Source organism: Paenibacillus sp. RC67 (assembly GCF_030020805.1).
GTDB lineage: Bacteria > Bacillota > Bacilli > Paenibacillales > NBRC-103111 > Paenibacillus_S.
Genome location: NZ_CP125098.1, coordinates 315,343 through 373,013, shown reverse-complemented (window position 1 = coordinate 373,013; position 57,671 = coordinate 315,343). Strand labels below are relative to the sequence as shown.

Below are 57,671 nucleotides of genomic sequence, written 5' to 3'. Positions count from 1 at the left end.
CATAAATCTGAGGATCACCTCTCTATTTGGAATTTCCATTTAGTGTTCCAGGTGCTTTTAACGGCGTCACTTCAATTTAATGATTGCCAGCTGGGCTCCGCCACCCGAAGTTAATGTCGCCGCGCCCAATAAACCATATAGCTGAAGCTTGATGGTATCCCCTGCGGTTAACGAGACGACCACGCTAGAATTATACTGGGACTGAGATGTGACTGGATTGAGTTCACTTGCCTTCACGGATGTGCCGTTCACTGTGATTCTTGAGCTGGCTAACAGTGCAGCTGTCAGATTAATATTGTAATTGATATAGTACAAGCCTGTCTCTGTCACAGTGAATACCGTGTTCGACCCATTCACGGTAATCCCTTCTACATTCTGGTTGTTAGGCAACGGAATGTCCGTCCCGCCCAATATAACAGCAATAACCGAGCCTGAAGTATTGGCAGCAAATCCGAATGAGGCAATCCCTCCAGCTGTTCCCGTTGCACCAGTGGCTCCCGTTGGACCTGTAATACCCTGGATGCCTTGGACGCCCTGAGGGCCCTGAGCTCCGGTCGGGCCTGTTGCTCCGGTTACTCCTGCTCCTGTCGCTCCCGTTGGTCCTGTAATACCCTGGATGCCTTGGATACCCTGAGGGCCCTGAGCTCCGGTCGGGCCTGTTGGTCCCGTTACCCCGGTTGCTCCTACAGCTCCTGTTGCTCCCACCGCTCCGGTTACACCTTGAATGCCTTGTGCTCCTGTCGCTCCGGCCGGTCCTACTGCACCCGTTGCCCCAGTTGCCCCCGTTACACCTTGAATGCCCTGTTCTCCGGTAGGGCCTGCCGGTCCTACAGCGCCATCCGTTCCCGCTGGTCCTGTAGCGCCCGTAGCTCCGGTCGCTCCAGTGGCTCCTGTCATACCAACGGTACCATCAGCTCCTGCCGGACCCACAGGACCTGCACCTCCAGAAGAGCCTCTATCTCCTTTTTCTCCTTTCTCGCCGGCATCGCCTTTATCTCCTTTGTCCCCTTTGTCACCCTTATCGCCTTTTTCTCCTTTCTCGCCCTGTTGAACCTCTGTTTGCTGTTGAACAGCTTCTACCTCTACAAAATAAGCCGTATTGCCGCTATGTACAACCGTAACGGCTTGTCCAGCCTTCAAGGAGGATACAGGTCCTTTATCGTTGTATATGACGCTATCAGGATGCATCGTAAAGAGGACTTTTTTTCCCGACTTATCCGTTATCGTTAACGTACTTCCGGCCATTTCTACAAACTGCCCTTTCGTTACCCTTTCAGGAAGCTGATTAGCAATAGCTTCAGCGTTGCTCAAAATCGTTGCCAGCTGTGCTCTCGTTACAAGCTCTTTGGGTTTAAACGTTTGATCCGGAAACCCGCTGATCACCTTTAGCTGCAGGGCAGCGTTGACGAATCCTACCGACCAATCCGATAAAGATCCAGCATCGGCAAAAGGTACCGAAGCTTTGGACATAGCCGCCGCATCCGTCTGCTTGCCCATAGCACGAATGACGAGCCGGGTTATCCATTCGCGACTGGCCGCCTGCGTTCCCCAACTAGCTCCTGATGCGCCCGCATCTTCACCTGCTACAAGCAGCCCTTTATCTATGGCAAGCCATGCCCAATTGTTGGCCCATTGCTCTACCGCGAAAGGAGGGCTGCCTGCTTTATCCGGTGCCTCTTCATAGCCCAAAAAACGAAGCGCCATGACGATCGCCTCCTGATGACTGACGGGACTATCCGGATTGAACCTGCCCGTTTGATCCCCTACAATAAGCCCAAGAGCTTTGACTTTGGCAATCGATTTATAGGCCCATGAGGATGTGTCTACATCAGGAAAAGCGGCAGCGTGAGCTACCCCCGGCTTAGACAAATCCAATAACGGCAAAGTATTCGCAAACTGACTAACTACCAAAAACGCCATAGATGATTTCAATATAAGTGCGTGTTTCTTTTCTTTCACAACGAGCCCTCCTTAATTTATGATAAAACCGTTTCAAAATATCGCTTGTTAGCAAGCACCCGACTATCGTTAGGAATGAATTTCATAGCTATTTCATTATGCTGATTGGCCAATTCCTTCTTACCTAGCCGGTCATAGCAGACACACAACTGCAAATGCGGCAGCCACGTCCAGCAATCATGATCGATAATAGCGTTAGTCATGTCCGGCTTCGGAGTATCCACAGCAAGCTTGTACCAAAAAACAGCTTCTTCGTACCGTTCCTCTGACAAGCAATAAAATCCAAGCCTACAGCAGTTCTCTGCCTTCGGCAGACCGTATACAAACGATTGAAGCGCTTGTGACTTGGCCTCCTGTATATTCCCGAGGTTGTGGAAGCTATCCGCCATCCGGCCACAGGCCCTAATCTTGTCCTCTACCCACCCGTCGGTATGTTTAAGAAACTGTTCATACTGTTCAATGGCCCGCTCCCACTGCTCATGATCCGCCAGTTCGTTGGCAAAATAATATAAATCACGGGCATTGAACGCTTCTCCTGCGGCAAGCCTTGTTTCATAAATGTTCAAATTTCGTGAAGAGTTCTTATGCAGCCTGTCATGGGTAATGCTAATATCGGATGCAACAATATTGCCGTACACATTCAAGTACTCATGAACGGGACCGATCCATTGGAATCTTTTTTCCCGTTTGACCAGCCGGTTTCTGCGTGAGCTTACGGTCACTTGGCCGTATTCGTTAAACGCAATATTGTAGTTCATCGAAACTGCATCTGTATCCCATTGAACCGCGGATAGCAGCCTTTGCAGCTTCTCCGCATCGTGCGGTTGTACTACATCGTCCGCGTCGAGCCATAAGATATAATCCTGAGTAGCTTGACTGAACGCATAGTTCCTTGCTCTCGCAAAATCATGGACCCAGGTAAAATCAAACAAACGATCTGTATAGCGTCCGGCAATTTCTTTGGTCCTGTCTTCCGAACCCGTATCCACTATGATGATCTCGTCGACCAGCCCTTTGACGCTTGATAAGCAGCGGTCCAGCGTTTGTTCCTCATTTTTGACGATCATGCACAAGCTCACCGTAACCGGATAGGTCCACTTCATTAGGGCCTCAGTCACATCAAGTCCCCATTTTTCCTGTGCTATTGCTTGGTTTCTTGTCAACTGCGATGAATACCAATTCGGTTCCTCTGGAAATAAAGATGGGGGCGATGTGTACCGAACGAAGCAATCTTGCGCGATATACAGACTGTAACCAGCTTGAAGCGCCCGATAGCAGAGATCATCGTCCTCATACGTTTCCAGACCGAATCGCTCGTCAAAGCCACCCAACCGCTCCAAGACCTCTTTGCGCATTAGAAGAAGATGGCTGAGCAGACGAGTCACTTTTTGAGAACAGCCCGATTGGGTCAATATCATTGCCCTAGCGGTCCTGTCCAACTGCATCATGGTTTCACACGGGATAGGGAGCCTTTGCATTCCACTGACATCATTACTCATTGGACCTACCATAGCCGCGTCAGGATGGTTATCCAGACAATCTGACAAATGAAATAGCCATTGCTCAGAGACCCCAATATGGTCTCTTATGAAAACCAGCCGTTCCCCTGCTGCAATCGCTGCGCCCTGATTATAACTAGCTGCAACACCAAGCCTGGTATGGTTTGTCAGAACGTGATGTACTTTGGTTCTTTCCAAAACTCGTGTTACAATATCTCCCCCTCCGTCATTAATAGCAATGATCTCATACGCCCCGCCAGTGTACTGTTCGATTCTTGCAATACATGCCTCTGCCAGCTCCGCATGTTGAACCAACAAAACAATGCTATATTTCATACCATCCCCTCCCTTTTCGACAACAAGATTATACAAATAGGTCCATTATCTATAAGATTATCATACTTTTCTCGCTATTTACTTACAAATTACTCACATAAAATGTTAAATTCAACACATTTTTGTGCAGCTGATTTATTCGAACTACTAATATAAATCAAAAGAAATTTGTTTTGTAGTGAGCGTTGTCATCACTTTTGTCATGTGACAAATTTTTTTATATTTGAAGTCAGTTGTGCTTTCCTGATCATGGATATATAATGAAAATGATTTTAGATCGACATTCATGAATGTCTAAAATAGGAGGATCGCTTTTGACACCTCGAACTGTTGAACAAAACGATGCGATCCGGAAGCAGCGGATTGCTCAAATCCGAAACACCGCCGTGGAAGTTTATCTTGAGAAAGGCATGCAGATGGAGATGGGCGATATCGCCCGAAAGGCCGGATTAGGCCGGGGGACGGTGTACCACTACTATAATAATAAGCTCCATCTGGTTGAGGATTTGCTGCTTGAGGCATTTGAAGAAGCCGCTCTCGTTACTGCTAAGACGATGCAATCATCGGAGCCCCCGTTAGTGCGGCTAGAGCAATACGCAGCTCTACAATTAGAAAGCTGGCTGAGGCAGCCCTTTGGTTATATTTTGTTTAAAAACTGGTTTCATTCCGAACCCATTGTTGTTTATTATAACGATAGGCTGCTAGCTGATTTTCACGCTCGTCTGTATAAGCCTGTTCTGGAGGCAGTGGAGGAAGGGATCCGTTTGGGACAAATCGCAGCCATGCAGCCCAGCACAACGGTTTCTGTATTTTTCGCTGCATTAATCGGTGCAACGGGCACTTATATTGGCAATAAAGACAGCTCCAGCTCTACAAACCGTGATGAATGGATACGCGATGTCACCACCGTGTTATTCAAAGGACTGCAGGCTTAAAAGCCTTACCCCAAAGGAGAAAAAACATGATAACGATAAAAACAGAACAAGAAATCCGCATGATGCATGAAGCAGGCAAACAAGTTGCTGCGCTGCACAAGGAGATCGCCAAGATCATCCGTCCAGGAATGACCACACTGCAAATCGATGCTTTCGCAGAGCGTTTCATGGCTCAAATCGGAGCAACACCGGAGCAGAAAGGATTCAATGGCTATCGCTACGCCACCTGTGCCTCGATCAACGACGAGATTTGTCACGGATTTCCGAATGAGCGTCCGCTGCAGGACGGCGATATTGTCACCATTGACTTTGTGATTAATTTGAACGGTAGTCTGGCCGATTCAGCCTGGACCTATGCGGTAGGCACCATCTCGGAAGAGGCCCGTCGATTAATGGAGATTACTCAACAATCGATGTATAAAGGCATTGAGCAGGCACTGGTCGGAAACCGTCTCGGCGATATCGGTCATGCGATCCAATCGTTCGTAGAGCCGACGGGCTTCTCAGTGGTTAGAGACTTTTGCGGACATGGCGTCGGACCCACCTTGCATGAGGACCCGCAGGTTCCCCACTTTGGGAAACCAGGAACAGGTCTTCGCTTAAAGGAAGGCATGATCATTACCATCGAGCCGATGATCAACACCGGAGGCTGGCATGCCATGATGGATGCTAACGACTGGACAGCGAGAACGGTGGACGGCAGCTTATCGGCACAATATGAGCATACAGTTGCAATTACTGCCAATGGGCCGCTTATTTTAACAGCGCAGGATTAACGATTGGTCCACCTTCCCATTCTCTATATGAAAAAGGCAGCCCTGAGGCTAAATAACCTCCTGGAGCTGCCTTGTTTTTTAGTGAATATCCTTTTTCTTAAAGCGTCCGCCCTTCACATCATGAATGTTGCCGATAGCGAGAAATGCATTCGGGTCGTGCTCATCCACAATAGATTTAAGCTTCGCTTCCTCCAGACGGGTGATGACGCTGAAGATGACCTTTTTGTCGTCCCCGCTAAATGCGCCCTCTCCCTTCAAATACGTTACGCCGCGGCCAAGCCGGAAGGTGATAGCTTGTCCGATTTTTTCCGATTCGTCACTGATGATCCATACCGATTTGGATTGATCCAAGCCTTCGATCGTGATATCGAGCATTTTATAAGCAACGAAGTAAGCAATAAGAGAATACATCGCGTGATCCCAGCCGAAGACGAAGCCGGCGCTGCTAAGAATAAACAGGTTGAAGAACATAACGATTTCGCCTACAGAGAATGGCGTTTTTTTACTGAACAGAATAGCTACGATCTCGGTACCGTCAAGCGATCCGCCCGAACGAATAACCAAGCCCACGCCAATACCAAGAATAACGCCTCCGAACACGGCCGCCAGCAGCGGGTCCATAGTGAACGGTTTAATCGAATGCAGGAGCGAGCTGCCAATTGACATAACAAGGACAGAAAATAACGTCGATATAGCAAAGGTTTTCCCAATCTGCTTGTAGCCGATCATGAGAAAAGGCAAATTGAGCAGAACCAGAAAGATTCCTAACGGAATATGAAGCAGGTGCGATAAAATAATCGAAATACCTACAATACCGCCGTCAATAATATTGTTAGGAACGAGAAAAATTTCGAGTCCCATAGAGAATAACGCTGATCCAAAGATCATTAACAAGATTCTACGAAAGAATTTAGTCCGTGTTACTTTTTGATGCTGAGCAGCGATTTGTTCTTGTGATAACGGAATATTAGTCATTGAAATCCCCTCTTCTTACACTTATTCATTCCTACTTGGTTATCAGGTTTGAATAAGTAACTACCACGTAATCCGAGGTGTATTTCAGTGGCGCGAGTACAACCCTTTTTAACAGCTTAGGTATTTTGGAATGTAAAAATATAAAAAAGGTGACAATCAAAAGCGGGTAGCATGGATCGGGACTTGGCTCTTTTTCATACCAGGGTACAGGGGGAAGGAGTACCGGAACGGTAATCTTGGAAGATTCGGGCGCGACCCGCATAAAAGCCGGCGTTTCGTTAAACTGGCTTAATACATTTTCTTCAAATGTAAGGTTTTGTGAGATGGGAGGGGTTAATGGGAACACAACTAAGCATACGACAAACCAAACCAGGATGATCCATTGACGATTTCTTTGAGAATTGAACATGCTGCCCCTCCATTTCGTATTTTTTTATCCTATAGGAGTAGTTAGAATTGTATCCAAAAAATATTACTATCTTAATAATATACCTATTGACCACTTGTTGTAAAAAAAAATGTTGCCAATAACGAAATTGGACAAAGCTAAGCGCTCGGCTAGCGCAGCAGCTCCTTCCATTTTTGCGTTACGGCAACCCTATAGGTTCCATCCTTGTCTACATTTAGATTTCCAGATTTATTCCAATTCTACGATGAAGCGCCTCGCGTAAATAATGATCCGCAATACCGATGTCAAATAGGGCCAATCCCATCGGATTGAAGTAGATCGGCTCTAGCAATACCCCTGGTTTCGGGGCCTCATCGATATACCTGTCAGCCGCAACAGTGCAGGTCGCCAATACATTAGAATTATGGTAGACCGTTCGCCAATCCTCCGCAAAGGTTGTGATCTCTCGAAGTCTTGCGGGTACCGTGCCGGGTTCAATTCCATTAATGTCATACAAGGTAACATGCTTCAGCTTGTCACCAAGCAGCTGCTCGCACATCTCCAGATGCAATCTTCCGATCGGCCCCCAACCGATAATGCCTACACGCAGCTCATCCAACCTCCGTGATGCTAAATAAGCACGAAGCATGACACCACTAACGGCAGCCGTTCTAATAGCATTCAGCATCCCGCTGTAAAAGAAAGCAAGCGGCTCCCCGGTGGAGACATCGTTCAACAAGATCGTATTATGCGCACGCGGCAGCCCACGACTCCGGTTGCCGGGAAAGCTCGCAATCCACTTGATGCCTGCAATGTTGAAGTCCCCTCCTACGTAAGCCGGCATTGCTATAATCCTATTGGCAGGCTCATCAGGAAACCGTAAATACGGCTTCAACGGATGCGCACTTTGACCGCTCTCTTTCACTTTGATGACTTCTTCAATTACTCCGATCAATTCGTTCCAGTCCATCCCCGTCTCGCGAATATGACCGTCATGCAAATAAATCATGCTATGCCCTCCTAGAACGAGCTCGGATCGAAGCCTAGCTCTTGTCTTACCCATTCATCATTATAAATGGTGTTCAGATACCGTTCGCCCCGATCCGGCAATATCGCAGCACATACCGCATCTTCGGGAATGCTGCCGCTTAATCGACGGATAGCCGCTATGACCCCGCCGGAGGATGCCCCAGCCAGAATGGCTTCCTGACGGACCAAGTCGCGGCAGCCCTGGACACATTCCCTGTCGGACACATACATGACAAGGTCAGCAACATCAGAACGATGCAAAGCGGGCGTAATACCGGATCCAAGACCGGGGAATTTTCGGGGACCCTTCACTCCTCCGAAAATGATACTTCCCTCTGCGTCTACCGCAATGATTCGCGTTGACCATTGTCGGCTGCGGATGTATTCCATACAGCCCCGAATCGTTCCACACGAGCTGACACCGCAAAATAAATAATCGATGGGTCCGAGCTGCTCGCCGATTTCTGTCATCGTCGTTTCGGCATGAGCGCGGTAATTATCCGGGTTCCCATACTGATTCGTCCAATAGCTGTTCGGTATTTGCCGCAGCAGCTCCCCCACTCTTCTCAGCCGTGCAGGCAAAAATTCGCCAGTCTCCCGGTCCGGCTCTGTCACCAAATCGATTTCACCGTGAAAAGCACGAATGATTTGCTTATGCTGCTCTGTCGTTCGGGGGTCCACAACACAAATAAAGCGCAGCCCCAAATAGCAGCACAATTGCGCAAGGCTTATCGCCAGATTGCCCGAGCTGGATTCGATTACAACGCTATCTGTTGTAATCTCACCGCGTCGTAAAGCCTCGCGCAGCATGAAGAGCGCCGGCCTATCCTTGGCGCTGCCTGCAGGGTTCATCCACTCCATCTTTCCGAACACTTGGAAGTGAATACCTGCCCCGATCCTTGCCCATTCACCAAAGTTCCGGATAAATCGATGATCCGCAAAATCGTCGCCTACGCAAGAGCCTACGGCAAGCGGTATTGCTTGAAGTGCTCCAAAGCCAAAAGAGCCCCTCAGCAGCGTCGGTAGTATTCGATGACCCTTTGAAATAACCCTATATAGCGAACAAAGGGAGCCACACCGCTGTTAACGGTTGACTCCCCTGCCGTTTCCTTTTAAGGACGACCTATTGTTTTGGTTGATGCGTTCCATACATAATGAAGCTTTTGGCCACTGCTGCTCAGCATGAAATGCAGCTTGCTGCCCTCCCAATAGTAGGTATGCGTTCCCTCAATTGCCGTATCAACTATCCGCTCTTCAAGCGGTATACTCGCCTTTTTCACCATATCTAACAATAAGACATGGGACCCAGCACTCGACTCATCGTCCGACAGAAGATCCAGCGCTGCGTAACGTCCATCAGGCGAAACGATAAGGCTCTCCACAGCTACATTGCTCCAACCTGCTATCGCTTGGATATCAGCAATCTCCTCGAACGACTTGCTACCCAGATCGTATTTAATGACCTTCACCGAGGATCGTTGATGCTGAGATGGATCTTGCAGGGCTTGAAGCGTAAAAACAACCTGCTTTTGCTTCGTCAAGTACGCCAATGAAGCAATGCGGAATTTCCCGGCAGGCCGGAGCTTTTCCGGAATCGATGCATTGGAGAATAACGTCTCCTGCTTCGTGTTCGTCCCCTCTATGGCAATGGTGCCATCCCTCTGCTCACCAACAAGGGTATCTATTCCTCCAGGCATATTATCCATATGGTCAATAAGATATCCTTTATTGGAGGGGATCAGATAATATCGGGTATAACCGACAGAGTAGTCCGGATTTGCTGTGTAAGCTCTATTTTGCTCCACATCAACGTATGGCTTATTATCCTCCGTCCCGCTCCCGATAATTGAGAAGCTAACTTGTTGCGGATTGGATGTTGTCACCCATTTCTGATTTCCTGCCAAAAGGCTGCGGAGAAAAAGATCATCACGGAGAATAGCCGCCTGGTTAAAGGCTCTCACGACCTCCTCGGTCTGCAGGGATTTGCTGGAGAGATCAATGCGCATCACGCTCATTCCTTGTCCCTCATTGTTCCTGTCCTTCAGCACATACAAGCTATCCGACTTCGTACTCCAGACCGGATTATAGTAGCTAAACAGACCGGAATGAACGAGCATCTGTGGGACATCCACAGGTTCCAGGTTGTTCAACCACTCCTGCTCGGACACCAACTTACTGGGAGTATTATAGGTAATCGACCGCTTCGTTTGTCCATTCAAATCAGCGATCCACACTTGGTCTACACGCTCTTGAACAGAAGCTCCCGGCTTCAGCTCCCGGTTGTTTTCTTCCGTTTTCACATAGGCGATATATTCGCCTCCAGGTGATACAGACGGGAACCGTCCGTTATCTATGACGGTTTCTTCTCCGCCTTTTAACTCTTTGCGAACGATTTGCGGCTCATCCCCTACCCTTTTCTCAAAGACTATGGCATTTTCTTTATTGGCATAGGAGGGGGCGGACCCCTCTCCCAGTTTTTTGCTTTGCAGATTGGTAAGATTCAGCTCATAGATCCCGGATTCTTTGAACGTAAATCCATGATCCCCAGCGGGTTCCGTTACCCTTTTCACATACAGGATGGTATGGTCGTCCTTCCACGACGGTTGCTCATAATAGGTATCATTCTGACTGCGAAGCACCTCACGGTACTGCTTGGAGGACAGATCATAGACGGCTAAAGAACCGTCTGCCGCAATGATCAGCTGTTTGCCGTTTGAGTTGATTTTGGCACTGCTTACTTCACGTTTAAGCAGTTGATGAAACCCTTGGCTGTCATAGGCGAACAACCCTTTTCCTGCAATGGGGATATAAATCGTATCTTTATATTCTGAAAAGTCCAGCGGACTGCCCGAGCCGATATCGACGAACGATATTTGATTTTGCACCTGAAGCGATTGGGCAGATACACTATGGATACCAGTGGGACCTTGAAGTGTAAAAACGCCCACACCGATAAGCAAAGCCGCTGCCGCAGCAAAGATACCCCATTTACGCAGGGCAAACCGTTTTCGGGGCTTCACTAATTCTTGCTTGAGTCGCTGCTTCAGCTCCTCATTTACCGGTATACGGTCCTTCAGAGTGCGCAACGATTGTTCTATCCGGCTATCATCCATTTCGTTTCACACCTTCCAGACAGTTTTTGACAAGGACACTCATCTTCTTCAACAACCGGAAAGCACGCATCTTAATAACCTCTTCGGATTTGCTAAAGACCTCCCCGATCTCGCGATGCCTGAGCCCTGCAAAATATTTGAGCTTAACCAGCTCCCGTTCATCCTCCGGTAAAAAAGCCAGCACCTTTTGCAAACACGCCAGCTCTTCTTCCTGCTCGACCTCACCCTCCAATGATTCCGGTGAAGCAATCCATTCCATGGCCTCTCCCGCCAGAGCATCCTTCTTTCTTCGATAAAAGTCGATGATTGTATTGCGTGCAATCGTGAAGAGCCATGCTTTGGCATTCGACGGTTCTTGTAATGATTCATATTTTTCAAAGGCTTTGCGAAAAATTTCGCTGACCAGATCATCGGTGTCCCACTTGTTGCCTACTTTACTGTAAACATAACGATATAGATCATTAAAAAATCCATCATAGACGAGGGCAAAGGACCGTTTCAATCATGGCTCCTCCTTTCACACCAATAACAACGCAGACGAAGGAAAAAGGTAACCGCTCACCAGTAAATCTTTTTAATTTTATCAGCAAATAAGCCGTGGATATAAAGAAGGAGCCACTTAGGTGACTCCTCCATAATCCATTCAAGATTCAGCTTGCGTTCCCTATGGAAATCCACATGCTCCCCATCCACGTTTCTATTAAATACCAGTCGTTCCACTGTGCGTGTACATTTATGTTCTGTGCAGTTAGCCGCCCTGCCGAGTTCGTATCTGAGGGACTTCTATAGAAAGGAGTGTCCTCGGAAAGCATGGCTTGTTTGTCTACAAGCTTTACAGGGAAGGCCTCCTGTCCGAGATAGACCCATTTATCTCCAATCCAGGTGCTCACTTTGCCCCAGCTGCCTTTTGCAGCGGAAAGCTGCACGATTTGCGGAGAAAGGGCTACTTGGGTACGGATCATTTTTCCATTCGAGAAATCGAACAATTGGCTGTTCGCCCCCAAGTACACTTGAGACTGCCCTTCTACTTCCGGTTCGTCAGCTAGGGAAGACAATACCTGATTGATACCTGCGGTAATACCGTTAGTTAATCGATTCATATAATCCGCATCAGATAATTTCTGATCTTCTTCTGGGTTCGTCATAAAGCCCATCTCTATTAGAACGGAAGGAACGGTCGACCAATTGAAGCCGGTCAAATCCGAACGCGGAACAACGCCTCTGGATACGGCTCCTGTTGCAGCTATCGCTTCGTTCAGGATTACGCCTGCCGCATCCTTGCTTTGGGCAACCCATGCTTGATTTCCCTTGCTCGATGCCGGGTACAGCACGGAGATGCCTTGAGCTTTCGGAGAGTTATCTCCATCCGCATGGATTCGTACTGCCAAATCCGCTTGGACGTCGTTGCACTTCTGTGCCCGCTCTATGTTGGAAATGTCCACCTCATGGGTTTCCCGGGTCATAACTACCTCATAGCCTAGCTTCTCGAGCTTGTCCTTCAACTGCAGGGAAGCCTCCAAAGTCAGGACATATTCCGGTTTCTTTGTCTTGACTCCCCTAGTTCCCGAAGTCACCTTTGCCTTCATTTCATTCGAATCCGGAGAAGCTGGCTCCAGAGCATTGTTGCCATACAGCTGATGGCCCGGATCCAAGCAAACGACTTGTTCGTTAGGCGTCTTGGCGCTGACTGGCTTTGCCCCCCAACCAACCACTGATCAAAAGCACAGTCGCTAGAACAATAAAGCTCATTTTACTGCGAAAAATAGCTGTCATGCCTTCCCTCCTCTTTAGATCTTTCTATCTTTCAATATACCCTCGCATATTTCGTATAAATAGCTACTTCTGCTGCTGAATCCAACCGTCACCTAACCACGTCCGAATTAATATCCAGCCGTTCCAGCGCTCCAAAGCCTGCACTTCCTGTGGATTCAAATCGCCAAGCCGTACAGGATTCTCCTCAATCGGATATTTATAAATGGACGTTGAACTACTTAAGCTTATACGCTCCTCCATTTTTTTGCTATATCCTTTTAAGAACGGGGTATGATTCAGCCGTATCCACTTCGGACCAAGCCAAGTAGGGACACGATACCAATCCCCAAGATGAGCATCGGATTTCACGTTCCCCTTGCCCAGCTCTCCCCCAACCGGAAACGACTCATTGGGCCGATTATAGAGCTGTACCGGCTCCAGCAGCTGAATGTTTTCCTCGACCATCTCCATTGGATAGCGCTCCTGCCACAGCTTATACCCTTCCGAAGCCAAGTATAACCCGATATTCTGATTCTCGCTCCATATGTCGGTGAAGGTCCAGAGCGGCAGCTCGGTTTCTTCTTGGTACGGTCCTAATTCCGCTGTAAACCCAGGTCGTCCGAATTGCGCGATAAACCAATCGGTGAAGCCACCGCCCGAAGGATCTTTGACCGGTTTAACTTGACTGTATCCTGTCATTGCGCTGATGCTGTCTGCCATCTTCTTGTCCCTAGCCATATGTTCGGGTGCCGTGTTGAAATACCAATATAACACTTCGCCGGAGGTGTGGTAGGAAAAGGCGATTTCCGGGTCGATCTGATATGTAAAATGGATCATGCTAGTTGCTTCTGCGGTTTCCGCAGGCTCGGAGCCTTTATAATTCTTGAACATCGGATACTTGGGAGAATTGACAATGCCTGTCCACATGGCAGGATACTGCCGATTAATATCGATCCCGCTCGCATTCGCCTTCCAGCGTTTAAAATTATCACTCCCGCCGTTCATGCTGAGCATATAATCACGATAATATTCCGGAAAAGCATCCAGCCCTTTCTGCTGAAGGGTCACGCCGTCCGGATTCACCATTGGAACAAACCAGATCGAGCAGTGATCCAGCAAATCGCGAACAACATATTTATCGTATTTCATATTATTTTCGTAGGCATAAGCATAGCGGTCAATCATATAGAGAATGAGATTGGTCCCCATCCATTCCCTGGCATGCTGAGACCCGTCAATGAGGACGGAGGCTTCCCCTTTACCCAGTTTGACGGCTTTAATGTCCCTCCCAAAGTCAGTCGTCCCGATCGATTTCACTTCGATTAATCCAGGATAAACAGCAGCCAGCTTATTCATCTCCTCCGACATCAATTCATACGAATACTCCTGATACGGGTAGACAATTTCCTTGTTTACCGGTGTGGAATCGGAAGCAGCTCCTGAAACTGCATGTGTACTACCAAAAATAAGGCTGATCCCTAGTACAGCTGCTGCTATGCTATGCTGCCTACTCTTCTTTCTCTCTATCATCAAGCTTCTCTCTCCTATAATCGTCGATGTATGATCTGTATTCCGTGGGAGGAATTCCCTATTATGCAAATCCATTTTAATAGATACATAGGGAAATTACTATAATTTGGTCGATATTTGTCGGATGATATAGCAGAACAGAAGCTGATGGAAAGGTATACTGGTCATTCCACATGAAATTCTTAGATTACAAAAAAACATCGACCGATTGGGCGATGTTTTTTTGTTTTATACTGCTACCTCCCTGTGTGTTGATGTCAGTCGGACTCCAACACCTCTTTGTGATATGCTGTACCCGTGGATAAAAAATAAAAACCAAAGGGGTACTGATATGTCGACAGCAAAGGGGACCAAAGAAAATCCATGGAAGTTAAAGACACCTCCTCAAACCTCCGAATATGAAATGTATAAGGATGAAAAAAATGGCCAAGCCATTATCGTGTGCATAGTAGGTAAAACCGTCTTGCATTACGACTATCGCTGCATAGACGACCTATACGCTATGCTAAAGAAGCATGGAGACTGGATTGAACTAGGAAGCGCTGATGAACAGAAACCAGCAAAAGAAGGTACGGTTGAAGCTTGGGGGCGTTCTCCTGAAAACCCGCTAGGCGGTTGGTACGGTTTAAAAAAAGGGTTTCGTGGCAGATTCGGCATGTACGTCCCTCCTTTGATGGAGGCATTAGGGCTTGCGGAAGTCGAACATAATCCAAGGAACAATCGTATGAGGGCTCTGTAAGGAAGATATCTCGTTTACTGTATAACGCAAAAAGGCTGTCCTACTCATCTGGAATAGGGAACAGCCTTTTCGGTATATTTCCATTAATCGTCCATACATTAATCTGGTTAGTCATTTATTGACTGAATCCAAGCCGAATCCCCTTCCCCTTTTAAATGTCCAACCCATGACTAGCCTGCATGATATCCTCTATCAGCACCTGAGGATGCTCCAACCCGATATACAGCCTAACTATGGAGCCTTGTATGGATTCGTAGCCGGGAACCGACCGGCCCACAGTAACCAGACTCTCATACCCTCCCCAGCTCACACCGATCCGGAAATAGCCGAGCCTGCCGGCCCACGCCTTCATTTCCTCAGGCGGCAGGTCGGTCTCGAAGGAGAACAGACTGCTGGAGCCGTGCATCTGCTGCTTCGCCAGCTCGTGCTGTGGGTGCGAAGCAAGTCCTGGATGGTTAACCTTCCTTACAAAAGGTAGCTGCTCCAAATGTCGCGCTACCGTGAGTCCGTTCTGCTCCAGCTTCTCCATCCGCAAGGGCAGCGTCCGCAAGCCTCGCATGGTCAGGGACGCCGAGTGCGGCGTCATCACGCCGCCAAGCAGCAAGTACTCGCTGCGATTGATTCGACTGATCGTTTCTTCACTCCCGATCAGTACACCTCCGATAATATCGCTGTGGCCTCCGATATATTTGCTGATGGAATGCAGTACAAGGTCGATGCCGAACTCGAACGGATTTTGATAGCAGGGCGTAGCCCATGTATTATCAATAATCGTCACCGCTCCAATGCTACGTGCCAGCTCCGCGCAAGCGCGCAGATCCTGAAGCCGGAACGTTTGCGTTGTCGGGCTTTCCAGATACATCACCCGTGTATTGGACCGCACCGCCGCTTGAAAGGCATCCATAGACGTTCCATCGACAAAGGTCGTCTCCACCCCGTATTGCGTCAGGAACACGCTCAGCAGCTCCCGTGTCGGGCCATAGGCTTGATTTACACATATGACGTGATCCCCCGACCGAACATGCGCCATGATCGCCGTCGAAATAGCGGCCATTCCCGATGCGAAGCACCTCGCCTTCTCTCCTCCTTGAAGAGCAGCTAAGCGTACTTCCAACTGCTGTACGGTCGGATTATGTCCGCGCGAATATACTGGGATATCGCCATTCCCCGTCATGGCCCGATCGAATTCTTCATAGGTAGAGAAGGTGAATAAGCTGTTCTGGTAAATGGGCATCACGACAGCACCTTGATGCTCATCGTCATGTGGATCATGAGCCACTCGCGTGCTCGGATCGACAGCACGTCGAGGAACGTTATCCTCGTCTTCCATCCTTATTTGGTTAGAGTCCACGGGAATTCCCCTTCCAATGGTTTTGTCACTGCACTACCCTTTCACCGCTCCCTGCGTCAAGCCTTCCACGATGAACCGCTGGCAAATTGCGAACAGGATGACTGTCGGAATGACGGACAGCACGGTTGCGGCAGACATAGAGCCCCAATCGATGTCGAACTTGGTGATGAACGAATTCATGGCGACAGGCAGCGTCTTCGAGCTCTCCTTATCGATGAACATAATGGCCATGAACAGCTCGTTCCAGTTCTGCACGAAGGCAAAAATAAACGTAGCCGATATGCCCGGCATCATAATCGGAACGATAACCCGGAACAAAGCGCTCATTCTTGAGCAGCCGTCCACCATAGCCGCTTCCTCCAGACTTGCCGGAATGCGCTGAAAAAATCCTCTCAGCATAATCGTACAGAAGGGAACCAAGCCGACCGTGTACATGAGAATCAGAGCCCCCTGCTTATTCAGAAGCCCCATCCTGGACATCATCCAATACAAGGTACTGAAGCCAATGAACAATGGCACCATTTGCGTAATGAAAAAAGCAAGCATCAGCTGACGGCTACCGCTGAACGTAAACCGCGCCAGAACATAGCCGCTCAAAATGGTCACAACCAGCACGATGGCTGCTGAAATGAGCGAAACCACAAGGCTGTTGCCGATGTAAATATGGAATTTCGATATTTTAAAAATTTGCACATAATTTTCTAATGAAAAGTGCTTCGGCCAATATTGGAGAGGCAGTGTGAAAATTTCGTTTCGAGGCTTCAAGGACGTAATGACCATCCAATATAACGGAAACACCATGAACAGCAAATACACGGCAAGAACAACGGTTTTGCCTACTTTTCCGGGTAAAGTCATTCGTCTGTTCATTAGAAATCACCTGCTTTTTCCGCTTTCGTTGCAAACAGATAAAAGGTCGTAAACAGCAGCAGAACGGCGATACAGATGATACCGATGGCGCTCGCCTGCCCGTAGTCACCGGCGAAAATAATTTTATCCAGCATGTAAGTCGTCAATATATGGGTGGACCCAGCTGGTCCGCCGTTGGTCATCCCATAGATCAGATCGGGGAAATTGAAAATCCAAATGACTCGCAGCGCCGTTGTGGAAATAATCGTAGGCATGATGTACGGAATGGTGACCTGAAACAGCTGATTGAAGCTGCTCGCCCCATCCATCTCCGCTGCTTCGTACAGCTCAGAGGGAACCGATTGCAAGGCGGCCAGCAGCATTATGGCGAAGAACGCTACTCCGTACCAAATGTTCGCAACGATAACGGAGAACATAGCCCAATTCGGATCCGATAGAAAGCCGATGCGTTCCGTAATGAGACCAAGCTTCAGCAGAAGGTCGTTAATGACGCCGATCTGACCGTTAAACAGCCAACGCCATATGATGCCGATGAGAAATCCGGACAATGCCCAGGAATAAAAGACAAAGCCTTGATAGATACCGCGCCCCGGGAAGCTTCTGCGCATCAACAGCGCCATCATGAACCCGATCAGAAACTGCAGGACGAGCGAGATGACCACCCACATGACCGTATTAACGACTATCGTCTTGAACTGGGCGGCTCCCAGCACGGTTTGGAAATTTTTGAACCCTACATAATGGACATCAGTTAAGTTAAAGAGCGAGTAATTTTGGAAGGCTACATTGATGCCTCTAAGAATAGGAAAGTAGGTAAATCCGAAGACGAGGAGCAATGTGGGAAGCAAGCATAGGAAAATAAAGGTCTGCGTACGATTGAGCCGAAACGGCCTTCCCCCCTCCCGTAACGGCTGTGCAACACGTGGTTTCATCTGAGGTCCCTCCCATAATAGAGGTGACGGGCAGCACGAGGTCTACCCGTCGTTCAATTGGACTGGCTTATTTCCCCTGCTTTTTCTCATTCACCCAGTAGGCATCCCACTTTTTCAAAGCGTCGTCGATCGACATTTTTCCGAGAAGGATCGCCTGAGCGTCCTGCTGGACGACATTTCGCCATTCACCGAAGCCTTTATAATCCGTTTCGGGCTTATACGGTATGTAATGGGCCGTATCGTTCGCCATGTCGATATAAGGCTTATAAGCACCTTCCTTGAAATATTTATCAACGGACGCGCTGTTATGAATCGGAATGACACCCGCTACTTTGGTGAACACGGCATTTTGCTCCGGACTGGAGATGAATTCAATCAGCTTCCACGCTTCCTTCGGATGTTTGGAATAGGACGTCACTCCCCAGCCTGCAGCTCCTACCTTATAGTGCGAAGCCCCAGTAGGACCTGTCGGCATCGGTGCGGTAGCCCAGGTGCCCTCCTTCAGCTTTTGCTTCACGGGATCAATAGTGTCAGGGTCCTGAATGAGCATTGCGGTAGCTCCGGATACGAACCCTTGGACCTGCTCCGCAAATGCCCAGTTCACGGAATCCTTCGGTGAACCGTCCTTGTACAAGCTCACGTACAGCTGCATCCCCTGCTTCGCTTCCGGGGTACTGAAGATGGTTGCGCCGCTTTTTAGGAACATCGTATCATCCGTATTCACATTTTTCCCGTTGTAATCGCGGAGAAGATCGACGATATAGCCGTCCGCACCGGAACCTCCACGGAACGAATAGCCGAAGCGATTGTTCGCTGGATCCGTCAGCGTTTTGGCAGCTTTACTCAAGTCCTCCCACGTTTTTGGTGGGGTCAGACCTTTTTGATCGAACCAGTCTTTTCGGTAAAACAGCATTTTCTGATAAAGTCCATAAGGGATGTAATAGGGCTTTTGGTCGATATAGTTGGCCATAGCAATTGAGTTGGCATTGAGGTCTTTGTAGTTGCTCCAAGAGGATGTATAAGGGGTTAAATCGGCAATCCATTTGTTAGTGACGAACTGCTTCACGGTTACGTCACGTACTTCCAGTACGTCGAGATCTTCCTTGGCCGCGAGCATAGTGGATATTTTATTATCTGCGCTTTCCAGTGGAGGAGAGATGAGTTCTACCTTGATGTTGGGGTTTGCGGATTCGAAGCTGGCGATCATTTTCTTAATGACATCCGTTCGGGCAGGACTGGTTAAGCTTTCAATCATTTTCAATGTGACGGTTCCGGAGCTAGCGCCCCCATCCGTCGATCCCTTCGTATCGCTGCTAGAGCAACCGCTTAATGTGCCCGCCGCCAAAACCGGAATCAGTGAAACGGCCACCCATCGTTTTGTCCCCTTCACACTACCAACCTCCACTATGGTTTATTTTCTATACAAGACTTGAGTCTGATATAGTCCCCCGCTGCCAATACGTGTATTACGGAAGCTCTTGCCCATGTGATTTACTACCTGTATACCTGTATGATAGCAGTGCTTATAGATTGCTATCCTTCGTATGCAAGGACGTCTAGTAGGTTATGAGAAAACCTCTATCGATGTATTTTCATAGAAGTGTGACCGCGTTCAATGGTTGGTTTTATCGCCAATAGGAATGTTCTTCATTACGATAACGCTTCAGTGAACTCAGACTGTCCTATGTGGTAAAAAGGTTCTTGTCCAGCGACACCTATATACCTGTATGACAGGTTAAGGCGGGCTAATTATCCAAATCATAATATGGGGATTGGACGAAGTCAATAGGGATTTGTTATGTTTCTTAACTCGGTTTTATGCATTGTAAGCGTTTTATCGAATTTTGTAGAATGTTGATGTAATTTAAATTAACATGTATTATACATTGCGAATTGCTTGCTCCATGCTGTTCATCAGTTTATTGAGTTCTTCACAAGCTTTTGTCGGATTCCGCTCCACAATCGCGTCGAATAAAGTCTGATGAAAGGGAAAACTATCATTAAATATTTCTTGTCGCCCGAGAGGGGCATTCCAGAATACCGCGAACAACTCCCAGACGGATTCAACCAAGCTTTGCAAAATCGGATTGCCTGCAGCCTTATAAATCGCCTGATGAAACTTCATATCCGCTACCGAGCTGCCGGGCCCTTCCGTTACTTCAATTTCGTGGAGATAATACCGCATTTCCTCCATTTGCTCTGGCGTTGAGCGCTCTGCCGCTAGTTGTACTGCAAGCACCTCCAGTGCCCTTCGCACTTCCATTAGCTGCAGCAGAGCCGACTTTTCATCTTCGATTTTGATTTTGGCAGACATCTGGTAGTGCCCTGCTTCCTTCACATAGATTCCCTTGCCGTTTACGACTTCGACCACATCGGTCGCTTCGAGATAACGGAGCGCTTCCCGCAGCGAGGAACGGCCGACTCCCAGGAGCTTCATAATGGCATCGGCAGAAGGAAGCTTGTCGCCCTGCTTCAGATCCCGTTCTCGGATGAATGCCTTCAACTCATCGGCAACCATTTCATGCATCCTGAGTTTATTAATTTTTTTCATGCGTCAGCTCTTCCCTTCCTTCTCCCTTGGACAGCAGGTTTTTAGTTCATTATAGCAATAATAATTGGGAAAAGAACCCTACTTATTTTGCGCCTAACGCAAATTAGTCGCACCTTTTCAAAAGGTCGATAATACGATGAACTATGCAACCATGACATTAGCCCAGAAAGGTGTGTCCGAAATGACAGGAAACGTCAAAAACTTTTTTGCAGGCGGTAATACAGCCCACGGCTTCACGAGTCTTTTTGACTCTTCATTGCAAGGATTGGATCGTATTTATATTTTGAAAGGCGGGCCCGGGACTGGAAAGTCCAGCTTGATTCGCTACATCGGCGATCACTTGGCTAACAATGGGCACGACATTCTTTTCATACATTGCGCCTCGGACAGCGATTCATTGGACGGACTGATCGTTCCAGCTCTTAAGATCGGCATTGTCGACGGAACGGCTCCTCACGTCATTGAACCTAAACTGCCCGGTGCAGTAGAGCAGTACGTTAATCTTGGCGAGGCTTGGAATGCAGCCGAACTGAATGAGCAGCGCGATTCTATAGGGGCTTTGAACTATCAAATTAAGCAAGCCTATGAACGTGCTTACGCTGGCTTCGCTGAAGCGCTCCGTATTCATGACGAGTGGGAGGCTGTATATTTTGAGACGATGGATTTCGCTGCGGCCGATGAGCTGACCGATGAATATAAAGATATTTTGTTCGGTGACCTCAAGCTGGAGAAGCTAAGTCGGGTGGACCATCGGTTTCTCGGCGCGGCTACGCCTGCTGGAGCCGTCGATTTTGTCCCCAATCTGACGGAAGGCTTACCACGGCGCTTCTTCCTCAAAGGCCGTCCCGGCTCCGGCAAATCGACTATGCTGAAAAAGCTTGCAGCTACAGCTATCGAGCGCGGCTTCGACATCGAAATTTATCACTGCGGCTTCGATCCGAACAGTCTCGACATGATCATCGTTCGGGAGCTCGGTTTCGCTATATTCGACAGCACGGCTCCGCATGAATATTTTCCGGAACGGGCCGGGGACGATATCGTCGATATGTACCTTCGCTGCATCAAGCCGGGAACAGATGAAGCCAACGCAGAGGTGCTAAGCGGTATCAAAGAGCGGTATACTTCTCAAATGAAGCAGTCCACGCAGCATTTGGCTGAGGCGAAGTCCTTTCATGATCAACTGGAGCAGATTTATGTTCAGGCTATGGATTTCCGGGTCGTGGACCGCATTCGCGAGCGTATTTTGCAGGAGATTTCCGAGTTCACGGTTTTGAGTGATTGATTGCCATACTTGAGAAATCCAATACACTGAAAAATGGATAAGGTGGGAGGTGGGGTATCCCCTGGAGGAGCGAAGCGGGCCTGAAGGGGTTATCCCACCGGGATACCTAGTCCATTTTTCCCCATTTGTTTTTATCTTCTTGACAACCCCCGGAAGCTGCCCACCAGACATACGTGCTGGGAAAACCGCCGTTATCCAAAGGTTTTTTTACTCTCACTAAAAAAAAAGAACCTGACGCTTCATGCGGTCAGGCTCCCTGCTATAGGAACAAGAGTTATTTTTTTCGGCTGGCATTCAATTCGTATTTGTTTCGGTGAAATTCTTTGACCATATCCTTTAGAAAAATGGATTCTTGCTCGCTCAAGCCATGCTGGTTATTTTTATTAACCAAATTCCCGATATGGCGTTTCAAAATTTCACTCCGACGTCCTAACAGCTCCTCATGATTCAACTTCAGTCAGCTCCCTGGTTTTGTGGTTTCTCTAGTTTGTTTGTTTATATTAAGTATATCAAACCGGATTTTTCATGAAAAACCGGATACAAGCACCCTACACCCGATATTTCCCCTTATTTCTTGATCATATGGGGACAAAACCATCAAGACGAAAACTTCCTGCCCTATTCTCGTCGTTATTAACTCCTTCACCGCATTAACGCGTTTTTCCACTCGACAGCCTTCCCCTCTTTATTCTAAATACAGCTTTTTCCGTGGCTTCCCAAATTGTATAATGAGAAAAGAACGCCCCTAAGGACGTCCTTCTCTACAATGAATACGGCTTGTCTACCAGCCTAAATTTAAAGTTTTCCCTGTTTCAGCTAATGTCTTGATATTGCTCAAGATCATCCACCAGCTATTCGACGTATTTGAAATCGACGGATGATTGTCGCTCCATTGATCGTTGACTAAGGTCAGCTTCGTGCATTCCCCGACCGTTTCCAGCGTCATCGTAATCCTCGACTCCAACTCTGCATGATTCGGATAGTAAGATGGACCTGGGTGTTCGAGGCAGCTCAACAAACGGTTCGGTTCATAGGCCAATATGGTGCCGTAAACATGAACGGTCTCATCCCCATCATTACCAGGACCTACATATTGGAACGGTTCCCCCACTTGAAAAGTCGATTGCAGCTCACTGCCAAAAAAAATCTTTCGTGTTCCTTCTGGTGTCACAAGAATCTCCCAGACTTGTTCAGTTGCAGCTCCAATATAAAATTCGTATTTCAGTTCCATTATCCCACTCCTTTATTCCAAGTAATGTGCTTTAATGTAACTATAGCTTGTCCCGTCAACCAAGTATTGTAAAAACGCGACAGCAGGACCCTTCATTCTTATGACCTAATATGAGCAGGAGGAAGCATTCATGACTCAGCACATTCCCAAGCCCAGTATGGGTATTCTGAATTTAGATCAAGCCAAGTATCATCTCAACCGATACACACCTTCTGAAGATATCGGCTTCTTCGTCAAGCATTTTTGGATCGTCAGCTGGGATTTAACAGGGCAAGAGCCTTATTTGCAGAGTGTGGTTCCGAACCCTTGCGTCAATCTCATCTTCGAGCCCGGCAAATCAGCCGTCTATGGAGCTGCCAAACAAACTTACTCTATTCTCCTTCAAGATAAAGGATGTGTGGTAGGAGCCAAATTCAAGCCCGGTGGCTTTTATCCGTTTATTCAACAATCGGTTTCCGAGCTTCTCCAGCGTCCTATGGAAATTTATGACCTATTGGGTATTGAAGCTAGGACTGCAGAAGAGTTGATCTTATCCCAGACCGAAGAAACAAAAATGGTTGAGTTTGTCGAAAGCCTCATTCGGCCGAAGCTGCCCGAACGGGATGAGAATATCATTCTGATTAATCAAATCATCGATCGGATTGCGGGGGAGCGCGAGTTCACCAAGGTGGATCAAGTCACGGAATGCTTCTCCATAAACATAAGGAAGCTGCAGCGATTGTTCGAGCAATACGTTGGTCTTAGCCCCAAAACCGTTATCAAGCTGTATCGGCTCCAAAACGCAGCGGAGGCTATGGATAGAGGCCATCAACTGGATCTGCTGGAGCTTTCTCTGAAGCTCGGCTATTACGACCAGTCCCATTTCATCAAAGACTTCAAAGCTACTGTTGGCAAAACACCCGAAGCCTACACAAAACAAGCTTAATATTCTTAATTTCCTATCGGCTTAAATAGGTATATAATTAAAGTATGCCAAATAAAGGAGATGACTTATTGTATGGGTGAGCAAACACGTATCGGTAAAACGGACTTATATGTAAACCGTATTGGGCTTGGAGCCAACGCTGTTGGCGGGCATAATCTGTTTCCTCATTTGAATGACGACACCGGCAAAGAAGTCGTTCGAACCGCATTAGCGCATGGCATTAACTTCATAGATACCGCATTTATTTACGGCCCGGAACGATCGGAGCAGCTGATCGGGGAAGTATTGAAAGAAACCGGTAAGCGTCAGGACACCGTCATTGCAACCAAAGCCGCACATAAGTTTGTCGACGGCAAGGTCGAGATTGATAATTCTCCGGCATTCCTAATAGAATCGGTACATAGCAGCTTGAAGCGTCTGCAGACCGATTATATCGACTTGTTTTATATTCATTTTCCTGATAAAACGACACCAAAGGATGAAGCTGTTGGCGCATTACAGCAGCTCAAAGCCGAAGGCAAAATCCGCGCTATCGGCGTTTCTAACTTTTCTATTGAGCAGCTTACTGAAGCTAACGCCAAAGGACAAGTCGATGTGCTCCAGTCCGAATACAATCTGTTCCGACGGGGAGTAGAGGAAGCTATCCTGCCCTACACCGTAGAGCGTCATATTTCGTTCGTTCCTTATTTCCCACTGGCATCCGGTTTGTTGGGCGGTAGATATACTAAGGATTCAACATTTGAGGATGGCCGCTCCAGAAACCCATTGTTCCAGGGTGAGGCCTATATTCGCAATCTGGACAAGGTGGAGCAGCTTCGCGAAATCGCCAACGGTAAGCAGGCTGAAGTCGCCCATGTCGTTCTCGCTTGGTACTTGACCCGCCCATCTATCGATGTGCTTATTCCCGGAGCCAAACGTCCGGAGCAAGTCATCAACAATTTAAAAGCGTTAGATGTGCAGCTAACCCAAGAAGAAATCGAGAAGATCGATCATATTTTCAGAGATTAGATTTACATATTAACTCATTCGAGGATAGAAAAAGCACCGACCTTGAGGTCCGTGCTTTTTTTCAACTTTATGGTTACTTCAGGCTATGGTTCAAAAACGCCCTTGTTCGGTCGAACTGCGGAATCGTGAAGATCTGCTGAGGCGAACCCGACTCGATGATTTCTCCCTGATCGATGAACATCACGCGGTTAGCCACTTCTTTGGCAAACCCCATTTCGTGAGTTACAACGATCATGGTCATGTGTTCTTCGGCCAGCTTCTTCATTACCTGCAGCACCTCACCCGTCAGCTCAGGGTCCAAAGCAGAAGTAGGCTCGTCGAACAACAGAATGTCCGGGTTCATCATTAAAGCCCGGGCAATTGCAACGCGCTGCTTTTGCCCGCCGGAAAGCTTGGAAGGGTATTGTGCCTCCCGTCCGGATAGACCGACCTTAGCCAGCAGCTCCGAGCTGCGTCTTCCGATGTCTGCAGCCGATTCGCCTTTAACAACTTTCGGAGCAAGCTCCAAATTCTGCTTAACGGTGAGATGCGGAAATAGATTGAAATGCTGAAATACCATACCCATCTTGGCCGTTATCCGCTTAATGTCCTGAGGCTTGGAGTACACCCCGTTCTCTACAAGCATCTCCCCGTTTATCGTGATGGTGCCGCCATTGATTTGCTCGAGATGGACAAGACTTCGGAGCATAGTACTTTTACCCGATCCGGAAGGGCCGATGACTGCCACGACATCGTTCTTATTGACCTCAAACGACATTTGCTTCAGCACGTCCAGTGTGCCGTAGGATTTTGTAAGATTGGTTACTTCTATGATAGCCACATCAGCCAGTCCTTTTATTCAAATTTAAATCTTCTTTCCAGCCATTTGAACAATGCGGTTAACAACAACGTCATGATCAAATAGATGATACCCGCTACGAAGAAAGGTACAATCGTGAAGTCACGATTCACCACCGTCTGGGCATAGTGCAGCAGGTCCGGAACCGCTACGGCATACAGGAGCGCAGTATCCTTGATGAGCGTAATCGATTCATTAGACACCGAAGGCAGGACGACCCGAAACATTTGAGGCAGGATGATTCGCGTCAAAGTCTGCCACTTGCTGAACCCCAGCACCTGGGAAGCCTCATATTGCCCCTTATCGATAGCCAGCAGACCGCCGCGGAAAATCTCCGCGAAATAAGCCGCATAATTCAAAATAAACCCGACGCAAGCCGCGGTAAAACGATCGAGCACCAAATATTCACCGATTCCCGGCAGCATCGGCAACCCGAAGCAAATGACCAAAAGCTGCAGCAGCAGCGGCGTGCCACGCATGATATAGATATAAGCGTGGGCGAACCCGGATAACGTCTTGCTGCTGCTTTTGACTGCCAGCGTGAGCAAGAAACCAAACGGAATTGATATAACGATGGCAATCAGAAATAGAAGGACCGTCATTTGGGCGCCTTCCAGCATAGGCTTAACCATCGAAATCCATTTATCTAAAGACATAGAAAACTCCCCCAAAAAGCAAAACGGGATTTCCACAAGAAGAAACCCGTCCGCTTATCTTCATCCGTTCAATTACTTCAATACTTTATCTTCACCAAACCATTTTTGCGAGATCTTCGCCGCAGTGCCGTCTTGATTCATATCATCCAGCGCCTTTTGCAGCTTCTGAAGCAGTGCCTCGTTGCCTTTTTTCACGCCAATTCCGTATTCTTCAGGCGCCAGCGATTCATTCATCAGCTTGAAGGTGCCTTTTTCCTTGGACATGTAGTAATTAATGACAACTTCATCGATAACGACTGCATCGACACGGCCGATCTTCAGATCATTAAGCGCCAGAACGTTGTCTGAGTATTCCGTTGCATTTTTAACCTTGGATTTGATCGGGCTTTCATTCAAAGCATCTGATGCAGAGGAAAGGGATTGAAGTCCTACGACTTTGCCAGTCAGATCATCCAGCTTAGAGAGATTCGATTTGGCCAAAGTCACAACCACTTGTGCGTTTTTCAGATACGGCTTAGTGAACAACACTTTGGATTTACGCTCATCGGTAATGGTGTAACCGTTCCAAATCAGATCGATCCGGCCGCTGCTCAGCTCCGATTCTTTGGTTTTCCAATCAATAGGCTGAAATACAGCTGTGGAACCCATCTTCTCCACTGCCGCTTTCGCATAGTCAATATCAAAACCGACGATTTCATTCTTCTCATCCCTAAAACCTAACGGAGCGAATTTATCGTCAATACCAATTACTATTTTTTTGCTGTCCCCAGAAGCGGAAGAAGAATCTTTCGCGCCGGAGCATCCGGTAAAGATAGATACTGCTGCGGTGATGACTAATGCCATAGCTGCTAAACGTTTCATACAAATGTGAACCACCTTTTACTATTTTTGCTTTATTACGTTACCACTTTATCAAGATCTAAATGATATCACATTTCCGCAAATAGTGTCGATACTTGTCGAGGTAGTTAGATTATTCCATTGGGGTGAATGGGAACTCTTCGTGAACTTTATAGAGGTACTTTCCTATTAAATAGAAAAAGGAGTACCGATTGGGTACTCCTGCGTTGTTGAGAAACCTATTATTACAGAAAATATGGCGATAGGTGGGGTGTCCCCTCTAGGAGCGGCAGCGGCTGGAGGGGGATATCCCACCGAAATGCCACATATGCATATGCATCTGGATCTCCACCAGTTTCTCAACTAATCTGAAGGAGCCCCTCGGTACTCCTCAGTCTACCCGGCCTTCTAACACCCTTTTCAACGTTTCCATATCTCGCCAAACCATACCCTGATCTTCCGCAAACTTCTCATCCGACATTCCCGGCAGTTGAAATGCCGTAAACAGCACCTCGCTGCCAGAGCCATTTGCAACAACACGCATCGACACCAAAATTTCGTCACCTGACAATGTGCCTACGTAATGGTCCAGCACACCGTAGTTGTTCTTTGCCACAAAACGTATGGTTGCTTGTCCTTCCGGCGTCTCCATAATCCATCGTTCCCCTGACTCTCGAATCGAAAGACAAAAGGAGGTCGCCCATTCAGGAAAGTTACTCAAGTTGTGCACGTATTCGTACACCTGCCCAGGCTCGTGTTGTATTGTCACGCTCAGTGTTTGTGAATGATATATTGCAGCCATGTCACCATTCTCCCTTTCATACAAAGTGATAATGAAACTGTCATCGTAGTTTTATTCTACCCTCTCAGATTGGAGAGGTATTGTATAAAACGGACATGCTGCGATATTCTTCTGCCGCTGCTGAAGGCGTTTCCCCGTAAAATCGTTTAAACTCATGGTTCAAATGTGCTTGATCAAAAAAACCGTGCTGCAGTGCAGCCATGGACCAATCGCTATATTGTCTTTGGCGAATATCTCTGACCACTGTCTGGAAGCGAATAATTTCGCTAAACCTTTTGGGACTGAGCCCGATCCATTGGTTAAATTTGCGGTGCATTTGTCGAGGGCTGATATATTCAGACTCCGCTAGCCGTGCGATCGGAAGGTTCCCTCCGGCATCAAGGATGCGATACAGCAGGTTTTTCATCAGATGATCTTCTACCGTGTTCCTTGCATGAAATAACTTGATCAAATGCTGTTCTATAATTCGAATTCTGGCTTCCATCGTATTTTCCGCAAATACTTGCTCCCCTAGTTCCCCCTCTGCACATACTCCTATGGCATCTAACGAACAGAACTGGTTAGTAAATTCCGAAAGAGATGCTTTCAAGAATAAATGAGCACCTCCGGGGAAAAAACGGACACCCAGCTTGCGAACGGGATGATCGGTATCATAAACAATGGTGAATGGGCTATCGAATATCCCGCAATATCGGATTCTATAACTATTTCCCTTAAGATCCTGCTCAAACAAAATATCGGTGCAGCCATCCGGGATCACTCGATCGACGGATAGCGAATTCATTTCATTAGCTTTATCAGCCGTTAGGAGCGGCTCTGAAGCCCAGTAACAGGAGATATACGGTTGGAGAATAGGTGAAGGCAGCCATTCCCTATATGGATTGGAAGGTCTTCTTCCGTTAGCTTGTATCGGTCGAAATAAAGAATGTAGTTTCATATCCATTCGATAACCTCCTTCACCTCATACACAACGTTCATACCACCATAGGATCTCCAGCAGTTGTTAGCATCGCCTACAGCTTGAACGATTGAATTAAGGAGCGCAGCTCCGTCGCCGTGTGCCCTACTGATTCGGCCGAAGACGCAACCTCTTCCATGCAAGCATTTTGTTCCTCGGCTGATGCGGCTACATTTTGTGTATTGACCGCATTTCGCTCTGCGATGAACGTAACCTGCTCCAACAACTGTACCATACTTTGATAGCGTTCATGAATATGTTCTATGATGATTGAAACCTCTTGCGATTGGGAGGAAATATCCCTCATAGCACCTCCAATTTCTTGGAATGCATCGCTCGATTGGTTGACCCGATGGATCCCTTCCTGGACCACATGGGTTCCTTGATCCATAGACTGAATCGCTTTACGCGAATATGCTTGAACTTGCTCGATGAGCCCCCGGATCTCCCCTGCGGCATGACCTGTTTGCTCAGCTAGCTTCCTCACTTCGTCGGCAACTACCGCAAAGCCTTTTCCATGTTCCCCTGCTCTTGTCGCTTCAATCGCGGCATTGAGAGCCAGTATATTGGTTTGATTCGCAATTCCGGTAATAACCTCAACTATTTGACCGATATCATTGGATTTATCTCCTAATGAACGAATCACTTCCGCTGCATCTCCGACCGTTTGACTAACAAGATTCATTTGCTCCATTGTAAGAGCTGAGGTCTGTATCCCCAGTTGTGCTTTATCACTTCCTACTGCTGTGACCTCCGTCATATTCACCATTAACGAAGATACCCGCTTCATGCCATTGGAAATATCGGTTGCGGCTTGGTTCGTCTCCGTACAACTGGACATTTGCTCTTCGGAGCCTGCAGCTACCTCTTGAATCGCCGTGACGATTTGCTCCGATGCTTGGCAGGTTTGCTCTGCGCTTGCAATCAACGCTTCCGAAGACGCTGCAGCTTGAAAAGAGGTATCCCTTACCTGGGATAAAATGACCCTGAGCTGATTCGTCATCAAATTGAGGGATTTTAATAATACTCCCGTTTCATCAAGACTCCTTACCTGCACTTCTGGATGGGTGAGGTCACCCTCGGCTATCCGCCGCAGCAATCGAGCAGAGGTTTGAATCCTCCATGTAATCCCAAGAGTGAACAAGAAATTCAACAGAAGCGCAGTTGCTATAATAATCGCTGCATGAATACTTATTTGGATAGCAGTATTTTTTTTGATTTGTTGAATTCGCTCATTGGCATCAGGCGCCCCGACATACCACATCCCAATGATAGTTCCGTTAGAGTCCTTGATAGGCATATAAGCGGCCTGATATGTATGCCCTACAACATTAGCTTGCCCGACATAGACTTCACCCCGTTTAAGCACTTTTTCTGTAACGGCTTCAGAGGCTGGGGTACCCACTGCACGTGCCCCATCGACCACAACGTTAGTCGTTATTCGCGTGTCACCCAGAAAAATAGTAGCCGTATCCCCATTCGTCAGCGTCCCGATTCTATCAACAATTTCATTATTATCGTTAAGCAGCGCCTCCCCTTTATACAGCTTACCGTCTTTAATGCTCCAGTTACCCGGATATTTCATATCGATGATGGAAAGTCCGGTCTGCAAATCGGATCTCGCCTTCTCAAGCGCCTCGCCTTGGATCACTGCCGTCAGATTGACGGTTTCCTCGTACCCCATAACAGCTAAAGACGGAATTATGATGACCATAGAAAGTAAAAACAGCTTCACTCTAATAGACAATGACAAAATCATGGTTAGTAAACGATTCATATCCGTTCGTCCTCCTACATCTTGCAGCAAAAAGATTTAAAAACTATTATAACATTTACCAATTTACCCCCATAGGCTGGTAGACCTATCCTATTTGTCTATTTATAGTCAGAAATGCGTAGCTTTTATGACAGCACTAGTTTCGTGAGTATAAACTGTGCTGCTCATTTAGATAACAAAAGGCACCCCATCGGGTGCCCCTACTTAGAAATTATTTGGAAAAGATTTTTTCTGCGTTATCCAAAGACATCTTGTTCCCCATTGCCGAGTAATCCAACCACGGTTGATCAGGAATAGGGTAGATGTGATTTGCTTTTACCGCTTTAAGCCCCTGCCAGATTGGGCTGGACTGCAGCTGTGCATACAGCTTTTTCGCTCCATCTTCATTGTTAACGATGACGAAGATGGCATCCGCATCATAATCAGGAAGCACTTCTTGCGAGATCACTTCATAAGATTTGTCTTTGCTGATCTTCTCGACACCTTTAGCCGGCTTCAATCCCAAGTCCTCGAACAGCATAGGTCCCATCGGACGTCTGAATCCGAACACCCGCAGCTCTTTTGCCGTTACGCGGACAGCCATGACCGTACCGTCACCGATTTTGCTTTGAATCAGCTTCTTAACGCGCTCTGCTTGAGCTTGATTTTCTTTGAGGAAATCCTCAGCCTGCTGCTCACGGTTGACTAACTTAGCAACTTTTCGTAAAGTATCTCTCCATGTTCCCTCATCTAGGTCAAAGGAAACGGTTTTGGCAATTTTTTCATATTTAGCGATATCTCCGGCATATTGCTTGTCGATGTAAATGACATCGGGCTTCAACGCCAACAAAGCTTCCATATCCGGCTCTGTTGCAACACCAAGCTGTTTCGTATTTGTTAGACGATCCGCTACGTGAGGTAAAAAGGTTTTCAGATCCCCACCCACAACGGAACCAACAGGCGTAATGCCAAGTGCTAGCAGATGATTGGTCAAATGAATGGAAAGCGATGCAATCCGCGGTTCTTTATTCTCAGCCGGCTTATCTCCGCCCGCTTCCTTGCTTGGTTGTGGCGCATTGGTGCCGCACGCGGACAAAATCAGACTAAGAATTAAGCTGAATATCAATAGTGTCTTTTTCATAAAGTCTCCTCAATGGGTTATTATTTGGTTTTACGAAGTAAGTAAAGGAAATACGGCGCACCCACAGCGGCAACAACAACACCCGCCGGAATCGCGTTAGGCTGGAAAATGGATCTTCCGATCGTGTCGGCCACGACCAGGATGACAAGACCTATCAAGCCTGAAATCGGTAAAATATGCTGATGCATGGGTCCTACCAGACGACGTGCCAGATGAGGCGCGACCAAGCCGATAAATCCGATTCCTCCCACCATCGATACGCTGGCGCAAGATAAAGCTACAGCCGCAGTCAGCAGCACCAAACGCTGTCTTCGTACGGAAGCTCCAATCCCGACAGCCAGGTCATCGCCTAGCGATAAGGCATTTAAAGATTTGGATTGACTAAACACATACGGTGCAATTAACAGGATCCACGGAAGTAATGCATACACATGAATCCAATCCTTCCCCCAAACATTGCCGATCAGCCATCTTGAGGCAAATACATACGTTTTATCATCGAGACTTAATGACAAAAATAACGTAGCTGCGCTGAAACCGGCCGAAACCGCAATTCCGATTAAGATTAAGCGTACCGGCAGCCATCCTTTTTGACGATCATACGCCAACAGAACAATCAGGAGCGCTGTTACAATACCTCCGGCAAACGTAAACAATGGAATAAGCAGTGAGATCGCACCTGTCATTGTATTAAAATAGGTGACAAAAACAATAAGGCCTAACGAAGCACCGGCATGAATACCGAGAATACCGGGATCCGCCAATGCGTTGCGCGACAATCCTTGTAAAATCGCCCCGGATATGCCCAATCCGATTCCCGCCAGCATGGTCACCAAGATACGAGGGAGTCGAAAATCAAATAACACCATCGTGTCATCCGGACTTCCCCTTCCAACCAGCGTTTGTATAACTGCTGAAGGAGAAAGCCGAATCGTCCCCGTATTTAAGCTAATAATTACAGCACTTAAACAGATGAGGATTAATACAAAGCCTACGACAGCCGCTTTTTTCTCTCTAGCGTGCATTTGCTGCATTCTCTATAAGCTCCTCCTTTCTTTATGAGCAAGATAAAGGAAGAAAGGGACACCTACGAGGGCAACCATCACGCCGATAGCCAACTCTCTTGGCGGATTCACCATCCGTGCTCCTAAATCAGCAAAAACAAGCAGGACCGCCCCTAATACGGCAGACACCGGAATGACGAACCGGTAATCGACGCCTACCAGCTTTCTCGAAATATGTGGAATCACGAGGCCCACAAACCCGATTGCACCTACAGCCGATACGGAGACCCCCGCTAAAATCAAAGCCGCTATCATGGCCAATATTCTTACCCGCTTCGTTCTAACTCCAAGATTAGCAGCTACCTCATCCCCCAGGGAGATTAACGAAAGAGATCGGCTCATCAGCAGTGCCCAAGCTATAGTGATCGTGATCACCGGTACCAATAGCTTCAATTGTGACCATTTGACTCCGGCAACGCCTCCTGCATACCAATAGGCCAAATCCTGGCTTAATTGATAATAGATCGCGACCCCGGAGCTGAGAGAGTGCAGCAGGGCTGCAACGACAGCACCAGCAATGGTCAACCTTAAGGGTGTCAAGCCTCCAGCCGTTGTAGAACTAAGCGCAAAAATAAAAAGAGCGCTTAAGGACGCTCCCGCAAATGACAGCAGCACCAAGGCGGTATACGGTACATTCGGAAAAAATGCGAAGCTTAAAGCCACCATAAATGTCGCTCCTGCGTTGACTCCAAGAATCCCCGCATCTGCTAACGGGTTACGTGTAACCCCCTGCATTAACGCTCCCGCAACCGCAAAGGCCGCACCCATAACAGCCGCTGCAATCACTCTAGGAAGCCTCAGCTCATGAATGATCTGATGCGTCGTCAAAGCAGGATTATACTTGGCAATAGCCGTCCATACGGTCCCGATGGTCATATCCTTCGCACCAAATGAGATAGCCAAAAACATCGAAAGCGCCAGTCCAATAATAGCTAGTAGCAGTACAGCGCTAAACACCGAGCCCTTCACACGGGTCCGATTACTCTTAAACACCCTATGTAAGAAGCCTGGATTCATGAAGTAAGAGTTCCTTTACTCTTAATAAACAGCTCAAAGGGTAGGCAGAGCGGAACACCGCTTCGAGGGTCCGTTAAAATGTCTGCCTCGATCCCGAACACCTGACGAAGAACATCCTTGGTCATAACCTGCTCCGGTGTCCCCTCACTCACCACCCGGCCTTGTTGAATCGCAACCATGTGATGCGCGTAGCGAGCGGCATGATTCAAATCATGAACCACCATAACGATTGTACGACCTTCTTCGGCATTTAACTTCTGCAGCAGCTTTAATACTTCCAGCTGATGCGCCATGTCTAGGAAGGTGGTCGGTTCGTCGAGAAACAGAATCTCTGTCTTTTGCGCCAAAGCCATTGCAATCCAGGCACGCTGACGCTGACCTCCGGAAAGCTGATCCACCGGACGATCCGCGAACTCGGCCATCCCCGTTATTTCAAGTGACCATTGAATTACATCCCAGTCCTCCTTACCAAGAGAACCGAAGCCTTTCTGATGCGGGAACCTTCCATAAGAAATAAGCTCGCTTACCGTCAAGCCATCCGGTGCCGTAGGGTTCTGAGGTAAAATGGCGAGCTGCTTCGCTACCACTTTGGTTGCTTGCTCATGTATGGACTTGCCATCTAAGTAAACTTGTCCGTTCTTAGGGTGGGTAATTCTCGCCATCGTTTTGAGAATGGTGGACTTGCCGGAGCCGTTGGAACCTACTAGAGCCGTAATCTTACCGATAGGGATCGTTAAATTTAAATCATTCACGATCAATCGATCATCATAGGCTATATTTAAATTCTGGGTAAACAACCCTTTGGTTTCACTGATCATCTCATTTACCTTCCTTGCTCCCTAATATTGGTCGGTCGTTTCTTATAGACTGTTCAGGCAATGAGTATTTGCAAAAATGCATCTAATGGACATGCCACACTGTGCAAATGAGAATCATTATCGTTAATGATTGTATCTTCATGGATAGGGATTGTCAACAGAAAAATAAAGGCCATTTCCCGTCAATTATAGGGAAATGGCCGCTTCTTCATCGGGGGGATTCCCCCAGCCAGCTTTACGCAGCTGGCTTTGTCGTACATAGTCCTTTATTTGTTTCTTAACACTCTTGTCCGGCCTAATGCTGCGCCTAGGATAATCAATAAGAAGCCTGTCAGCTGCATATATAAATGACTGGCTTCCCCGGTTACAGGAAGTGTTTCTACAGGTGCTCCATCCGGGTCTAACGTTACATTCCCATTCTCCTGCTGTTGGTTATCGCTAGACGGAAGGCCTCCTAAAGGCACCTTGATATTGCCTTCTATCGGCGGCACTTCTTGTTCTACGGGAAGCTCGGGCTTAGGTTCAGTGCCTGGCTTCTCTGCTGGTGCAGGATCAGGCTTCGCTGATGCTTCTGGCGCAGTGCCCGATCCGGGTCCGGTGGATCCTTGAGTCCCTGTTGATTCCGGACGCTTCACCGGTTCCGATGAATCGCCGGAATCCGAATCCGATGATCCCCCGCCAGGAGTGACCGGTGGAGTTACCGGAGGTTTCACAGGCGGCTCTACAGGTGGAGTCACCGGCGGGGTTACCGGTGGTTCTACTGGCGGCTTCACAGGTGGTGTTACCGGAGGATCCACGGGTGGAGTGACCGGTGGGGTTGATGTCTTCACATTGGATATAGGCAGCCTTATGATACTATTTGTATAATTGATAGTTACATAATGTATCATTGTGGACAGATCATATCCCAATGGGGCCGTCGTCTCCTTAACCGCGTAATCCCCCTCTGGCAGATTAATAAATTCAATCGTACCCGCTGCATCCGTTGTCCGCGTGTCCAAATACACAAGGTCTGAAACCGATTTCCGGTATAAGTCGAACGTTGCTCCGCTTAAATGCAGCTGACTATCGGCAGAATCCGTTTTCTCAATGATCAGCTTTCCTCTAACATTGCCGCTGCCTGAACCCGACCCGCCGGAGACGCCGACAATTATATCTTTCGTCGTTTCTTGGGTCACTGTGCTTACGTTATTGCCACTGAAGCTGACTTTATTGGACACTGTCTCTTGATCTTTGGCAACGATAAGGGATTGATACTCCAAAATATAAGCCGAACGGATCTCCTTCTTAAAGCTTAGCTCAAACGACTGCTTGCCGTTAGAATCCGTATGAAACGCAATCGTATAATCCATTCCCTTGACTAGCTCCGCCGCCTTGTTCAAACTTCCGTTAGCTGCAACGGTCGTGGCATACAAGTGAAAGGAATCCGGCAGCAATAGCTGATTGTCCGTAGGCGTGTCGATGATTTTGGCATCGGCAACAGTCGATTGCCCGCGGTTGATGTACATCGTCCAAACAATTTTGTCTCCTGCCTGCGTACCGTTCTTGTTAACATACTCTCCCCCTTGAGGGATCGTTACCGAAGCCGTCAGCTTGGTGGAAACAGGATTCGCGCCATCCAACAATTGTGCTGTATTGCCGATATTCTTGCCTATCAGTTCTCCATCCAGACTAGTGTTGAAGACAACATAATACGGAGTCGAAATCGGTTGTAAGAACGTCACGACCAGCTTGTTGCTGTTATCAATTTTATAGGTGTAATAAGTGCTATCGACTACAGTCCCCTTCACTGCGTTTCCATTCGCAGGAATGGTCATGTTGTACAGCTTAAGAGAGCCGTCCACCAGCTTCTGCTTCGATTCCAAACTATCTTCAACCACGGCATTCTTAAGTGTCTTCCCGTTGTAATTGACGCCCACGGTCCATGTAATCTCTTTGGAGGAAGCATTATAGGAGCCGCTCTTGAAGCCGTTCTGCTTCACTTCACTTCTTGGAGAGAAGACAGCGGACACCGTTTTCGTCCTCACGTTGGAAGCTTCATCCATCCAATCGATCTGGGCTTGATTCGTATAATTCGTCGTGCTTCCGGCCGGACTGATCCAATCCGGATGGAACTCCGTTGTGTAGCTGACCGTGACAGGTTCCGTAATAGGGACATTCCATGTCAGTATGAACCCTTGATCCGTCTGAATGGCGGGATCTACAACATATTGGGTCGACGGGATCACCGCGCCGTTATTGGCTTTCACCACCAGCGAATCTGGAATGAGACGCAGTCCTTTTGCAGGGAAGGTGTCCGTTACCTTAACGCCGCTCATGGGCTGACTATCGCCATTAATGGTAAGTTTCCATGCCACTGTCCTGGCTGTGTAGTCTACGGATCCAACATTTTTAACGATAATCGCTTGCTTAATATCCTGTTTGGCTGGACCTGTGGTAGCTCCTGTACCTGAGTACACATTGTTCGTTACCGTAGCATCGTCATTAACGCGGTGTACAGCCTTCGTTTGGTACGTAATCTTGAATGCAGATGTTACCGCATGCTTGAACTGCAGCTTGAAGCCTGCTTTTCCTGACGCCGCAGGGGTAAGGCTGACTGTATACTCCGAAGCAGGCAATTCTGCTCCTAGCGCTTCTTTACCCGAAGCATCCAGAACGGCTGGATATACATGCAGCGAACCAGCAATCAGCTCCTGTGAATCATTGAAAGAATCCATTAAAAATGCCTCTGGCTGAGGGATCGACTTCTCATTGTAGTTGTATTGGATAGCCCAATCAATGGTTTGTGTAGCCTGATCATACTTGGAAGCTTGTTTACCCAGATCGCTTAAGCGCTGGATGGTCACCGTCGCCGTAGCTTGGGAGGCGAGCTGGTTGCTTCCTTCAAACTTTGCGGTATTGACGAACGATCCCGCATTAGCATCCGTAATCGGAGTAGTATACTGGATCCGGTATGCGCTTTGAATAGGATTGTCCGTAAAGCTTACTTTAAGAACATTGCCTGCCGTATCTACTGTGTATTTTCCGGCGTTCACCAAGGTGCCTTGGGATACCGTACCGTCGAGATTTACATTCAGATTATACACGGCAATGGTAACCGGAACCGCCAAGCCCACAGGAATTGGGTCGGTGACAACCGCCTGTTGAACGGAATCCAGCGATTTGTTCACATCTACCGTCCAATCAATGTTCTTCGGATTGAAGCCTTGTGCAGCACCGCTTTTCCCGATGGTCGAGGCAATGTTAGGCTTAAAGGTGAGAGTAAACACCTGTTCTCCGGATTGAATCGGAATCTTAATGATTTGCGTCGTGCTTCCTGTTACTGTCGTGATGTCAAATTGTGTGTTCAAGGTAAGGATTCCCTGAACTCGGCTATGACTTTCAATGTAGCTGTTAAAGGTCATGAGCACTTGATGACTGGCCTTGCTGACACTGAACATTCCTATTTCTTCATCACCGTTCAATAAAGACCCGCTGATATCATTGAAGAGCAGGAATGCTTGCGGCAGCGTGAAGACAAAGGTATCCCCACTGTGGTAACCATGGTTATCCGGCAGAGACCAGGTGTAGTCCAATCGGACTTTGGAGCCCTGCTCGTACACATTACCTGTGACGACCTGTCCCGCTTTGTCGTAAACTGTCATGGTTACGCTGTTGATGATGTTGCTGGTAATCGTGCCTGCGGCAAAAGCCTGAGTCAAATAACCGACTCCCGACAGGCTCTGGATCACAAACAATAGAGCTATCAGCAGCGCACTAGTTTTTTTCCTCCACATGGCTGGTTCCTTCCTCCATTCTACTATGAATTGAAACCCTCTTATCGCCCCCTTTCAAGTTGTATAACCCAAATTATTTCACTGTCCGAGTCATTGTAAATCACCGATCTGAATAATTTCTGAACAGCAAACCGTATACTTAAACACAAAAAAAAGAACCTGCATATCAACACAAATGCAGATTCTTCAGGCTGCGATTCCCGCTAACTAAGCGAATGGCTGTTACTTAATAGATACAAGTAACAACATAATCGGCACTGTTTTTTATCATAGTTGTTGGTTGCCCGTTTTGTACACGAGACGCATCATAGGTGGTGTCGATAATGCCCCATTCGTTCAAATCCTTTAGAAATACTTGATTCCATGCATGATACATATCGGGAGCATGGACCTCGTATCCCATAACCAATCGGGTTGGGATCCCTACACTTCTGGCCATTGCTGCGAATGTAGCTGCATAGTCAAAGCATATTCCGCCGGATTCATCGTAAATCTCATCCAAGTCAGGGATATAGCCTGCTTCTACAGTTTGCGTTTTACTCTCCATATATTTGTAGTTTTTCGTCAAAAAGGTATAAATCGCTTTTACTTTATCTTCATCCGTTGCAGCGGCAGCGGTCAATTTCTTGGCTTCCACCACTGCTTTGGTCGTTTCATTCCAGTTGGCAATGGAAATAGACTGCAAGAACACAGCCTGCTCATTAACCTTCTTCACATCGATATTTTCTTGTAAAACGACTTGATATTTGTTGTCGGAAATCAGTTTCGCAACCAGCACATTGTAGCTGCCGTCACCCCATTGAAGGGGATAGGATGCTCCGTTCACCAGGCTATAGTCTACTTGAACATCTCCCTTGGTTACGCGAACTAGGGCCTTATGATCTGAATCTGCATAATGGACCTTAATGATTCCGCTGCTCAGAGAGCTTTTATCCAGGATAGGTTGTCCAGCATCTGCATGGATGTCTTTAGGCGCCGTGGTCAGAAAAAGCGCAGCAATCAGCAACAATGTTCCTAATTTACGAAACATAAACTCTCCTTTCGGTAACTGGCTGCCATTCTGGTAGATTTACCAGGGAAGGCCCTATAGCTTTGCGTCTTCAGCTTTCGCTGAATTTGCCTTTATCGGTGGAAAGCACCGAAAACTATGTAGTTATCTATGAGTATAGCATACCATTTATTTCCTCTACTAGTTCTAAATACTCACTCTTCTATCAATTTTCCTTTAACAACGATGCGGTGTGTCGGATTTTCCATAGGGTGGCAAGTAATTAGCGTAATTTCCCGATCTTTGCCGTTTCCTTTCAGCACCCACACTTCCTCAGGGAGAACATACTGCTTGCTGTCTACTTTATAACGGTACTGCTTGCTGCCTGTATCCACTTCTATGATATCGCCTTCCGACATTTCATCTAGGCGGTTGAAATTTTTTCCATATGTTAAATTCCTGTGTCCTGCAATGGCATAATTGCCGATTTTGCCTGCTTTGCCCGTATTGGCAATACTGGCAACAGACAGCTTCAGATTCGCTGCTGTCGCATCCTTTATGATAGGAAGCTTCAAATTGATCTTATCGATAATGAGGATGCCTTCCACATTTTTTTGCCCGATAGATAGAGGGACTGGCGTTGGCGTAGGCATTGGCGTTGGCGTAGGCATCGGCGTTGGCTCCGCCTTCAATGGCTTGGGTTCGGCCACCGACGCTTCCGCACTTAATGGAATAGGCGTGGGCAATATATCGATTATCGGGTCCGGCTCTGAAGCAACCTGGTCGATATACTGCAAGCTTTCCTGCCACTGCTTCAAAATCTGCTGCTGCTTATAGCTCTCATAACGATCATTTACCGTCGGGTAGGCCATTACACCAATTCCAACGACAATGCACACTACGGAAATTGTCTTTTTAAGCTTCATGGCTCCTACCTCCAATGACGCTTTGATCTACTCATTCATTATTATAGCATCCAAGGAATTTTTTGGTATGTCAAAAAAGTGAAACCCGCTCCTCATAACGGACCGGGTTCATCTCTATCCGAAGCTATAAACTATCATACTAGCGTATGTAAACGAATGATCGCTTGCGCCCTATCATTGACCTCCAATTTTCCGTAAAGGTTACTAATATAATTGCGTGCCGTACCTTCGGCAATTTGTAGGAATTCGGCGATTTCGCGATTGTTTAACCCTTGTATGATAAGCTGTGCGATTTCATTTTCCCTCTCCGTCAGCTTCATGGTCGGCAGCTTTCTTAGCTCCGCGTTCTGCCAAGAATCCTGTACTGCCATCAGCTTATTAGCATGCAGCGCCAGCTTGGCCGCCACGGCAGCCGGCAAAATAAACTGATCGGTCACTGTATCCCGGATGGATGCTATCATTTTATCTGCATCCATGTCCTTCAACATATACCCGCTTGCCCCGTTAGCCATCCCGTCCACAATATAATCTTCATTCACAAAGGTAGTCAAAATTAAAATGTAGGTTTGAGGTTGGCTTCGTTTGATGCGCTTCAACGCAGCAATTCCATCCATCATGGGCATTTGAATATCCATCAATACCAAATCCGGCTGCAATGCCTCCGTCAATTCGCAAGCCTCCAACCCATTCCTTGCAACGCCAACTACTTCCATATCATCTTCCAAATCGAGAATGGTTCTGAGCCCTTCCCGTGTCAGCATCTGATCATCAGCGATGACAATCCTTATCTTACTCATATTCTATCCCCATTCAATCTCATCGGGTGCGGCAGCTCGATCTTCAGCAAACAGCCTTGGTCAGGCCAAGATTCGATACTTAAACTGCCACCCAGTTGTTCAGCGCGCTCTCTCATGGCTTTTAAGCCAAACCCTACAGATATAGTATCGGCTCCTACCCCACGATCTTCGAGCCTGAATTGTAAGAAGGAGCCAACAAGCTCCAGACTGAAGCGAAACTCTTGACTCCTGCCATGCCGGATTCCATTGGTCAAGCCTTCCTGCAGCGCATGATAGATCATTTTCTTTTGAGCCGTCGTCAGCTCCGGAAGATCATGAATAGCCGAATGAATAACAACCCCCATATTCCGCTCCGCATCTCGAATCAGTTGATTCAACGTTAATGCGAGATCAGCATACTTATCTTCCTTTAACATATGAACCGATCCACGGATTTCATTCAAACTATGCCTAACAAGGTCCTGCGCTTCTTTAAGCCGTGTGGAGGCACTTTCCAAATCCTTATGAAGCAGCCTTTTGCCCGCTTCAATCTGCAGCAGCGTCGAAGTCAGCGTATGCCCTACGATATCATGAATATCGTGGGCGATCCGATTCCGCTCCTCATAGACGGAAACTTCCACCAGTGCCGCGAAGGTCTCGCGCATCGATTGTTCCAGACTTCGAGTTCTTTTTTCTACCTGATCCTCCAGCCTGTTGTTAAGGTCTTGAATACCCGAGTAGAGCTTGGCATTTTCAATGGAGATGGCACATTGGGAGCCCAGCAGCTTCAGCACATCAAGCCTCTCCGGTGTAAATACGCCGGAAGACAACTTATTCTCCATATACAGTAAACATATCAGCTTGTTATGACGGATGATCGGAAGGCAAAGCACAGATTTTAATCCTTTGTCTTTGACATACTGATTCCGTGTAAACATTCCTTCTTGGGCCGCATTATTCAACACCACTTCCTCCTGCGTTAATGCCGCATAGCCGACAATAGCCGCCGGAACCAGAGTGGAATCCTCTTCAAACGGGACGGATTCGATACATTGCTCTTCCGCTGTTCCGTAAGCTTCAACCCTCCATTGCCCCTCATGGTTGAATATAATAGCCCCATATTCCGCCCCCGCATTATGAAGCATGATTCGCATCAGTTTCTCCAGTAAGCGATTCATTTTCATTTCGCCCGACAAAGCTTGCATAGACAACGCAATAGAAAGAGGATCGACACGTTCAAGGCCCGACTCTCGTTTGATGTGAAGCAAATGGCCGTACTTTTGCTCCATATCCGTTGTTTTTGCCTTTGCACCCCATTGATGGAAGGCCTCATAAGCTTCTGTTATATAGACTCTAGCGAGCTGCTGCTTGCCTTGACGCAAGCCGTATTTGCCATAGCACTCGGCGGCTATTCCCAGATCATGAATATGCCCGTACAAGCGGGCAGCCTCAATCGATTGCTCGTATAGTTCCTCCACTTGACGATGCTTTCGCGCCACCCGTGCCATTTCTGCTTTAATCAGCAAATATTTATGCAAATGATTATTAGGGCATCGCATGGCGAGCCGCTTAAGCCTTTTTAAACATTTGCCCATGTTTACCCAATATGCTTTTTGTTCCTGAGCCGAGACTTCCTCGTACAGCTGTGCCCAGACTAAAGATTGATACATGTGTAAGCCGCTGTTTTCATGGTTATCCTTACGCGCCTCAACGATCGCAGCCGTCTTCTCCAGAGCCTCGTTTGCCTCACGGTAATGACCGAACAAATAGCCAGGCAAATATTCCAGTACATGGACCAGCTCTTGAATCATGTTAAATTCATCCCCGTGTACGGAAGCTGCGAAGTCCTCCTTATAAATATCCTCTATGAGGAATGGATCATCCGCTGCCCGGCTCCCCGTCAACCGGGAGAGAAGCGCGACGAAGATGGTGGCCTGCTTCCAATGGAGACTGTTATTATGCCGTTGAAAATCCCCTGAGTGTGCAATCAGCCGGTTATAGATATCCTCAAGTGGATGACCGAAATTCAGAAGCAGACCGCCATTGATGAGTACACTCTGATTCCCGTGCCACAAATCGCCGGATTCCAGCCCTACCTTGCCGGCATGTTCGGTCATAATCTCCAGCATCTTCGGATCATATTGCCGCCAACTATCCCAGCATAACGCAAATGACGTCAAAGTCTTAACATACAATGCCGGGTAGGGTCTTGATATGCTGCACGCAAGCATGCCCCACTTATATGCCTCTTCATGCTTATGAAATATAAAATATAAATACATAGCGTAACCTATGAATCCTATGGAAGCCTCCGGGGTCATTCCATAATCCAGCGTCATTTCAACCATGGTGAACGAGGAGGCGAGCCACCCCTTCTTATTAATAGAAAAACAAGCATGGCCTGTATGGACCAAAGCGATCATAGCTATTTTGCGTGCTTCATCGGTCATAGGCGGTAGCTGGCTCAACGATTCGAACGGATACTTCCTAATTTTCCGAGTCAGCTTTAACCATTGAACCGTCAGCTGGAACGTGCTTGGATTGAAATGATGACGAATACTCAATAATTCCAAGGTAGCACGGCCTAAGGAGATAACCTCAGCATAGTTATCTTGGCTTGACTCCAGCTGAATCTTCATGGTGAGTACAAGCGCTTTATCCAGCTTGGTCTCTGCTTTCTGAATTAATAGATCAAACAGCTCATTCGCTGTATCAAAATGGGCGCATAGATATTCCGACTCTGCCCGTTCCCGGAAAGCACGGAAAGTTAAAGAATAATCTCGGCGCCAGCTCTCCTCATCCAATAGTGCGGTTGTTTGGCGCAAATATCTCAATGACGTCTCATAAGCGGTCCCTTGCTTTGCCTTCAAGCCTGCCTTTAAATTAAGCTTGGCCAGTTCCAGTCTTTGATCCGCACGACTCGCGTGCTCCCATGCCTCATTCAGGTGATTCACCGCATTGAAAATAGAATCATTTTCATCCTGCTCCAACCGTTGAGACAGATACAAACCGATGCTCCAATGCAGGTCGGGGCGTTCCACTTCCGGAATAAGTGCATAGGCGGACTGTTGGATGCGGTCATGCTGAAATTTGTACAGCATACCGTCCTTACTAGTGACAGGCTGCAGCAGCCGCTCGCGCATCGCTACTCCCAATACGTTAGACAATTCACCCAATGGAATCCCTGTGACGGAGGCAAGTATTTTCAAATCGAAACGACTGCCTAGAAAGGCAGCGCAACCTAATGCATGAACCGTACGGTTAGGAAGAAGCTTTAATTTATCCGACATGTAAGCAGCGGCATTATCGGGAACATCCATTTCGATAATAAGCTTGGCATTCCACTGCCAGCTGCGGTTCGTTTCATCGAAGATAACCTGCTCGCCGTCCATCAAATCCTGCAGGAACTGCTTGAGGAAGAACGGGTTTCCTTCCGTCTTATTCAGCAATACCTCAGCCAGTTCATCTGTTGCATCTGTTTCGTATCTCATAGCATCGTTTAGCATCTGTTTCATATCAGCTATTTCTAACGATTGTAAATGAATAGTGCTTAATCGTATGTGCCTCGATGCAAGCTCCTTCTCTAGGCGATTGAACGGGTGCAGCCCCGTAATCTCCCTATCCCGGTAGGTCCCAACGAAGAGCAGATGCTTTGTATCCCTGTCCTCCAGAAGATACCCGAGATATTGCAGAGAGGCTTCATCTGCCCACTGAAGGTCATCAAAAAATAAAACCAAAGGGCGCCCCTGCACAAGAAATAACTGAATAAAACGGTTCATGATAAGGTGAAAACGACGTTGGGCCTCTGTCGGCGGCAGCTGCTGCACGGCAGGCTGAGGCCCAATAAGCAGCTCCAGCTTAGGAACTAGCTCAATCAGCAGTTGTCCGTAACCCTCCAGTGTGTTGATAATACGCAGCTTCCATACTTCTGCTTGCAGCATGGTTTCCGTGAGCAGTTGACTCACTAATTCATCCATTGCTTGAATCCATATTTCATAAGGACGCGCAGTATCATTGGGGTCAAACTTTCCGCAAGCGCAAAACCCTTCGAGTAAAGAACCTCTCAAGGTTTCCTTTACAAAGGTTGTTTTCCCAATTCCTCCGCTGCCGCAGACCCATAAAACCTCCGCTTCTCCACCTGCAGCTCGCTTCAACGCTTCGAGCAAAACCCTTTGTTCTGAGCGTCGGCCATAAAAATGAGTTGGAACGATCCAGCGCTCCGGGATATCTCGGCTTGCCAGCATAAAGCTTTCAACTGTACCCGATGCCTTGAATCGGGCAAGACATTCCTCTAGGTCCGACTTGATTCCGAAGACACTGACATACCTCTCCTCAGGCATTTTTTCCATACATTTTCCGATGATGTCGGAGACCGCCTTAGGGATTGAAGGAAGTCTGTGATGAAGCGGCTCTGGTTTACTGGCAAGATGATGGTATACGGAATCTAGTTCATCATGAAGCTTAAAGGGCAGGTGACCTGACAACCATTCATATAATGTAACACCGAGTGAATAGATGTCCGAACGATAGTCGGGGGTTATTCCTGTTCTGCCTGTTTGCTCCGGTGATGTGTAAGGCAGTACAAAATCCGGACGGTCCGTTAATAAAGAGAGAGGGCTTAGTTCCGACTTCGTCGAACACATCCGAATATCAATAAACTTCACTTCTAATGTATCCGGATTAACAAATAGCTGGGAGGGAGTTATTTCTTTTAGTGTAATTTTTGCATGATGTATGTGCAGAAGACAGTCAGCCGCAGCTGCTGCAATAATTAACAATTCCGAAAGCTCTAACGAACTGGTGCGCGTGCGTAATAGTTGCTCGAGAGTCACACCCCCCATATCCCTAAGGAGCATAATAGGCCGATTCGCATAGAATTCAAGACTGTACACCTCTAACGTTCCCAAAGCATCCAAGCCTGTAAGAATAGCATACTCGTACTGAAATGCAGCCACCATAGCAGGTCGCGGGAATGGTTCGCTTGTCGTTTTGGCAATAAAGCTTAGCCCATCTTCATGACGCAATAATCTATATAATTGGATCTCTCCATTATCACTTACTAAATGCAGTGTATGGTAACCGGGTAATTCTATCACGAAGCCCGCACTCCCCTGTTCTATATGTGGCAATGGCCACTCTCGTTACTAAAGAACTAGTCTTCTTATTTATCGTCCTTCAGACCATATAAAAAAATAGATCATGCCCTGGAAATTCCGTTAGTCTATTACATTTATTATACCATTTGAACTATTGAAATTAATATATAAAAGCGATTCTTGTGCGCTAGGTTAATAGACCCGAAAATGATAGAAACTGCACAGCGGAAGTTATGCTGACCTTTCTCTGCTAATCCCTGGAATCGACCCTAATCGCAAAAAAGGACCCGCAGCATAAGCTGCGGATCCTTTTTGAAGCTATCTATCCGTTTATTCGAAGTACGTGAATTCCCAATCGCCTTCTTCAGAGATAAATTGAGTTGCATCCTCGTAATAAGGAACATCCGTGAATTCAAGTGTCGCTTCTCCAGTTTCTCCTGGTGCGAGGTGAAGCTCAATATTCTCAAAATATTGTTTACCAATATCCGCAGTATCCCCGCTATCGTTGCCTAGAACGAGTTTCACTTCCACTTTCGTTATCGACTCAATGCTCTTATCTCCGACGTTTTTAAACGTACCCTTGCCCATAAAAGAAAAAAACACCGCATCGGTGTTTGTCTTATCTATGTAATAGTTATGTATTTTTCACTATCTCATCTATTTCACTTTTCAATAAAAGGTACCTATGAACACTTCTCATGATCGGAACCTTAGTTAGCCCGCTTTTATCTACATAGGCTTTCATTTGGTCTTTAGAAAGACCCAACAAACTTCCTGCTTCTGTTACTGTTAATACAACTTCATTACTTGTGGCATTAAAAGTTTTCTTCGCTTTTAGATTCCAATCCTCGAAACCATGCATAGATCTGCTACCTTTCTTATCTTGGCCAATAGATTTTCTTGACCGAATACCTCTATTATAACATACATATATTTTTTCACCTAAAACCGATTATGTACAGGCAAAGCAGAGATCCACGCCCCTCTTCTCCACACCTGCAACACGATGGTTCTCGTCTTTTATTCTACAATGTGTGCATCAACATCAATAATGTCCTGATTGTTAGCCGCATCTTCACCGAAGAAATCCTTTAGTTTATCTTTCGCTTTTTGTTTGGCGGAACTGTCTATGTTCACGGCTACTGCACCTATGGCTAACATCAAGGCACCCAAATCATCTACATATCCAACGACAGGCAATACATCAGGAACAATATCAATAGGCAAAATCAGATAGCCGAGTGCCCCATAGATCTGAATCTTAGCTTTCGTCGGTGTCTTAGGACTTTGCAGAGCATAAAAGAGGAGCAGCCCACTGTATACCACCTTTGCTCCAGCGTCCTTAGCATACTTCCTTAGCTTAGACCAAAACCCTTGCTCCGAATAGTGTTTTTCATACTTGGAGTTGTCCATTTCAAGATCACATCCTTTTCGTTGTAGCTTAGCCAGGCGAAGAGTGTCAAACCAGTGCTCCTGATCACTTAAGTCCAAAATTCTGCAACAGATACCTCATTTCCTCCTTTTTCAACAAAATAAAGACCTATTCTTTTTTCTGTTTTTCCCCTTCTGGCTGTTTTATCAGCGCATAAGCAATATATCCTATCAAACCCAGGAACAATCCGGTACCAACAATAATATAGGCCATCGTAAACACTTTGCCCAAAGCTGTGCGCGGCTCGAATGTCGGATGCCCTACTGTACTGAGCGTAGTTACACAAAAATACATGGCATCAAGCACTGTAAGACCTTCTTCCTTCACATAGAAGATTGTACCGGACAACAACATAATCAGCACCAATATGAAAAGGGCTTGGAAGTTCTTCAGCTTGAAGGCTCTCCACAACCCGCTTATCAAACGTTTCAAAGTCAACAGAAGCGATATCATTGCGTAGCTTACTCCCTCCTTCATGCCGATCGGGAAAATGCTGTACCCGAAATTTGGATATTACTAGCTTTCCAAATTGCATCCACAATAACCGACTGAATGGGAAAATAAAAATAAGCGAACTTATTTGAAACATAAAATGTTATTTATGGTTACACAGGGTGAACATCTTTAGGTATAATCTATTCATTCAGGTAGGTAAAGAGGGAGTTGTATTTTGGGGAATGGGTGTCTATGGGACTATATTGAAGTTATTCCCGCAGGTTAAGGAAGACCGTGATGAGTATATAAAAGTCATATTGCTGTTAAGTTATTTATTTTGTGTGGTATCCGCCTCAACCATAGGGAAGACAGCTTCCGATACGTTATTTTTAAGTCGGTTTGATAATTCCTTCTTATCTTTCATGTACTTGCCCCAAGCCATAGTTATGATTATTGCCGGTGTTATGTTTCAACGTTATTCGTCTCGAGTCCGCTTGGAACGTCTCATCACGATAATGATCCCTGTTATCGCAGGGCTGGTTCTCCTTTCAAGAATTGGAGTAGGGCTGGATATCCGTTGGGTTTTCCCTGCTATATACATAGGCTTTGAAGTGTTTAACTTCCTAATGATTGTCTGCTTTTGGCAGTTTGCTACCTCCGTAATGGATCAGAGAAAAGCTAAACGGATGATCGGTATTGTCGGGAGCGGAGGCATAGCCGGGGGCATTGTAAGCGGGTTCGGCTTGAAAATCTTCGCCCCTCTATTAGGAACGGCAAATTTGATCTTTGTCTACGCAGGGCTTCAAATGATAGCACTTGCCGTTGTCATTCTGATCCTACGTATATTTCCTCAGCAGGCTGAAGCAAGACCAGTTAAGCTCCAACCGCAATCCAAGCCAGGCTTTGAAAAAAAAGCAGGGCTCTTCAAGCATGTTCCCCATCTCAAATATGTGGCGCTGCTGGCGGCAGCACTCGTGTTCTCACTAACGCTGATTGACTATCAATTCAAGGTCATTTTGAGAGAAAACCTGCAGAATGAAGCTTTAGCGGGTTTTATGGGCAGCTTTTATGGCTTCTCCGGAATTATCGCATTACTTGTTCAACTGTTTATTTCCGGTTGGATTATAACGCGCTTCGGTGTTATGACCGCTTTGCTTGTTTTCCCTATAGCTTTATTTGCAGGAAGTCTGGGCATTCTTATAGTGCCTGTCCTAATGATGGCCGTCATCGTTAAGGGGAGCGACAAAGTCGTCGGTGATACCGTATATTCCTCTGTCAGCCAACTCATCATGTTTCCTATCCCTCCTGAATGGCGCGGTAAGGCCAAAGGCTTCTTGGATGGTATTGTAAGAAACGGCGCCAAAGGACTGGCCGCTCTATGCTTGCTCATAGTGTCTCATCTTCTCGATCCAAAACAGCTTAGCTACATTATACTCGTGCTGCTGGGCATCGGGATATTTGCTGCGGTCAAGCTTAAGAAAGCCTATTTGCAGACCCTAGTATCTACGCTGCAAACGGGTAACCATGATCTTCAAAGAGAAGAATTGAATGTGATGGACCCTGCAAGCCGACGATTGTTAACCGATGCTTTATTAAGTACAGATAAGCAGCAGGCTTTATATGCATTTCGGATTTTGCGAGGGATGGACCATTTCGACTTCATTCCGTACTTACAGCCGCTTCTCCATCATTCGGATCCAGCCGTGTGTACTGAGGCCCTGACGCATATAGAACAGACCACGCCAGCTGGATTTGAGGAGCTAGTGCGCAGCCTCCTAACGTCAACGCATACTCAGGTAAAAGCCAAGGCGATTATTGCCCTAGCCTCCTACGCGCAAGAGGAATATTTGGATGGAATAACCGTCTTTCTAGAGGAACAAGACCCCGAAATTAAGGCAGCAGCTATTGCTGGATTGGTCAAATACTACGGTATTGAAGGCATGTTCAGGTCGGTAGCCATTCTAAAGCAGCTTATCGAAAGTGGGCGGGAAGAGAATCGGATTGCCGTGGCCTCGCTATTCGGGCAAATCGGAGTGAGAAGCTTCTATAAACCTTTGGCCGCTTTACTGCAGGACAGCTCTTACTCAGTAAGAATACGTGCTTTAGAATCTGCAGCAATCCTTTGTGTACCCTCGTTAATACCGCCTATTCTGTCTTGCTTACAAGATTTTGAGACGCGGCGCTATGCCATTGATGCGCTCTCTTCCTATGGCGAGACAGACATGGCTCTGCTGCTTAAGAACTCCATGGATGGAACCGGCATTTCCTTGCATTTGCCCGCCGTCTTGGAAAAAATAAGTACGCAGCCATCATTCGACACGCTGCTATCTTACTACAGCTCGGCATCGTTTGATATGCGCGATAAAATGTTAGAATCACTTACACGGATGCACAGCAAGTCGTTTGCAGTGAGCCCCCAAAATATAGAGAGCCTCATTACGACGGAAATTGAGTTATTTCATCAATTATCCGGGCACGGAGCGCCGCTTGTTGGAGTGGAACATTGCTCTGAAATCGTCATCGTCGTTGAGCAGATTCGCTCATCCATTTGTCAGCGAGTGTTTCAACTGTTGGCTTTCCTCTATGAAGCCCATACGATGCAGGCTGTTTATAAAAATTGGTCGGAGGGTGACTCCAGACAACAAGCCAATGCAGCCGAAATTATAGACCAAACCCTGCAGGGCTCCTTAAGGATTCTGCTGGTCACATGGATGTCCTCCCCACGGAACCTAGCGGGAAAAGCTTATAATCAAAATGATTTAGAGGCACATTTCCATTGGCTTTCCATGCAAGGAGATGTATGGCTTAAGGAAGTCGTTAGCCTTGCCATAAAGCAGCGAAATGGCAGCCCCTCCACTGAGAGTGATACCTCCAAGCAGCTCGAACGTGTCCATCTATTAAGAAATGTCCCGGTATTCCAAGGCTTAACGAGCAAAGAATTATCCGGCATTGCAAAACAATTGCAGCAGGTTGATGTCCATCCAGGAGAGATCATTATTCAAGAGGGCGATCCGGGGGATTGCATGTATATTGTGGGCAGTGGGCACGCCGGCGTTTATCGGAACGACAGGAAGCTAGGAGACTTTTACAGAGGCGATTGTTTTGGTGAAATGGCTTTATTCAACCAAGGCTTGCGTACGGCTTCCATTAAGGCGGAAGAGGAACTTCTATTGTGGAGGCTTGATTCATCTAGTTTTTATGATATTTTGTTTAATCATACAAGCATCGCTTTGGAGATGATGAAGCTGCTGTCGCGTAGATTGAGATCGTTGCTAGAACAAGGAAATAACGGGACGAAAACGGTAGCCCCTGCTTTATCCGAGGTTGCCTCCACTACCTCTGTAAGCAACCGCAAGGTCCCTGATGTGCAGAGCATGAATCTATCCCGACATGAAGTGATTTTACGACGAATTTTGACCTTGCAGAACATTGAGCTCTTCGCACATCTTACACAAGACGATTTTATTTGGCTTGCACAGTCTATTGAAGAGGTAGAGTATTCATCCGGCCATTCGATATGCCGAGCAGGGGAGTTTGGCGATACGATGTACGCCATTGTTAGCGGAAACGTGCGTGTGCACAAAGGAATGGAAGAGATCGCTCAACTGCGAGAAGGGGAATATTTTGGTGAAATGGCGGTCATTGACAGCGGTCCTCGTTCCGCTGACTGTACAGCGGTTAATGATGTTATTGTTCTGGAGCTGCACAGAGATCTGGTGTTAGCCTTCTGCTTCCAGAATATGAATGTACTCAAGAGCATACTGCGAGTATTAGCAGATCGGCTCAAAGGGCTATGAGTCTGGCATGAAGATGAGGCGCCTATCCAGTCCCAATAAAGGACAGGAAATAAATTCCACCTTCAATAAGGGACGGAAGTATATATAAGAACCCTCGACTTTTGTTATACTCAAATGGACTGGAAATTCCCTTAAAAGATGGTGGCTCATCATGGATTTACTCTTGGATGCAAGAACGATTTTTATATCGCTTGGAGTAGGGCATTTATTTACTTTGATCCTTATAACTGCGTATTGGCATGATCATGCCAAGGATATCACCGTCAAAACCTTCTTTTTGGCAAAATGCGCACAGACCGCAACATGGTTTCTACAAGCTTTTCGCGGAGAAATTCCCGACTTTCTATCCATCTCGCTTGCTAACTCGATCCTATTTATCGGGGCATCCTTAGAAATCTTATCCATTATGAGTCTTCAACATTCGGTTCGCCCTATAACCAAAAGGTTTTATTTTGTTTTGACTGCCTTCAGTATTGTCGGGTTTCAACTGATCGTTCTCTTTGATAACCAAGAACATTTGCGGATTGCCTATTCATCTTTTATAACAGTGGTCATCATAATGCCTGTTTATCGGATGATCCTCGGGAGAACCCAAACCTTGCTTATGAAGATAATGGGTTATTTTTATCTATTTGTTATTGCGACTTCTTTGATCAGGGGGAGCGGCGCTCTCCTTTTTCCACTGAAGACAAGCCTCTTTACTCCCGGCATTTATCAGACGATGGCATTCCTGGCTCTTTATATTGTCATGATTTTGGGAAATACAGGATTTATCCTTTTACTGAAGGAAAAAGCCGACCAAGAATTAATCCGTTTGGCCAGCTTTGATGATTTAACAGGCACTTTGAACCGCAGAACCTTTACTTCCCTTGCCAAACAACACCTCACCGACTATGCCAAAAAGAAGAAACCCATATCTTATATGCTGTTCGATATCGATTGGTTTAAAACGATTAATGATACTCATGGCCATACCATAGGGGATCAAGTGCTGCAGGATCTTACTTCACGAATCAAGCAGCAACTAAGCCCAGAGGATTTGTTTGTTCGTTATGGAGGTGATGAATTTGGAATCATGCTGCCTGGAAAGGACGAAGCCGAATCCAACAAAATCGCCGAACGCATTAAGCAGATGCTTGATGGAGCGGACCACCGTGGTTTACCTATAACGTACACCATTAGTATGGGGATTCTCACCGTTACGCCTGATCAACACACACAATTGGAGACACTCTACACTTCCTGTGACAAGGCTCTTTACATGGCCAAAAATAACGGCCGAAATGGCTTGTTCCGAGGTTTGATGGATGAGTGAAAAGCAGTTGAACTTGAAAAGAACAAGAGGGTTACTCTCCTACCTGCTTTTGCAGCTGTTCAAATAACTGCTTCGTTTGCTGCGGATCCTTCTCATTGTAGAAAATGTACACATCATTCAGCTTGATCCGAATATATGGCGGATTGTTTTTGAAAATATATAGTCTTGCATTGCCCAGCTCTTTAAGGCGAAAATGTCCGCGGGCTTGCTTCTCAGTAGCTTCTCCATTCGTTTTGATTCCGGAAGGAACACTGTCAACGAGCTCCATTTGTTTGATGTCTGCCATGTTGAAGCCAAAAGAATACATCGGGTAATCAATCTGGATTCTATGCTCAGGTGTGACTGTTAAAACAGGAGAGGTCATCTCAGAACGGATTAGCATAAACGAAACACCGATGATAACGACTGCTACCAACCCGACACTTCCCCATGCGATCATTTTTCCTACCCAAGTCCCCGTATTTATAGTTTCCCCTACCCCTACACGCTTAGGGACCAAAATGCTTCTATCCTGAGGATTATGGTACGTAAATCCATTGCTCCAGAACTCGTCATCGTCCGTATAGATGGTTTTGCCGTCTTGTGCCAATGTTTCTTGCTCCACGGAAGTGATTTTACGATAAACGTACACCACCAAGCCAACTGGAATCGCAATGAACAGCAAAGTAAGGGTAATCCATAACCCTGCAACAGGTTCATTTTCACTAGTTATAAACAAGCCTATGAGCAAAAAGTGTATGTTCTCAATAATCGCCATAAATAACCACAAGTAAGAGGTGTATCTACGTCTTGCTTGATTTAAGCTTACGTTGATTTCACTGTTGGCACTGTATACTCTAGCCTTGGTCCTGCGCATAACGCTGGAAATGAGTAAAAAGAGAACGGTAACTGCGAACCCGCTGACAGCTATACCCAAGAGATTCGGATCACCTGCATCCCACAGTATAAGACCGATGGACATCGCAATTGGAATCGCGAACAGCCAGATGGAAGCGGAACGCTGATTTTTCAAGTAGGCTACACGCAAATCGCTCCGAATGACACGTTTGGTACCGACGAACCATTCCTTTTCACGTTTCAATGCCAAAGTATCTCTAAAAGCATGGCGAAACGGAACGACCATCAACATAAAGAAAACGGAGAACCATACAAAAAAATAGATTACTTGATAAGCAGACCAGTCATGGAGCAGCACCAATGGAATTAGGAAGGCCGTCATCCACAGACTCGCTTTTGTTAGCTGCTTGTTGAACTGCGCTTGAATGTTCTGGATGCTCGCATCGTCTATCACATGAGCAGGCAAGGTGACCGCAAACAGCATGCCTTTGCTGTATTTTGCCTGCGGCTTGTAGGTGGCTAATAACACAATGAAATTGATGATGGCTACGCCTAGTAAAATTGCTGTAAGTATAGGAATTCACTCCTTTCTATTAAGCGTTGGAATGCCGATACGTCATTTTAGAAAAAATCTGAGAGCATAACGTTTGAAACCGCGACTGATCCATCCCTTGAATCGTAGCTTGCGCGATAATTAGTTGAAGCTGCTTTTCTAATTGCGGGGAAGGATCAGGCCCCTCTTGCGGTCGAGGGCTTACCTTAGCTCCATGCCGCCGATCGATTACAATATAACCTTCCTGCTTCAACAAAGAATAGGCTTTATTCACCGTCATCGTATTGATGCCCAAATCATCAGCAAGCTGCCGGACGGTCGGAAGCTTCTCTTGAGCCGCTAATTCACCCGTCGCAATTCCAATAACGATTTGGTTGCGCAGCTGTTCATAGAGAGGGGTTTCACTGTCTAATTGCAAGGAGATAATCATGTTATACATTCACCTCTAATCACATTTTGTATTATTTATTATAATACAAATAATACTTAGTTTGTGCAACTTCCTTAATGAATGTTCCTCGACACAACGAATCAAAAAGCACCGACCGATTTGGCCAGTGCTCTTCTCCGAAGGAGCGGACATTTTTTTAGAAAATAACCTGCAAACGCTGATCCGCTTCCTCTCCACAAGCCTCTGAGACAGGAGTGAAGCCCGGTATGCCGGTATTAAAAATCGTGATATGCTCCGCTAATTCTGTGTTATTTACATCTACAAGATCGATTTGAACCCCTCGATCCGTTAGCTCAACCCTGCGAAAAGCAGGAACGTCAAGGCAAGCGGCGGTCTGAATAAAATGCCAATTCTCCTTTTGAACGATCGAATTCATATGGTTATGTCCGCAAAAGTAGAAGCCGGGGCCTTGCTTCCGTTTTAGAACCTCCAGCATATCGATAGTAGGATCAATCGACATTTTCTCCAGGGTGGAATGTGCCGTCGTTCCGTACACGGGATGGTGAGCGAAAATAAAAACTGGCTTATGACCGGACTTGTCGAGCTGGACTTTCAGCCATTCCAGCTGTTCTACATCCAGTTCTCCACCCCAATCGATCCGGTTCATTTCTTTAGTCGTATCCAGAAAGATCAGCATAGCTTCGTCACTATCGATCGTATGATATCGCTGTTGTCGAGTAAGCCCCATAATCTCGGCTTTCGGCAGCGTATAGGCATCATGGTTTCCCAGTACTTGAATAAAGTTGCATTCGCTATTCCCTATCCGATTGAACACGTAATCAAACTCTTCAGGCAGCCCCTCGTGCGTAAGATCACCTATGGAAATATGGAACTCTGCATCCATTCGGATAAAATGCTCCAGCATCTCCTCGTAGAAGCTATCTCTTGCTTGCAATAGTTCAGCGGCACTGTCGCCCATCAAGGAATAATGAAAATCTCCCATTATAATAAATCGCATAGATATAAGACCTCCATTAGTACAGGATTTACATCGATTAAACAGCGAACCAATAAGCTTTATTGTCAGGGATCTTCACGCTACAAGGACCTGTCGGGAGGAGCGCCTCATCGTCAACAAATATGGGCTGGCCTTCAATTTCCACCATATAGCGGTAATAGGACCCCATGAATAAATGATGGCGAATGGCACCTTCCAGAATGAAATACCCATTCTCTTCCCAAACCTGCCGCTTATCTGCTTCACCCTGATATGCACGCCGGTTCTTAGGATCATTTTGTCCCGCTTCAGTGATTGGCTCTATCTTCGAGTCACCCGAGCGAATAACGAGTCTTTGCAGCGTACCCTCGCGATAAAGGGAGAGTGTATGGCTTTCCCCGAGAAAATGAGCCGTGAAATAGGTAGAGGGCTGGCGATAAATTTCTTCCGGCGTTCCTGCCTGCTCTACCCGTCCTTCATTCATCACAATCACATAATCCGCCATGGATAAGGCTTCTTCCTGATCATGGGTGACATAGACTGCCGTAATGCCAAAGGATTGCTGAATGTCGCGAATGCCAACCCGAAGTCTCTGACGTACCTTCGCATCCAAGTTAGATAACGGCTCGTCGAGCAGCAGCACCTCAGGCTGTACAACGAGAGCACGGGCCAGCGCTATGCGCTGCTGCTGCCCGCCAGAATATTGCTGCGGATAACGGGTATTTGCATCCGTTGTATCAATCTCCACTCTTTCCAGCACCTCGCGCACACGAGTTTCCCGCTCCTGCTTGGAAACCTTCTGCAGCTTCAGACCATAGGCTACATTGTCGAACACGGTCATATGCGGCCAGAGCGCGTAATGCTGAAAAACCATAGCAGCCTTCCGCTGCTGAGGTGATGTATGAGTCACATTGCGGCCGCCGAACAAGATATCGCCTTCATCAGCCGTTAAAAATCCGGCTAACGTTCGCAGCAGTGTTGTTTTTCCGCATCCGCTAGGCCCTACGATAGCCGTCAATCCGCCTGCGGGTAGCTGCAGGTTGATGTCCGTAATGCCTCTCTTTTTGCCGTAGCGCTTATTCAAGCCTTGAATGGTAATGCCCATCTTATACCCTCCCAAAAGCAGCCAAATATTCTGAACGCATAAACCGCTGCAGGAAGAACAGCAGCACGATTCCCGGTATCATCAACAGCACAGATGTTACCGATGCGACCTGCATCTCATAGCCGTTCGCAGCGTTGTACATGAAGACCGGCATCGTAATATGAAAAGGTGCCCCA

The 57,671-nt window shown here is 47.0% G+C and carries 50 protein-coding genes, 1 pseudogene and 1 riboswitch (2 of these 52 only partly in view); of the genes and pseudogenes, 9 read left to right on the top strand and 42 right to left on the bottom strand.

Going from position 1 to position 57,671, the window contains the following annotated elements; all coding sequences use genetic code 11:
- The 4 genes and pseudogenes from QMA13_RS01720 to QMA13_RS36320 all read right to left on the bottom strand — a co-directional run.
- On the bottom strand, window positions 1-3 hold the 5' end (the start) of the coding sequence (locus tag QMA13_RS01720; RefSeq protein ID WP_282939100.1) for an RCC1 domain-containing protein. The gene continues 1,668 nt to the left of window position 1, outside the view; the window shows 3 of its 1,671 coding nt (coding positions 1-3); the start codon lies at window positions 1-3; its stop codon lies beyond the left edge, outside the window.
- A 63-nt stretch (window positions 4-66) separates the two neighbouring features.
- Window positions 67-897, bottom strand: coding sequence for a BclA C-terminal domain-containing protein (locus QMA13_RS36500; protein ID WP_481858196.1), 831 nt, complete (start codon window positions 895-897; stop codon window positions 67-69).
- Window positions 898-1,329: 432 nt separating this feature from the next.
- Window positions 1,330-1,920, bottom strand: a pseudogene (locus QMA13_RS36495) (S-layer homology domain-containing protein); the annotation flags it as partial.
- A gap of 56 nt (window positions 1,921-1,976) precedes the next feature.
- Window positions 1,977-3,794 carry a glycosyltransferase gene (locus QMA13_RS36320; protein ID WP_349254191.1) on the bottom strand — a complete coding sequence of 606 codons (1,818 nt, stop codon included), beginning with the start codon at window positions 3,792-3,794 and terminating at the stop codon, window positions 1,977-1,979.
- Window positions 3,795-4,108: 314 nt separating this feature from the next.
- Here QMA13_RS36320 and QMA13_RS01700 point away from each other — a divergent pair, with 314 nt between their 5' ends.
- Window positions 4,109-4,729 carry a TetR/AcrR family transcriptional regulator gene (locus QMA13_RS01700; RefSeq protein ID WP_282939098.1) on the top strand — a complete coding sequence of 207 codons (621 nt, stop codon included), beginning with the start codon at window positions 4,109-4,111 and terminating at the stop codon, window positions 4,727-4,729.
- A 26-nt stretch (window positions 4,730-4,755) separates the two neighbouring features.
- The gene (map, locus tag QMA13_RS01695; RefSeq protein WP_282939096.1) at window positions 4,756-5,505 is read left to right on the top strand and encodes a type I methionyl aminopeptidase; all 750 of its coding nucleotides are present in this window, start codon (window positions 4,756-4,758) and stop codon (window positions 5,503-5,505) included.
- Between the two features lie 78 nt (window positions 5,506-5,583).
- Here the strand turns inward: map and QMA13_RS01690 are convergent, their stop codons facing one another.
- The 3 genes from QMA13_RS01690 to sbnA form a co-directional block, all read right to left on the bottom strand.
- Window positions 5,584-6,480, bottom strand: coding sequence for a YitT family protein (locus QMA13_RS01690; RefSeq protein WP_481858120.1), 897 nt, complete (start codon window positions 6,478-6,480; stop codon window positions 5,584-5,586).
- Between the two features lie 623 nt (window positions 6,481-7,103).
- Window positions 7,104-7,877 (bottom strand): 2,3-diaminopropionate biosynthesis protein SbnB, encoded by a 774-nt coding sequence (locus QMA13_RS01685; protein WP_282939094.1) that lies wholly within the window; start codon window positions 7,875-7,877, stop codon window positions 7,104-7,106.
- A gap of 11 nt (window positions 7,878-7,888) precedes the next feature.
- Window positions 7,889-8,770 carry a 2,3-diaminopropionate biosynthesis protein SbnA gene (sbnA, locus tag QMA13_RS01680; RefSeq protein ID WP_282939092.1) on the bottom strand — a complete coding sequence of 294 codons (882 nt, stop codon included), beginning with the start codon at window positions 8,768-8,770 and terminating at the stop codon, window positions 7,889-7,891.
- Between sbnA and QMA13_RS01675 the strand changes: the two genes are divergently transcribed.
- Window positions 8,771-8,923: a hypothetical protein gene (locus QMA13_RS01675; protein WP_282939090.1), complete on the top strand. Its 153-nt coding sequence runs from the start codon at window positions 8,771-8,773 to the stop codon at window positions 8,921-8,923.
- 86 nt (window positions 8,924-9,009) lie between these two features.
- Here the strand turns inward: QMA13_RS01675 and QMA13_RS01670 are convergent, their stop codons facing one another.
- The 4 genes from QMA13_RS01670 to QMA13_RS01655 all read right to left on the bottom strand — a co-directional run bounded on the left by QMA13_RS01670 (window position 9,010) and on the right by QMA13_RS01655 (window position 14,292).
- Window positions 9,010-11,010 carry a TolB family protein gene (locus QMA13_RS01670; RefSeq protein ID WP_282939089.1) on the bottom strand — a complete coding sequence of 667 codons (2,001 nt, stop codon included), beginning with the start codon at window positions 11,008-11,010 and terminating at the stop codon, window positions 9,010-9,012.
- The gene (locus QMA13_RS01665; RefSeq protein ID WP_282939087.1) at window positions 11,003-11,512 is read right to left on the bottom strand and encodes an RNA polymerase sigma factor; all 510 of its coding nucleotides are present in this window, start codon (window positions 11,510-11,512) and stop codon (window positions 11,003-11,005) included. The genes QMA13_RS01670 and QMA13_RS01665 overlap by 8 nt, the downstream gene beginning before the upstream one ends.
- A gap of 148 nt (window positions 11,513-11,660) precedes the next feature.
- Window positions 11,661-12,722 carry an N-acetylmuramoyl-L-alanine amidase gene (locus QMA13_RS01660; protein WP_282939086.1) on the bottom strand — a complete coding sequence of 354 codons (1,062 nt, stop codon included), beginning with the start codon at window positions 12,720-12,722 and terminating at the stop codon, window positions 11,661-11,663.
- Between the two features lie 124 nt (window positions 12,723-12,846).
- Window positions 12,847-14,292 carry a M14 family zinc carboxypeptidase gene (locus tag QMA13_RS01655; protein WP_282939084.1) on the bottom strand — a complete coding sequence of 482 codons (1,446 nt, stop codon included), beginning with the start codon at window positions 14,290-14,292 and terminating at the stop codon, window positions 12,847-12,849.
- 331 nt (window positions 14,293-14,623) lie between these two features.
- Here QMA13_RS01655 and QMA13_RS01650 point away from each other — a divergent pair, with 331 nt between their 5' ends.
- Window positions 14,624-15,031 (top strand): DUF6855 family protein, encoded by a 408-nt coding sequence (locus tag QMA13_RS01650; protein WP_282939082.1) that lies wholly within the window; start codon window positions 14,624-14,626, stop codon window positions 15,029-15,031.
- 151 nt (window positions 15,032-15,182) lie between these two features.
- Here the strand turns inward: QMA13_RS01650 and QMA13_RS01645 are convergent, their stop codons facing one another.
- The 5 genes from QMA13_RS01645 to QMA13_RS01625 form a co-directional block, all read right to left on the bottom strand.
- Window positions 15,183-16,382 carry a trans-sulfuration enzyme family protein gene (locus QMA13_RS01645; RefSeq protein WP_282939080.1) on the bottom strand — a complete coding sequence of 400 codons (1,200 nt, stop codon included), beginning with the start codon at window positions 16,380-16,382 and terminating at the stop codon, window positions 15,183-15,185.
- 33 nt (window positions 16,383-16,415) lie between these two features.
- On the bottom strand, window positions 16,416-17,252 hold the full coding sequence (locus tag QMA13_RS01640) for a carbohydrate ABC transporter permease (protein ID WP_282939079.1): 837 nt from the start codon (window positions 17,250-17,252) through the stop codon (window positions 16,416-16,418).
- Window positions 17,252-18,184 carry a carbohydrate ABC transporter permease gene (locus QMA13_RS01635; protein WP_282939078.1) on the bottom strand — a complete coding sequence of 311 codons (933 nt, stop codon included), beginning with the start codon at window positions 18,182-18,184 and terminating at the stop codon, window positions 17,252-17,254. Before QMA13_RS01635 ends, QMA13_RS01640 begins: the two co-directional genes overlap by 1 nt.
- 67 nt (window positions 18,185-18,251) lie before the next feature.
- On the bottom strand, window positions 18,252-19,574 hold the full coding sequence (locus QMA13_RS01630) for an ABC transporter substrate-binding protein (protein WP_282939077.1): 1,323 nt from the start codon (window positions 19,572-19,574) through the stop codon (window positions 18,252-18,254).
- Window positions 19,575-20,063: 489 nt separating this feature from the next.
- Window positions 20,064-20,735 carry a FadR/GntR family transcriptional regulator gene (locus tag QMA13_RS01625; RefSeq protein WP_282939075.1) on the bottom strand — a complete coding sequence of 224 codons (672 nt, stop codon included), beginning with the start codon at window positions 20,733-20,735 and terminating at the stop codon, window positions 20,064-20,066.
- Between the two features lie 181 nt (window positions 20,736-20,916).
- Between QMA13_RS01625 and QMA13_RS01620 the strand changes: the two genes are divergently transcribed.
- Window positions 20,917-22,017, top strand: a complete 1,101-nt coding sequence (locus QMA13_RS01620; RefSeq protein WP_282943202.1) for a PRK06851 family protein — start codon at window positions 20,917-20,919, stop codon at window positions 22,015-22,017.
- Between the two features lie 274 nt (window positions 22,018-22,291).
- On the opposite strand, the gene QMA13_RS01615 is transcribed toward QMA13_RS01620, so the two are convergent.
- Both QMA13_RS01615 and QMA13_RS01610 read right to left on the bottom strand, forming a co-directional pair.
- Window positions 22,292-22,468, bottom strand: a complete 177-nt coding sequence (locus QMA13_RS01615) for a hypothetical protein (RefSeq protein WP_282939074.1) — start codon at window positions 22,466-22,468, stop codon at window positions 22,292-22,294.
- Window positions 22,469-22,798: 330 nt separating this feature from the next.
- A complete protein-coding gene (locus QMA13_RS01610) occupies window positions 22,799-23,248 on the bottom strand; it encodes an SRPBCC family protein (RefSeq protein WP_282939072.1) in 450 nt (149 codons plus the stop codon).
- A 130-nt stretch (window positions 23,249-23,378) separates the two neighbouring features.
- Here QMA13_RS01610 and QMA13_RS01605 point away from each other — a divergent pair, with 130 nt between their 5' ends.
- Window positions 23,379-24,173, top strand: a complete 795-nt coding sequence (locus tag QMA13_RS01605; RefSeq protein ID WP_282939071.1) for an AraC family transcriptional regulator — start codon at window positions 23,379-23,381, stop codon at window positions 24,171-24,173.
- A 72-nt stretch (window positions 24,174-24,245) separates the two neighbouring features.
- A complete protein-coding gene (locus tag QMA13_RS01600) occupies window positions 24,246-25,181 on the top strand; it encodes an aldo/keto reductase (RefSeq protein ID WP_282939070.1) in 936 nt (311 codons plus the stop codon).
- A gap of 73 nt (window positions 25,182-25,254) precedes the next feature.
- Here the strand turns inward: QMA13_RS01600 and QMA13_RS01595 are convergent, their stop codons facing one another.
- From QMA13_RS01595 to QMA13_RS01505, 19 genes are all read right to left on the bottom strand, one after another.
- Window positions 25,255-26,001, bottom strand: a complete 747-nt coding sequence (locus QMA13_RS01595) for an amino acid ABC transporter ATP-binding protein (RefSeq protein ID WP_282939069.1) — start codon at window positions 25,999-26,001, stop codon at window positions 25,255-25,257.
- A gap of 14 nt (window positions 26,002-26,015) precedes the next feature.
- Complete coding sequence (locus QMA13_RS01590; protein ID WP_282939067.1) at window positions 26,016-26,675, bottom strand: amino acid ABC transporter permease; 660 nt, start codon at window positions 26,673-26,675, stop codon at window positions 26,016-26,018.
- Window positions 26,676-26,747: 72 nt separating this feature from the next.
- Window positions 26,748-27,536: an amino acid ABC transporter substrate-binding protein gene (locus tag QMA13_RS01585; protein WP_282939065.1), complete on the bottom strand. Its 789-nt coding sequence runs from the start codon at window positions 27,534-27,536 to the stop codon at window positions 26,748-26,750.
- Between the two features lie 370 nt (window positions 27,537-27,906).
- The gene (locus QMA13_RS01580; RefSeq protein WP_282939063.1) at window positions 27,907-28,317 is read right to left on the bottom strand and encodes a hypothetical protein; all 411 of its coding nucleotides are present in this window, start codon (window positions 28,315-28,317) and stop codon (window positions 27,907-27,909) included.
- A gap of 64 nt (window positions 28,318-28,381) precedes the next feature.
- Complete coding sequence (locus tag QMA13_RS01575; protein ID WP_282939061.1) at window positions 28,382-29,260, bottom strand: helix-turn-helix transcriptional regulator; 879 nt, start codon at window positions 29,258-29,260, stop codon at window positions 28,382-28,384.
- Window positions 29,261-29,330: 70 nt separating this feature from the next.
- On the bottom strand, window positions 29,331-31,052 hold the full coding sequence (locus tag QMA13_RS01570) for a methyl-accepting chemotaxis protein (RefSeq protein ID WP_282939060.1): 1,722 nt from the start codon (window positions 31,050-31,052) through the stop codon (window positions 29,331-29,333).
- A gap of 211 nt (window positions 31,053-31,263) precedes the next feature.
- Window positions 31,264-32,172: an iron-hydroxamate ABC transporter substrate-binding protein gene (locus QMA13_RS01565; RefSeq protein WP_282939059.1), complete on the bottom strand. Its 909-nt coding sequence runs from the start codon at window positions 32,170-32,172 to the stop codon at window positions 31,264-31,266.
- A 20-nt stretch (window positions 32,173-32,192) separates the two neighbouring features.
- Entirely contained in the window at window positions 32,193-33,206 is a 1,014-nt protein-coding gene (locus tag QMA13_RS01560) for a FecCD family ABC transporter permease (protein ID WP_282939058.1), read from the bottom strand.
- A 3-nt stretch (window positions 33,207-33,209) separates the two neighbouring features.
- On the bottom strand, window positions 33,210-34,253 hold the full coding sequence (locus tag QMA13_RS01555) for a FecCD family ABC transporter permease (protein WP_282939056.1): 1,044 nt from the start codon (window positions 34,251-34,253) through the stop codon (window positions 33,210-33,212).
- Entirely contained in the window at window positions 34,250-35,071 is an 822-nt protein-coding gene (locus QMA13_RS01550; RefSeq protein WP_282939054.1) for an ABC transporter ATP-binding protein, read from the bottom strand. Before QMA13_RS01550 ends, QMA13_RS01555 begins: the two co-directional genes overlap by 4 nt.
- 266 nt (window positions 35,072-35,337) lie before the next feature.
- Window positions 35,338-38,847 (bottom strand): collagen binding domain-containing protein, encoded by a 3,510-nt coding sequence (locus QMA13_RS01545; protein ID WP_282939052.1) that lies wholly within the window; start codon window positions 38,845-38,847, stop codon window positions 35,338-35,340.
- 226 nt (window positions 38,848-39,073) lie between these two features.
- Window positions 39,074-39,877: a transglutaminase-like domain-containing protein gene (locus QMA13_RS01540; RefSeq protein WP_282939050.1), complete on the bottom strand. Its 804-nt coding sequence runs from the start codon at window positions 39,875-39,877 to the stop codon at window positions 39,074-39,076.
- Between the two features lie 10 nt (window positions 39,878-39,887).
- A riboswitch (cyclic di-GMP riboswitch) is annotated at window positions 39,888-39,978 on the bottom strand.
- A gap of 72 nt (window positions 39,979-40,050) precedes the next feature.
- Window positions 40,051-40,761 (bottom strand): class D sortase, encoded by a 711-nt coding sequence (locus tag QMA13_RS01535; RefSeq protein WP_282939049.1) that lies wholly within the window; start codon window positions 40,759-40,761, stop codon window positions 40,051-40,053.
- Window positions 40,762-40,895: 134 nt separating this feature from the next.
- The gene (locus tag QMA13_RS01530; protein WP_282939047.1) at window positions 40,896-41,558 is read right to left on the bottom strand and encodes a response regulator transcription factor; all 663 of its coding nucleotides are present in this window, start codon (window positions 41,556-41,558) and stop codon (window positions 40,896-40,898) included.
- Entirely contained in the window at window positions 41,555-46,633 is a 5,079-nt protein-coding gene (locus tag QMA13_RS01525) for an AAA family ATPase (protein WP_282939045.1), read from the bottom strand. The genes QMA13_RS01530 and QMA13_RS01525 overlap by 4 nt, the downstream gene beginning before the upstream one ends.
- Window positions 46,634-46,963: 330 nt before the next feature.
- Window positions 46,964-47,221 (bottom strand): hypothetical protein, encoded by a 258-nt coding sequence (locus QMA13_RS01520; RefSeq protein ID WP_282939044.1) that lies wholly within the window; start codon window positions 47,219-47,221, stop codon window positions 46,964-46,966.
- A gap of 46 nt (window positions 47,222-47,267) precedes the next feature.
- A complete protein-coding gene (locus tag QMA13_RS01515; protein ID WP_282939042.1) occupies window positions 47,268-47,495 on the bottom strand; it encodes a DNA-binding protein in 228 nt (75 codons plus the stop codon).
- Between the two features lie 158 nt (window positions 47,496-47,653).
- Window positions 47,654-48,046, bottom strand: coding sequence for a YkvA family protein (locus tag QMA13_RS01510; RefSeq protein WP_282939041.1), 393 nt, complete (start codon window positions 48,044-48,046; stop codon window positions 47,654-47,656).
- A gap of 127 nt (window positions 48,047-48,173) precedes the next feature.
- On the bottom strand, window positions 48,174-48,518 hold the full coding sequence (locus tag QMA13_RS01505) for a potassium channel family protein (RefSeq protein WP_282939039.1): 345 nt from the start codon (window positions 48,516-48,518) through the stop codon (window positions 48,174-48,176).
- Between the two features lie 161 nt (window positions 48,519-48,679).
- Between QMA13_RS01505 and QMA13_RS01500 the strand changes: the two genes are divergently transcribed.
- Complete coding sequence (locus tag QMA13_RS01500; RefSeq protein WP_282939038.1) at window positions 48,680-52,297, top strand: Npt1/Npt2 family nucleotide transporter; 3,618 nt, start codon at window positions 48,680-48,682, stop codon at window positions 52,295-52,297.
- Between the two features lie 151 nt (window positions 52,298-52,448).
- On the top strand, window positions 52,449-53,612 hold the full coding sequence (locus QMA13_RS01495) for a GGDEF domain-containing protein (RefSeq protein WP_282939037.1): 1,164 nt from the start codon (window positions 52,449-52,451) through the stop codon (window positions 53,610-53,612).
- Between the two features lie 31 nt (window positions 53,613-53,643).
- Here QMA13_RS01495 and QMA13_RS01490 read toward each other — a convergent pair whose 3' ends face one another.
- The 5 genes from QMA13_RS01490 to QMA13_RS01470 all read right to left on the bottom strand — a co-directional run.
- Window positions 53,644-54,978 (bottom strand): DUF5808 domain-containing protein, encoded by a 1,335-nt coding sequence (locus QMA13_RS01490; RefSeq protein ID WP_282939035.1) that lies wholly within the window; start codon window positions 54,976-54,978, stop codon window positions 53,644-53,646.
- Between the two features lie 64 nt (window positions 54,979-55,042).
- Window positions 55,043-55,432 carry a GntR family transcriptional regulator gene (locus QMA13_RS01485; protein WP_282939033.1) on the bottom strand — a complete coding sequence of 130 codons (390 nt, stop codon included), beginning with the start codon at window positions 55,430-55,432 and terminating at the stop codon, window positions 55,043-55,045.
- Between the two features lie 157 nt (window positions 55,433-55,589).
- Window positions 55,590-56,411 carry a metallophosphoesterase family protein gene (locus tag QMA13_RS01480; protein WP_282939031.1) on the bottom strand — a complete coding sequence of 274 codons (822 nt, stop codon included), beginning with the start codon at window positions 56,409-56,411 and terminating at the stop codon, window positions 55,590-55,592.
- A gap of 37 nt (window positions 56,412-56,448) precedes the next feature.
- The gene (locus QMA13_RS01475) at window positions 56,449-57,495 is read right to left on the bottom strand and encodes an ABC transporter ATP-binding protein (protein WP_282939030.1); all 1,047 of its coding nucleotides are present in this window, start codon (window positions 57,493-57,495) and stop codon (window positions 56,449-56,451) included.
- A gap of 1 nt (window position 57,496) precedes the next feature.
- Window positions 57,497-57,671, bottom strand: the 3' end of a protein-coding gene (locus tag QMA13_RS01470) for an ABC transporter permease (RefSeq protein ID WP_282939028.1). 689 nt of this gene lie beyond the right edge of the window; the window shows 175 of its 864 coding nt (coding positions 690-864); its start codon lies off the right edge, out of view; it ends in the stop codon at window positions 57,497-57,499.

Coding starts and splice junctions, on each gene's coding strand:
- QMA13_RS36500 (WP_481858196.1), bottom strand. CDS start 897: ATGACAGGAGCCACTGGAGCGACCGGAGCTACGGGCGCTACAGGACCA.
- QMA13_RS36320 (WP_349254191.1), bottom strand. CDS start 3,794: ATGAAATATAGCATTGTTTTGTTGGTTCAACATGCGGAGCTGGCAGAG.
- map (WP_282939096.1), top strand. CDS start 4,756: ATGATAACGATAAAAACAGAACAAGAAATCCGCATGATGCATGAAGCA.
- QMA13_RS01690 (WP_481858120.1), bottom strand. CDS start 6,480: ATGACTAATATTCCGTTATCACAAGAACAAATCGCTGCTCAGCATCAA.
- QMA13_RS01685 (WP_282939094.1), bottom strand. CDS start 7,877: ATGATTTATTTGCATGACGGTCATATTCGCGAGACGGGGATGGACTGG.
- QMA13_RS01670 (WP_282939089.1), bottom strand. CDS start 11,010: ATGGATGATAGCCGGATAGAACAATCGTTGCGCACTCTGAAGGACCGT.
- QMA13_RS01655 (WP_282939084.1), bottom strand. CDS start 14,292: ATGATAGAGAGAAAGAAGAGTAGGCAGCATAGCATAGCAGCAGCTGTA.
- QMA13_RS01650 (WP_282939082.1), top strand. CDS start 14,624: ATGTCGACAGCAAAGGGGACCAAAGAAAATCCATGGAAGTTAAAGACA.
- QMA13_RS01640 (WP_282939079.1), bottom strand. CDS start 17,252: ATGAACAGACGAATGACTTTACCCGGAAAAGTAGGCAAAACCGTTGTT.
- QMA13_RS01635 (WP_282939078.1), bottom strand. CDS start 18,184: ATGAAACCACGTGTTGCACAGCCGTTACGGGAGGGGGGAAGGCCGTTT.
- QMA13_RS01625 (WP_282939075.1), bottom strand. CDS start 20,735: ATGAAAAAAATTAATAAACTCAGGATGCATGAAATGGTTGCCGATGAG.
- QMA13_RS01620 (WP_282943202.1), top strand. CDS start 20,917: ATGACAGGAAACGTCAAAAACTTTTTTGCAGGCGGTAATACAGCCCAC.
- QMA13_RS01610 (WP_282939072.1), bottom strand. CDS start 23,248: ATGGAACTGAAATACGAATTTTATATTGGAGCTGCAACTGAACAAGTC.
- QMA13_RS01605 (WP_282939071.1), top strand. CDS start 23,379: ATGACTCAGCACATTCCCAAGCCCAGTATGGGTATTCTGAATTTAGAT.
- QMA13_RS01600 (WP_282939070.1), top strand. CDS start 24,246: ATGGGTGAGCAAACACGTATCGGTAAAACGGACTTATATGTAAACCGT.
- QMA13_RS01590 (WP_282939067.1), bottom strand. CDS start 26,675: ATGTCTTTAGATAAATGGATTTCGATGGTTAAGCCTATGCTGGAAGGC.
- QMA13_RS01585 (WP_282939065.1), bottom strand. CDS start 27,536: ATGAAACGTTTAGCAGCTATGGCATTAGTCATCACCGCAGCAGTATCT.
- QMA13_RS01580 (WP_282939063.1), bottom strand. CDS start 28,317: ATGGCTGCAATATATCATTCACAAACACTGAGCGTGACAATACAACAC.
- QMA13_RS01575 (WP_282939061.1), bottom strand. CDS start 29,260: ATGGATATGAAACTACATTCTTTATTTCGACCGATACAAGCTAACGGA.
- QMA13_RS01570 (WP_282939060.1), bottom strand. CDS start 31,052: ATGAATCGTTTACTAACCATGATTTTGTCATTGTCTATTAGAGTGAAG.
- QMA13_RS01565 (WP_282939059.1), bottom strand. CDS start 32,172: ATGAAAAAGACACTATTGATATTCAGCTTAATTCTTAGTCTGATTTTG.
- QMA13_RS01560 (WP_282939058.1), bottom strand. CDS start 33,206: ATGCAGCAAATGCACGCTAGAGAGAAAAAAGCGGCTGTCGTAGGCTTT.
- QMA13_RS01555 (WP_282939056.1), bottom strand. CDS start 34,253: ATGAATCCAGGCTTCTTACATAGGGTGTTTAAGAGTAATCGGACCCGT.
- QMA13_RS01550 (WP_282939054.1), bottom strand. CDS start 35,071: ATGATCAGTGAAACCAAAGGGTTGTTTACCCAGAATTTAAATATAGCC.
- QMA13_RS01545 (WP_282939052.1), bottom strand. CDS start 38,847: ATGTGGAGGAAAAAAACTAGTGCGCTGCTGATAGCTCTATTGTTTGTG.
- QMA13_RS01540 (WP_282939050.1), bottom strand. CDS start 39,877: ATGTTTCGTAAATTAGGAACATTGTTGCTGATTGCTGCGCTTTTTCTG.
- QMA13_RS01535 (WP_282939049.1), bottom strand. CDS start 40,761: ATGAAGCTTAAAAAGACAATTTCCGTAGTGTGCATTGTCGTTGGAATT.
- QMA13_RS01530 (WP_282939047.1), bottom strand. CDS start 41,558: ATGAGTAAGATAAGGATTGTCATCGCTGATGATCAGATGCTGACACGG.
- QMA13_RS01520 (WP_282939044.1), bottom strand. CDS start 47,221: ATGGGCAAGGGTACGTTTAAAAACGTCGGAGATAAGAGCATTGAGTCG.
- QMA13_RS01515 (WP_282939042.1), bottom strand. CDS start 47,495: ATGCATGGTTTCGAGGATTGGAATCTAAAAGCGAAGAAAACTTTTAAT.
- QMA13_RS01510 (WP_282939041.1), bottom strand. CDS start 48,046: ATGGACAACTCCAAGTATGAAAAACACTATTCGGAGCAAGGGTTTTGG.
- QMA13_RS01505 (WP_282939039.1), bottom strand. CDS start 48,518: ATGATATCGCTTCTGTTGACTTTGAAACGTTTGATAAGCGGGTTGTGG.
- QMA13_RS01495 (WP_282939037.1), top strand. CDS start 52,449: ATGGATTTACTCTTGGATGCAAGAACGATTTTTATATCGCTTGGAGTA.
- QMA13_RS01485 (WP_282939033.1), bottom strand. CDS start 55,432: ATGATTATCTCCTTGCAATTAGACAGTGAAACCCCTCTCTATGAACAG.
- QMA13_RS01480 (WP_282939031.1), bottom strand. CDS start 56,411: ATGCGATTTATTATAATGGGAGATTTTCATTATTCCTTGATGGGCGAC.
- QMA13_RS01475 (WP_282939030.1), bottom strand. CDS start 57,495: ATGGGCATTACCATTCAAGGCTTGAATAAGCGCTACGGCAAAAAGAGA.